This is a genomic window from Aliiroseovarius sp., assembly GCF_965228805.1.
Classification (GTDB): domain Bacteria; phylum Pseudomonadota; class Alphaproteobacteria; order Rhodobacterales; family Rhodobacteraceae; genus JASBTN01.
Genome location: NZ_CBDDIE010000003.1, coordinates 3,591,645 through 3,647,314, shown reverse-complemented (window position 1 = coordinate 3,647,314; position 55,670 = coordinate 3,591,645). Strand labels below are relative to the sequence as shown.

At 63.7% G+C, this 55,670-nt stretch carries 53 protein-coding genes and 2 tRNA genes (2 of these 55 cut by a window edge); 30 read left to right on the top strand and 25 right to left on the bottom strand.

All coding sequences use genetic code 11. The features are described from left to right. On the top strand, positions 1-718 hold the 3' portion of the coding sequence (locus ACO07D_RS19060; protein ID WP_421704505.1) for a replication-relaxation family protein. Its footprint begins 71 nt before the window's first position; only the last 718 of its 789 coding nucleotides appear in the window; its start codon lies off the left edge, out of view; its stop codon occupies positions 716-718. A 57-nt stretch (positions 719-775) separates the two neighbouring features. Continuing rightward, on the top strand, positions 776-2,317 hold the full coding sequence (locus ACO07D_RS19055; protein WP_421704504.1) for a hypothetical protein: 1,542 nt from the start codon (positions 776-778) through the stop codon (positions 2,315-2,317). Between the two features lie 284 nt (positions 2,318-2,601). Here the strand turns inward: ACO07D_RS19055 and ACO07D_RS19050 are convergent. Both ACO07D_RS19050 and ACO07D_RS19045 read right to left on the bottom strand, forming a co-directional pair. Further along, a tRNA-Asn gene (locus tag ACO07D_RS19050) sits at positions 2,602-2,676 on the bottom strand. A gap of 64 nt (positions 2,677-2,740) precedes the next feature. Then, entirely contained in the window at positions 2,741-3,673 is a 933-nt protein-coding gene (locus ACO07D_RS19045) for an MBL fold metallo-hydrolase (protein ID WP_421704503.1), read from the bottom strand. Positions 3,674-3,761: 88 nt separating this feature from the next. Between ACO07D_RS19045 and ACO07D_RS19040 the strand changes: the two genes are divergently transcribed. Next, positions 3,762-5,084 carry an ATP-binding protein gene (locus ACO07D_RS19040; protein WP_421705074.1) on the top strand — a complete coding sequence of 441 codons (1,323 nt, stop codon included), beginning with the start codon at positions 3,762-3,764 and terminating at the stop codon, positions 5,082-5,084. Between the two features lie 85 nt (positions 5,085-5,169). Here ACO07D_RS19040 and ACO07D_RS19035 read toward each other — a convergent pair whose 3' ends face one another. Further along, the gene (locus tag ACO07D_RS19035; protein WP_421704502.1) at positions 5,170-5,586 is read right to left on the bottom strand and encodes a SufE family protein; all 417 of its coding nucleotides are present in this window, start codon (positions 5,584-5,586) and stop codon (positions 5,170-5,172) included. 124 nt (positions 5,587-5,710) lie between these two features. Between ACO07D_RS19035 and ACO07D_RS19030 the strand changes: the two genes are divergently transcribed. Further along, complete coding sequence (locus ACO07D_RS19030) at positions 5,711-6,169, top strand: hypothetical protein (RefSeq protein WP_421704501.1); 459 nt, start codon at positions 5,711-5,713, stop codon at positions 6,167-6,169. Positions 6,170-6,252: 83 nt separating this feature from the next. Here ACO07D_RS19030 and rnd read toward each other — a convergent pair whose 3' ends face one another. The 4 genes from rnd to ACO07D_RS19010 all read right to left on the bottom strand — a co-directional run bounded on the left by rnd (position 6,253) and on the right by ACO07D_RS19010 (position 9,621). Next, positions 6,253-7,416, bottom strand: a complete 1,164-nt coding sequence (gene rnd / locus ACO07D_RS19025) for a ribonuclease D (RefSeq protein WP_421704500.1) — start codon at positions 7,414-7,416, stop codon at positions 6,253-6,255. A 155-nt stretch (positions 7,417-7,571) separates the two neighbouring features. Continuing rightward, positions 7,572-8,162: a phosphoribosylglycinamide formyltransferase gene (gene purN, locus ACO07D_RS19020; RefSeq protein ID WP_421704499.1), complete on the bottom strand. Its 591-nt coding sequence runs from the start codon at positions 8,160-8,162 to the stop codon at positions 7,572-7,574. Beyond that, positions 8,159-9,208 (bottom strand): phosphoribosylformylglycinamidine cyclo-ligase, encoded by a 1,050-nt coding sequence (gene purM / locus ACO07D_RS19015; RefSeq protein WP_421704498.1) that lies wholly within the window; start codon positions 9,206-9,208, stop codon positions 8,159-8,161. The genes purN and purM overlap by 4 nt, the downstream gene beginning before the upstream one ends. 170 nt (positions 9,209-9,378) lie before the next feature. After that, entirely contained in the window at positions 9,379-9,621 is a 243-nt protein-coding gene (locus ACO07D_RS19010; protein ID WP_421704497.1) for a hypothetical protein, read from the bottom strand. Between the two features lie 136 nt (positions 9,622-9,757). On the opposite strand from ACO07D_RS19010, the gene ACO07D_RS19005 reads away from it, so the two are divergent. Continuing rightward, positions 9,758-9,833 (top strand) — tRNA-Ile (locus ACO07D_RS19005). A gap of 18 nt (positions 9,834-9,851) precedes the next feature. Here ACO07D_RS19005 and ACO07D_RS19000 read toward each other — a convergent pair. The 3 genes from ACO07D_RS19000 to ACO07D_RS18990 form a co-directional block, all read right to left on the bottom strand. After that, positions 9,852-10,511 (bottom strand): DUF1638 domain-containing protein, encoded by a 660-nt coding sequence (locus ACO07D_RS19000; RefSeq protein WP_421704496.1) that lies wholly within the window; start codon positions 10,509-10,511, stop codon positions 9,852-9,854. Positions 10,512-10,613: 102 nt separating this feature from the next. After that, positions 10,614-10,799 carry a hypothetical protein gene (locus tag ACO07D_RS18995; RefSeq protein WP_421704495.1) on the bottom strand — a complete coding sequence of 62 codons (186 nt, stop codon included), beginning with the start codon at positions 10,797-10,799 and terminating at the stop codon, positions 10,614-10,616. Positions 10,800-11,151: 352 nt separating this feature from the next. Then, entirely contained in the window at positions 11,152-11,847 is a 696-nt protein-coding gene (locus tag ACO07D_RS18990) for a corrinoid protein (protein ID WP_421704494.1), read from the bottom strand. A gap of 186 nt (positions 11,848-12,033) precedes the next feature. Between ACO07D_RS18990 and ACO07D_RS18985 the strand changes: the two genes are divergently transcribed. After that, positions 12,034-13,098 (top strand): PA0069 family radical SAM protein, encoded by a 1,065-nt coding sequence (locus ACO07D_RS18985; RefSeq protein ID WP_421704493.1) that lies wholly within the window; start codon positions 12,034-12,036, stop codon positions 13,096-13,098. Positions 13,099-13,255: 157 nt separating this feature from the next. Here ACO07D_RS18985 and bmt read toward each other — a convergent pair whose 3' ends face one another. From bmt to ACO07D_RS18970, 3 genes are all read right to left on the bottom strand, one after another. Further along, on the bottom strand, positions 13,256-14,269 hold the full coding sequence (gene bmt, locus ACO07D_RS18980; protein WP_421704492.1) for a betaine--homocysteine S-methyltransferase: 1,014 nt from the start codon (positions 14,267-14,269) through the stop codon (positions 13,256-13,258). A gap of 111 nt (positions 14,270-14,380) precedes the next feature. After that, positions 14,381-16,336 carry a phosphatidylglycerol lysyltransferase domain-containing protein gene (locus ACO07D_RS18975; RefSeq protein ID WP_421704491.1) on the bottom strand — a complete coding sequence of 652 codons (1,956 nt, stop codon included), beginning with the start codon at positions 16,334-16,336 and terminating at the stop codon, positions 14,381-14,383. 241 nt (positions 16,337-16,577) lie between these two features. Beyond that, entirely contained in the window at positions 16,578-16,892 is a 315-nt protein-coding gene (locus tag ACO07D_RS18970) for a DUF1476 domain-containing protein (protein ID WP_421704490.1), read from the bottom strand. A 210-nt stretch (positions 16,893-17,102) separates the two neighbouring features. On the opposite strand from ACO07D_RS18970, the gene purC reads away from it, so the two are divergent. From purC to ACO07D_RS18930, 8 genes are all read left to right on the top strand, one after another. Further along, entirely contained in the window at positions 17,103-17,864 is a 762-nt protein-coding gene (gene purC, locus ACO07D_RS18965) for a phosphoribosylaminoimidazolesuccinocarboxamide synthase (RefSeq protein ID WP_421704489.1), read from the top strand. Between the two features lie 258 nt (positions 17,865-18,122). Beyond that, positions 18,123-18,719, top strand: a complete 597-nt coding sequence (locus ACO07D_RS18960) for a hypothetical protein (protein ID WP_421704488.1) — start codon at positions 18,123-18,125, stop codon at positions 18,717-18,719. Beyond that, on the top strand, positions 18,716-18,946 hold the full coding sequence (gene purS, locus ACO07D_RS18955) for a phosphoribosylformylglycinamidine synthase subunit PurS (protein WP_300520428.1): 231 nt from the start codon (positions 18,716-18,718) through the stop codon (positions 18,944-18,946). Before ACO07D_RS18960 ends, purS begins: the two co-directional genes overlap by 4 nt. Further along, positions 18,946-19,614, top strand: coding sequence for a phosphoribosylformylglycinamidine synthase subunit PurQ (purQ, locus tag ACO07D_RS18950; protein WP_421704487.1), 669 nt, complete (start codon positions 18,946-18,948; stop codon positions 19,612-19,614). Before purS ends, purQ begins: the two co-directional genes overlap by 1 nt. 36 nt (positions 19,615-19,650) lie before the next feature. Continuing rightward, entirely contained in the window at positions 19,651-21,417 is a 1,767-nt protein-coding gene (locus tag ACO07D_RS18945; RefSeq protein WP_421704486.1) for a sensor histidine kinase, read from the top strand. Positions 21,418-21,451: 34 nt separating this feature from the next. Then, on the top strand, positions 21,452-22,783 hold the full coding sequence (locus ACO07D_RS18940) for a sigma-54-dependent transcriptional regulator (protein WP_421704485.1): 1,332 nt from the start codon (positions 21,452-21,454) through the stop codon (positions 22,781-22,783). Positions 22,784-22,941: 158 nt separating this feature from the next. Next, the gene (locus ACO07D_RS18935) at positions 22,942-23,712 is read left to right on the top strand and encodes an HpcH/HpaI aldolase family protein (RefSeq protein ID WP_421704484.1); all 771 of its coding nucleotides are present in this window, start codon (positions 22,942-22,944) and stop codon (positions 23,710-23,712) included. Positions 23,713-23,820: 108 nt separating this feature from the next. Then, positions 23,821-24,819: a tellurium resistance protein gene (locus tag ACO07D_RS18930; RefSeq protein WP_421704483.1), complete on the top strand. Its 999-nt coding sequence runs from the start codon at positions 23,821-23,823 to the stop codon at positions 24,817-24,819. Positions 24,820-25,053: 234 nt separating this feature from the next. Here the strand turns inward: ACO07D_RS18930 and ACO07D_RS18925 are convergent, their stop codons facing one another. Then, positions 25,054-25,395 carry an MmcQ/YjbR family DNA-binding protein gene (locus ACO07D_RS18925; RefSeq protein ID WP_421704482.1) on the bottom strand — a complete coding sequence of 114 codons (342 nt, stop codon included), beginning with the start codon at positions 25,393-25,395 and terminating at the stop codon, positions 25,054-25,056. Between the two features lie 250 nt (positions 25,396-25,645). On the opposite strand from ACO07D_RS18925, the gene cysS reads away from it, so the two are divergent. From cysS to ACO07D_RS18910, 3 genes are read left to right on the top strand one after another with little or no spacing between them, the layout of a single operon-like run. Further along, a complete protein-coding gene (gene cysS, locus ACO07D_RS18920; RefSeq protein WP_421704481.1) occupies positions 25,646-27,181 on the top strand; it encodes a cysteine--tRNA ligase in 1,536 nt (511 codons plus the stop codon). Further along, complete coding sequence (gene cimA, locus ACO07D_RS18915; protein WP_421704480.1) at positions 27,178-28,797, top strand: citramalate synthase; 1,620 nt, start codon at positions 27,178-27,180, stop codon at positions 28,795-28,797. Before cysS ends, cimA begins: the two co-directional genes overlap by 4 nt. Positions 28,798-28,834: 37 nt before the next feature. Further along, positions 28,835-29,596 (top strand): squalene/phytoene synthase family protein, encoded by a 762-nt coding sequence (locus ACO07D_RS18910; protein ID WP_421704479.1) that lies wholly within the window; start codon positions 28,835-28,837, stop codon positions 29,594-29,596. A 26-nt stretch (positions 29,597-29,622) separates the two neighbouring features. Here the strand turns inward: ACO07D_RS18910 and eda are convergent, their stop codons facing one another. Continuing rightward, positions 29,623-30,261 (bottom strand): bifunctional 4-hydroxy-2-oxoglutarate aldolase/2-dehydro-3-deoxy-phosphogluconate aldolase, encoded by a 639-nt coding sequence (gene eda / locus ACO07D_RS18905; RefSeq protein WP_421704478.1) that lies wholly within the window; start codon positions 30,259-30,261, stop codon positions 29,623-29,625. Between the two features lie 7 nt (positions 30,262-30,268). Next, the gene (gene edd, locus ACO07D_RS18900) at positions 30,269-32,077 is read right to left on the bottom strand and encodes a phosphogluconate dehydratase (protein ID WP_421704477.1); all 1,809 of its coding nucleotides are present in this window, start codon (positions 32,075-32,077) and stop codon (positions 30,269-30,271) included. 227 nt (positions 32,078-32,304) lie between these two features. On the opposite strand from edd, the gene ACO07D_RS18895 reads away from it, so the two are divergent. The 4 genes from ACO07D_RS18895 (at position 32,305) to ACO07D_RS18880 (ending at position 35,962) form a co-directional block, all read left to right on the top strand. After that, positions 32,305-32,952, top strand: a complete 648-nt coding sequence (locus tag ACO07D_RS18895) for a DUF6778 family protein (protein ID WP_421704476.1) — start codon at positions 32,305-32,307, stop codon at positions 32,950-32,952. Positions 32,953-33,046: 94 nt separating this feature from the next. Then, the gene (locus ACO07D_RS18890) at positions 33,047-34,240 is read left to right on the top strand and encodes an RSP_2647 family RNA methyltransferase (protein WP_421704475.1); all 1,194 of its coding nucleotides are present in this window, start codon (positions 33,047-33,049) and stop codon (positions 34,238-34,240) included. Positions 34,241-34,250: 10 nt separating this feature from the next. Then, positions 34,251-34,805 carry an RSP_2648 family PIN domain-containing protein gene (locus ACO07D_RS18885; RefSeq protein WP_421704474.1) on the top strand — a complete coding sequence of 185 codons (555 nt, stop codon included), beginning with the start codon at positions 34,251-34,253 and terminating at the stop codon, positions 34,803-34,805. Positions 34,806-34,873: 68 nt separating this feature from the next. Then, the gene (locus tag ACO07D_RS18880; protein ID WP_421704473.1) at positions 34,874-35,962 is read left to right on the top strand and encodes a helix-turn-helix transcriptional regulator; all 1,089 of its coding nucleotides are present in this window, start codon (positions 34,874-34,876) and stop codon (positions 35,960-35,962) included. Between the two features lie 180 nt (positions 35,963-36,142). Here ACO07D_RS18880 and ACO07D_RS18875 read toward each other — a convergent pair whose 3' ends face one another. Next, positions 36,143-36,826, bottom strand: a complete 684-nt coding sequence (locus ACO07D_RS18875; RefSeq protein WP_421704472.1) for a M48 family metallopeptidase — start codon at positions 36,824-36,826, stop codon at positions 36,143-36,145. A 151-nt stretch (positions 36,827-36,977) separates the two neighbouring features. On the opposite strand from ACO07D_RS18875, the gene ACO07D_RS18870 reads away from it, so the two are divergent. After that, positions 36,978-37,301 carry a DUF3817 domain-containing protein gene (locus tag ACO07D_RS18870; RefSeq protein WP_421704471.1) on the top strand — a complete coding sequence of 108 codons (324 nt, stop codon included), beginning with the start codon at positions 36,978-36,980 and terminating at the stop codon, positions 37,299-37,301. Here ACO07D_RS18870 and ACO07D_RS18865 read toward each other — a convergent pair. Genes ACO07D_RS18865 through ACO07D_RS18855 form a run of 3 tightly spaced genes read right to left on the bottom strand, consistent with a single transcriptional unit; the run spans position 37,298 to position 40,058 of the window. Then, positions 37,298-38,482, bottom strand: a complete 1,185-nt coding sequence (locus tag ACO07D_RS18865) for a vWA domain-containing protein (protein ID WP_421704470.1) — start codon at positions 38,480-38,482, stop codon at positions 37,298-37,300. The two genes, ACO07D_RS18870 and ACO07D_RS18865, sit on opposite strands and share 4 nt — an antisense overlap. Next, positions 38,482-38,646: a hypothetical protein gene (locus ACO07D_RS18860; protein WP_421704469.1), complete on the bottom strand. Its 165-nt coding sequence runs from the start codon at positions 38,644-38,646 to the stop codon at positions 38,482-38,484. The genes ACO07D_RS18865 and ACO07D_RS18860 overlap by 1 nt, the downstream gene beginning before the upstream one ends. A 35-nt stretch (positions 38,647-38,681) precedes the next feature. Then, positions 38,682-40,058 carry a DUF2927 domain-containing protein gene (locus ACO07D_RS18855; RefSeq protein WP_421704468.1) on the bottom strand — a complete coding sequence of 459 codons (1,377 nt, stop codon included), beginning with the start codon at positions 40,056-40,058 and terminating at the stop codon, positions 38,682-38,684. Between the two features lie 726 nt (positions 40,059-40,784). Between ACO07D_RS18855 and ACO07D_RS18850 the strand changes: the two genes are divergently transcribed. Then, positions 40,785-40,940 carry a hypothetical protein gene (locus ACO07D_RS18850; RefSeq protein ID WP_421704467.1) on the top strand — a complete coding sequence of 52 codons (156 nt, stop codon included), beginning with the start codon at positions 40,785-40,787 and terminating at the stop codon, positions 40,938-40,940. Here ACO07D_RS18850 and ACO07D_RS18845 read toward each other — a convergent pair. Together ACO07D_RS18845 and ACO07D_RS18840 are read right to left on the bottom strand one after the other, a co-directional pair. Continuing rightward, positions 40,937-41,977: a hypothetical protein gene (locus ACO07D_RS18845; protein ID WP_421704466.1), complete on the bottom strand. Its 1,041-nt coding sequence runs from the start codon at positions 41,975-41,977 to the stop codon at positions 40,937-40,939. The two genes, ACO07D_RS18850 and ACO07D_RS18845, sit on opposite strands and share 4 nt — an antisense overlap. 39 nt (positions 41,978-42,016) lie before the next feature. Then, positions 42,017-42,862: an AAA family ATPase gene (locus tag ACO07D_RS18840; protein ID WP_421704465.1), complete on the bottom strand. Its 846-nt coding sequence runs from the start codon at positions 42,860-42,862 to the stop codon at positions 42,017-42,019. 313 nt (positions 42,863-43,175) lie between these two features. Between ACO07D_RS18840 and dksA the strand changes: the two genes are divergently transcribed. The 3 genes from dksA to ACO07D_RS18825 all read left to right on the top strand — a co-directional run bounded on the left by dksA (position 43,176) and on the right by ACO07D_RS18825 (position 45,768). After that, positions 43,176-43,598, top strand: a complete 423-nt coding sequence (gene dksA / locus ACO07D_RS18835; protein ID WP_421704464.1) for an RNA polymerase-binding protein DksA — start codon at positions 43,176-43,178, stop codon at positions 43,596-43,598. A gap of 120 nt (positions 43,599-43,718) precedes the next feature. Continuing rightward, on the top strand, positions 43,719-44,888 hold the full coding sequence (locus ACO07D_RS18830; protein WP_421704463.1) for an FAD-dependent monooxygenase: 1,170 nt from the start codon (positions 43,719-43,721) through the stop codon (positions 44,886-44,888). Between the two features lie 325 nt (positions 44,889-45,213). Continuing rightward, entirely contained in the window at positions 45,214-45,768 is a 555-nt protein-coding gene (locus tag ACO07D_RS18825) for a hypothetical protein (protein WP_421704462.1), read from the top strand. Positions 45,769-45,901: 133 nt separating this feature from the next. Here ACO07D_RS18825 and ACO07D_RS18820 read toward each other — a convergent pair whose 3' ends face one another. The 3 genes from ACO07D_RS18820 to ACO07D_RS18810 all read right to left on the bottom strand — a co-directional run bounded on the left by ACO07D_RS18820 (position 45,902) and on the right by ACO07D_RS18810 (position 49,263). Continuing rightward, on the bottom strand, positions 45,902-46,717 hold the full coding sequence (locus ACO07D_RS18820; protein WP_421704461.1) for an isocitrate lyase/PEP mutase family protein: 816 nt from the start codon (positions 46,715-46,717) through the stop codon (positions 45,902-45,904). Beyond that, on the bottom strand, positions 46,714-47,769 hold the full coding sequence (locus ACO07D_RS18815) for a bifunctional transcriptional activator/DNA repair enzyme AdaA (protein ID WP_421704460.1): 1,056 nt from the start codon (positions 47,767-47,769) through the stop codon (positions 46,714-46,716). The genes ACO07D_RS18820 and ACO07D_RS18815 overlap by 4 nt, the downstream gene beginning before the upstream one ends. Positions 47,770-48,090: 321 nt before the next feature. After that, positions 48,091-49,263, bottom strand: a complete 1,173-nt coding sequence (locus ACO07D_RS18810; protein ID WP_421704459.1) for a pyridoxal phosphate-dependent aminotransferase — start codon at positions 49,261-49,263, stop codon at positions 48,091-48,093. A gap of 192 nt (positions 49,264-49,455) precedes the next feature. Between ACO07D_RS18810 and guaB the strand changes: the two genes are divergently transcribed. From guaB to recA, 4 genes are all read left to right on the top strand, one after another. After that, complete coding sequence (gene guaB, locus ACO07D_RS18805) at positions 49,456-50,904, top strand: IMP dehydrogenase (RefSeq protein ID WP_421704458.1); 1,449 nt, start codon at positions 49,456-49,458, stop codon at positions 50,902-50,904. A gap of 39 nt (positions 50,905-50,943) precedes the next feature. Beyond that, positions 50,944-52,101, top strand: a complete 1,158-nt coding sequence (locus tag ACO07D_RS18800) for an RsmB/NOP family class I SAM-dependent RNA methyltransferase (RefSeq protein WP_421704457.1) — start codon at positions 50,944-50,946, stop codon at positions 52,099-52,101. A 289-nt stretch (positions 52,102-52,390) separates the two neighbouring features. Beyond that, positions 52,391-54,778, top strand: a complete 2,388-nt coding sequence (locus ACO07D_RS18795; protein WP_421705073.1) for an ATP-binding protein — start codon at positions 52,391-52,393, stop codon at positions 54,776-54,778. Positions 54,779-55,000: 222 nt separating this feature from the next. Further along, a protein-coding gene (gene recA / locus ACO07D_RS18790) for a recombinase RecA (protein WP_421704456.1) crosses the window boundary here: on the top strand, positions 55,001-55,670 show its 5' portion. It continues 410 nt past the right edge of the window; 670 of the gene's 1,080 nt are visible here — the first part of the coding sequence; its start codon is at positions 55,001-55,003; the stop codon falls past the right edge of the window.

The window sequence follows — 55,670 nt, the reverse complement described above, 5'->3', positions numbered from 1 at the left end:
TCTGACGCCTCGTGATCAGGAGATTTTGCGCTGGCTCTATCGGTATCGCTACCTGCGTCAGGATCACTTGATGCGGATTTTTAAGCCCAAGTCAGAGAAACGATTTGTTGAACGGTTGGGTGATCTCTTTCATGAAACTGGCTATCTCAATCGGCCCCAACTCCAAGCGCCGCTATTCGACGCTAGGGCGACACCGATGCTCTATGAAATCACGACTAAGGGGGTAGGGTACTTGGAGGCGCTAGGAGAGCTCCCACTTCGTGCTGTGACCTTCTCCCGCCGCTCGCGTGAGTCTTATAGCCCCCAGTTTCTGCACACGATGATGATCATTGAAGAGCTGCTGGAAATCGAGCTGTCAGCACTGGCGACCGAAGGCCAGCGCTTCGTGCCCGTAGATGAAATCCTGGCCCGTGCGCCCGAGGCGACCCAGAGCGCTAAGAACCCGCTTGCCGTGCCTGTGATCCTGGACGGGCGCAGCACCCACATTATTCCTGATGCGCTCTACGGGGTTGAATATGATCGGGACGGGCAGAAGGGTTATCGCTTCTACGCAATGGAATGCGAACGGACGAGTCCAGCCTCAAGATCTGACAGTTCGTTATCCAGCACGGTGCAGAAGAAACGAGCTTACAAAGTGCTGCGCGACTCGCAGGGCTTCAGGGGGCATTGGGGCATCCCAAACCTGGAACTCAATCTGATCCCCCGAAAAGGTCAGTGACAGAGCACACCAAGCCTGTCAACGTACAGTCGAATTGGACACCAAGCTGGTAGCAAGATGGGAAGTACAGACTACGGGATTTCTGAAGAAGCGCTTTCCTTTCTGCGAAAGCAGATATCATCAGGCGTTAGGGTGTTGAACTTGCACTATGAACAGTTCTCTGGCTTAACTCGATTGCCTGAAGAGCTGCGGGATAATCGCGCAATTGAACGCCTCTCATTGAAGAACACAAAGATCAAAAATGTTGAAGTGCTTTCGTCTCTCGGTGGTTTATTGGAACTTGATCTAAGTAGATGCAACGTTTCTGATATATCTCCCATTGAATCACTTGCAAACCTGAGAAGGTTGGACTTGTCCTTGTCACTTGCCAAGGATTTCACCTCCATTGGGGCACTAGAAAACCTAGAAACGATTAACCTAAACTACACTTCGTTTTCAGAGGTTTATCCGCTGGGCGACTTGGCTCGTTTGCGAAACATTGCAATCGGGTATACTCAGGTTGGAGATATATCGCCTCTGTCCAAGCTTGAAAGAATTGACACGCTGTTTCTTGATGGCTGCCCTGTGGTTGATCTTCACCCCGTAGCTGAGAATCTGAGCCTGTCCGGTGAGGGAATGACAATGCACATGCCCTACGGGAGTATTAAGAAATCAGGATTGAGCTTCCAAGGTACCGAGTTTGAGACAAGATTTGATGCTCATTGGATTTCCAAAATCTCGAGTGACAAAAAACGAACGCAAACCGCCATTGGGTTTTTACGGGATCTTCCTCCTCAAGAAGTGCCTGGGGCGCAGACATTTGTTGTTCCGGACAATGCACCTGTTGAGTTGAAGGCGCAGCAACTCGGAGAACTTGACGAAACCGGCCTTGAGCTGAAAAATCACTGCATCGAAAAAACTGAACGCCTAATCGAAGCGTGCAAACGCTCCAATCAGTGCGCAGTTCTAAGCGATCGCTTGGAGAGATATAGGGCCCAACTAGCTAGGCCGATTTCAGAAACGACGTTGTCTGGTTTGTGGTCTACCGGAAACGCACTAAGGTCGGCATACGAAGCTCATGATTTGGCGCAGAAGCAAGAGCGAACAGCAGAAGTACTTCCGCCTTTTGTTGCCCCTGATTTGTTGGACTTGTTGGAGACACACGGCGTCTTCTTCTTGGGGCTTCCTGGTGCACTGGAACTTGAAAGCCTTAAGAGAAATTTCTTGGATGTCGCTCCACACAGCAGAGGGGATCGCCCCACGAAGGCGGTAATACTGGACCTAGACCTAAGTGAAGGTGTGCTGCACGCAGACGCTAAGTCGTACCTAAATAGCGTAATGTTGGACGAACAGGTTCCCACTGGTTCGAAGGCTATTTCCGACCACGAGGCTGATGGGGCTGTCTGGAACTTCTTGGCAAAGATTGTTCAGAAGGTTTGGAGGGTTGGTGCGCAGGTTTCACAAATCGGTGTTGAGGCTATCCTGGCGCACGACATTGTCTCTTGGATTATGAACGGTAAAACTATACTCGAAAGCTTCCTTGTTTATATGAGTGGAAAAATTCCAATTTGGTGGCCGAAGTTTGTTGAACTGTTGGAGACATTGAAAGGTCTCATCTAGGCTACGTTTGGCGATTTCCAATCGGGCTCGCCAATTCGATTCATGGGATCATCATTTTGAGAAAGAAGCGTAGAGAGTGACGTCCGTCTCCCGGGAGTTAGGAGAGCGTTGGTGGGTATCAGCCTCGCTCTCTTTATAAAGTGCCGGTGACCGACCGTGGGGCCGGGTGTTCTGCTCGTAGCTGAACATAGAAAATCACTTCAAAACAACGTGAATCCTGTACCTAAGCTGTACCTAGAAAAGAGTAAGGGCTTAGAGATCTCTCTCTAAGCCCTTGAAACTTTTGGCTCCGGCGGTAGGGATCGAACCTACGACCAATTGATTAACAGTCAACTGCTCTACCGCTGAGCTACGCCGGAACTGTGGAGGGGGATATAGCGCTGCGGGTCGGGGGCGTCCAGAGGTTTTTTCAACTTTTTTCGCTCAGGTGAGAGAAAAATCTGCGGCCTCCGACAGGGTGGGTTCGGCGCGGGTCTTTTCGCGGGTCGTGAGGTCGATCAGATGGGCGAAAACATTGCGTCTTGCGGCCGGGATCAGGGAGGCGGGCGTGTCGGTGTAGATCGCTTCGGTCAGGCTGGTGACGGTGCCCGGGCCCGCTGCGAGGGCGGCCAGAATCTGTGTTTCGCGGCCCAGGCGGTGGGTGATCAGCCAGTCGATGCGCGCGGCGGGGTCGATCACGGGAGCGCCATGGCCCGGATAGTAGATGCGGTCCGCCCGCGCAGCCAATGTATGGCAGGAGGCCATGAAGGCGGTCAGGTCGCCATCCGGGGGCGAGACCAGCGAACTGGCCCAGCCCATCACGTGGTCTGCGGTAAAGACTGCGTCCCCCAGGGCAAAGCAGAGATGATTGGCGAAGTGCCCAGGGGTCCAGAGCGTGTCGAGTGTCCAGCCGTTACCATGGATCACCTCGCCGTTGACCAGGGTTTCATCCGGCCGGAAAGCTGCGTCCACCCCTTCACCACCGGAGGTCAGCCCGCCTGCGACCAGCTTGGCCATGACTTCGGAGCGACCAGCCAGCGCGTCGCCATAGGCCAGCACGGGGGCGCCGGTGGCCTCGGCCAGCGGGCGGGCGAGGGGGGAGTGGTCGAGGTGGGCATGAGTGACGAGGATGTGGCTGACCTCTTCTCCCGGAGCAAGCCCGTCGAGGATTGCCTGCATGTGGCCCGGATCCGCCGGGCCCGGGTCGATCACCGCCACGCGCTCCTCGCCGACCACATAGGTGTTCGTACCCCAATAGGTCATGGGCGAGGGATTGGGCGCGAGAATGCGGCGGATGCCCGGCTCGAGCGGCTCCAGCACGCCCACGGGCGGGGCGCCCTTCATCATCTCCCGGACCTGTTCTGCGGACATGGCCATGCGATTCTCCTTCCCGGTGTTGGGTGCGGGTATTGACGCGGGGCAGGTGGGCATTGGCAAGCGGAACCCCGCGTCCTACTGTCGCCACATGTTCTTCGATTGGCTCAAACATTTCATGCCGCGCGGGCTATATGGGCGGGCTGCCCTGATCCTGATCGTTCCGGTGGTGTCGATCCAACTGGTGGTGTCCGTGGGCTTCATCCAGCGCCATTTCAACCGTATCACGGTACAGATGACCGATGCGGTGGTGGTGGAACTGGATTACCTGACGCGACAGGTAAACGATGCGCCGGATGTGGCTGCGGCCCGCAGTGCGATCGAGCCGTTTCTGGAGCCTCTGGCGTTGCAGGTGACCTTGCCCGGGCAAGTGCCCACAGGGGATCAGCGGTTGTGGCGGGATCTGACCGGCGGTGTTGTGACGCGCAGCCTGCGGGGCGGGCTGTCCGGCGTCACGGGGGTGGTTCTGGACAATGATCGTCGACAGGTGGTCCTGGGGCTCCAAACGGCCCATGGACCGATGCTTGTGCGGTTTGATCGCGAGCGTGTGTCGGCCTCCAATCCCCACCAATTGCTGGTACTGATGGTGCTGACGGGGCTGCTCATGACCGTGATCGCCTATTTGTTCCTGCGCAATCAGCTGCGCCCCATTCGCCGTCTGGCGCGCGCGGCCGAGGCCTTTGGCAAGGGCCGCAACGAATCTTATCGGCTGGCGGGATCGACCGAGGTGCGCGCGGCGGGCAAGGCGTTTCTGGACATGCGTGCGCGGATCGAACGGCAGATGGAGCAGCGCACGATGATGCTGTCCGGTGTCAGTCACGACCTGCGCACGCCGCTCACCCGGATGCGGTTGGAACTCTCGCTGCTGGAGGACCCGGCCGCGCGCGAGGCGCTGGAGAAAGATGTCGAGGACATGGAGCGTCTGGTGAACGAGTTCCTGAGCTTCGCCCGCTCTGACGCGCTGGAGGGCACGCCGGAGCCGGTGGACCCTGTCACCGTGGCCCATGAACTGGCCGAGAATGCGGCGCGGGCGGGGCTGGTGGTCGAATTGGGCGTCCTGGAAGAGGTCGGTGAGATGCCGATGCGCCCGGTGCCGATCCGCCGTGCCTTGGAGAACCTGCTGGCCAATGCCAACCGCTACGGTTCAATGGCACGCCTGTCGGTCGTCACCGGGCGGCGCGATGTGCGTTTTGTGGTCGAGGATGACGGGCCGGGCATTGCCCCCGGGGATCGCGAACAGGCGCTGAAACCCTTCGCGCGGCTGGATGCGGCCCGCAATCAGGACCGAGGCCCCGGCGTGGGACTGGGCCTTGCCATCGCCGACGACATCGCCCGCGGCCACGGCGGGCGGTTGCGTCTGGGTGACAGCGAGGCGCTAGGCGGGCTGAAGGTGGAGCTGATCCTGGCGGGGTGAAGCACACGGACCCCGTTTGCCGACACGGCAAATGACCCGAAATCCGTGTCGGGTTTCGGTTGCGTTCTCTCGATGGTTTAGGGGGTCAGGCCGCGACCGCCTCGGCGGCCAGTTTGCGGATGCGTTCGACCATGGCGCGCAGCCCGTTGGAGCGCTGCGAGGATAGTGCTTCGTCCAAGCCCAAGCGGCCCAGTTCGGCCGGGGCATCCACCGCCAGCACGTCACCCAGGCTCAGCCCGTCGTAAAGCGCGCCCAAGACTGCGATCAGCCCGCGCACGATCAGCGCATCGCTGTCGCCGCGGAAATGGAACGTGCCGCTGGAAATCTCGGGCAGAAGCCAGACCTGGCTTGCGCAGCCATCGACCTTGGTGGCGGGCACCTTGAAGGCGTCCTCCAGCGCGGGCATCGCCTTGCCCATGTCGATCACATGGGCGTAACGGGCTTCCCAATCTTCCAGAAAATCGAAATCTTCGACGATCTCTTCAAAGGCGGCACTGGCCATGCGGGTCTCCTTTCGGCTGAGATTGACCTAGGCCTTTGTGCGTCAAAGGTCCAGACCCGACAGGAATGGCTTTTCAATTCCGTTTCCATCGGCTAACCCCAATGCAGGTTCATAGGGGGAAGTCATGCTTGCACGTCTGTTTCTGTCTGTTGCTGCCCTGTCGGCGCTTGTGGGCTGCGGCGGTTTCGGATTTGGTAATTTCAGCACGGGCAACCGGGGCGACCTTGTCGTGCTCGAGCCGCCTGAAGGTTACGCAGAGGACCGGGATTTCCGTGAGGCGATCGCGCAGGTTACGTCGCTGCGTATCGAACAGACGCCGTCCGGTGTCATCGTGCATGCCGAAGGCCTGCCGCCACGCCAGGGGTTTTGGGATGCCGAATTGGTGCCCGAAAACGATGGTGCCCCCGAGGACGGCGTCGTGACCTACATGTTCCGTATCACGCCCTCGCGGGCCGGAACCCGCACGAGCACACCCCATTCGCGGCGGGTCCATGTGGCAGCCTTCCTGTCGAATATCGCCCTGACCGGGGTCAGCCAGATCCGTGTTCAGGGCGCCGGGAACAGCATGGTTGCACGCCGCTGAGCCCAGGTGACATCAGCAAATGACAAAGGGCGGTCAAAGGACCGCCCTTCTTGTTGGCACATGTTTCTGGCGCCGGGAGGTGATCAGACCTCGATCACCTTCACATGTTGCCCCTTGGCCGCCAGCGCCAGCTTGCCATCGCAAAGCCGCACCGCGTCCTCGCCGAAGACCTCGGCGCGCCAACCCTTGAGCGCCGCCACATCGCGTTTGCCTGCCGCCAGCGCGTCCAGATCGGCGGCCGAGGCAATCAGCTTCTGCGCCACTTTCTCCTGTTCGCAGCGCGCTTTCAGAAGCACGCGCAGCAGATCGGCCAGGGCCGGGTTCACCTGCAGCTTTTCCTTGCCGCCGTTCTGCGGCTTGGGCATCTGGTCACTGGGCATGTCCACCCCGGTCGCCACGGCGGCCAGGATGCCCTCGGCGATCTCGCCCTTGCGCGCCTCGCGCAAAAGCAGGCGCGAGCGGCCCAGTTCCTGCATGTTGCGCGGTTTGGTCGAGGCGAGCTCAAGCAGCGCGTCGTCCTTCATCACCCGGTTGCGCGGGATGTTGCGCGCCTGGGCATAGCCTTCGCGAAACCGTGCCAGTTCCCGTGCCACGGCCAGGAAGCGGCCGGAATTCGTACGGGTTTTCAGACGTTTCCAGGCCTCTCCCGGTTCGATCGTATAGGTCGCCGGATCGGTCAGAACGCGCAGCTCTTCCTTGACCCACTTGGCGCGACCGGATTTTTCCAGCTCGGCGGAGAGCCATTCATAGATGACCCGCAGGTGGGTCACGTCGCCGATGGCGTAATTCTTCTGTGCGGGCGTCAACGGGCGGCGCGACCAGTCGGTAAAGCGGCTGGACTTGTCCAGCTGCGCCTTGGCGATCTTGCGCACCAGGGTCTCATAGCCGACCTGGTCGCCGAAACCGCAGACCATGGCGGCAACCTGGGTGTCAAAGAGCGGCGTTGGGAAGACGTCGGCCTCGACAAAGAAGATCTCAAGATCCTGGCGCGCGGCGTGGAAGACCTTGACCACGTCCTCGTTGCGGAAGAGCTCATACATCGGCTCCAGCGACAGGCCCTCGACCAGCGGATCCACCAGCACTGCGTCCTCGTCGTCATCCTCGCCAGGCACTGCCAGCTGCACCAGGCACAGCTTTGAATAATAGGTGCGTTCGCGCAGGAATTCGGTATCGACGGTAACGTATGGGTACGAGGCGGCGCGGGTACAGAATTCCTCGAGCGCCTCGGTGGTGGTGATGGTCTTCATGCGGTGCCTTCTGCTCGGGCCGTTGGTCGGCGTTTGTCCGGTTTACGCGGAAATTCCCGGAAAGGGAAGGCTTGGGCCCCAGTTGTCCGCTCTGACCGTTTTCTTCGAAGAAAACGGACCGGAATTTTCGAAAATTCCGGGCACCGCGTCGGGTCTCAAGGCAGCATCACCGGGCTGCGGTCGCCGTCGGCAAAGCGGCGCAAGACGGCGGGGTAGAGTTGGTGTTCCATCACCAGAACCCGGGCGGCCAGGGCATCCGGCTTGTCGCCGGGTTCGATTGGCACGCGCGCCTGGCCCAGGATCGGGCCGCCGTCCAATTCGGCGGTGACTTCGTGCACGGAACATCCGGCCTCCGCGTCGCCCGCCTCGATGGCGCGGGCATGGGTGTTGAGGCCCTTGTATTTTGGCAGCAGCGAAGGGTGGATGTTCAACATCTTGCCCGCCCAACGGCGCGTGAACCCTTCGGTCAGCACGCGCATGAACCCGGCCAAGCAGATGATGTCAGGCTGGGCGGCGTCGAGGACTTCGTTCAACGCCGCCTCGAAGGCTTCGCGGTCGCGGCCATAGGGCTTGTGATCCACCACGGCGGTATCGACGCCGCGGGTGCGAGCTTTCTCCAGCCCGCCCGCGCCCGCCACGTTCGACAGCACCAGACAGGGACGCGCCGGGTGGTCGCCCTGCATGCTGTCGACCAGCGTGACCATGTTGGACCCGCCGCCGGAGATCAGGATCGCGACGCGTTTCACGAGAGCGAGCCGAGGTATTTCACGCCTTCGCCATGGGTGACGGTGCCCAGCTGGGTCACGGTCTCGCCCGCCTTTTCCAAGAGCGCGCGGATGGTCTTGGCCTCGGCGGCATCGACCACCAGCACCATGCCCTGACCGGCGTTGAAGGTCTTTAGCATTTCGGCCTGATCCATACCGCCGGTCGCAGCCAGCCATTTGAACACTGGGGGCAGGGACCATTCGTCCAGATCCACCAGCACGCCCAGCCCTTTGGGCAGCACGCGGGGCAGGTTTTCGGTCAGGCCCCCGCCGGTGATATGGGCCAGCGCATGCACGCCGCCCGCGCGCACCGCTTCTAGCGCCTGTTTCACATAGAGGCGCGTGGGGGCCAGCAGCGCCTCGCCAAGCGTGGTGGAGGCATCCCAGGGGCATTCTGCGTCCCAGCCGAGGCCCGACACTTCAACCAGCTTGCGCACCAGCGAATAGCCGTTCGAATGCACCCCGTCCGAGGCCAGGCCCAGCAGAACGTCGCCTTCGCGCACGCCCTTGGGCAGGGTCTCGCCCCGTTCCATGGCGCCCACGGCGAAGCCCGCGAGGTCAAAGTCGCCCGCGTCATACATGCCGGGCATCTCGGCGGTCTCGCCGCCGATCAGCGCGCAGCCGGAGCGGATGCAGCCCTCGGCAATGCCTTCGACAATGCGCGCGGCCTTGTCGGTTTCCAGCTTGCCGGTGGCGAAGTAGTCAAGGAAGAACAGGGGCTCGGCGCCCTGACAAACCAGGTCGTTCACGCACATGGCGACCAGGTCGATGCCGATCGTGTCCACGTTGCCGGTGTCGATGGCGATGCGCAGCTTGGTGCCCACGCCGTCGGTGGCGCCGACCAGGATCGGATCGGTGTAACCCGCAGCCTTGAGGTCGAACAGCGCGCCGAAGCCGCCCAGACCGGCCATCACGCCGGGACGGTTGGTGCGCTTGGCGGCGGGTTTGATACGCTCCACCAGCTCGTTGCCCGCGTCGATATCCACGCCCGCATCCGCATAGGTGATGCCGTTCTTGCCGTCCGTCATGATGTCCCCCGAAATGGCCCGCAAATTGCTTGGGGCTGCGATAGACCATGGGGGCGGCATTTGCAACGCGCGAGACTGTCCCGTGAAGGCTCCGGCGCCTTGTTTTTACACTGCGGGCGCCGATGGGTGCTCTCGTTCAAGCGCTGGTGGGTTGCATCAGCAAGGCCGGATCAGAATTCCTGAAGCACGCGGCCCTTCTCGCGGCCATCATCGCCCTTGCGGTCCATCGCGGAAAACCGTCCGCTGCCAATACCCTGGGTGCTCAGAACGATTCCGACGATGGCGATGACCACCAGCCCCACGACCAGCCCGTTGTTGTTATTGCTGCTGCTCGGGTACGGGGCGGCTTGCGCGGTCATCGGCATGGCGGCCAGGCTCCCGGACAATGCAAGTGCAAGACAAAGTTTTTTCATGTTTCCCTCCCATTATTGACGGGCAATCGTGGTGTTGCCCTTGCGTCAGTTTGCGGCGGAAAACAGTTTCGGTCAAATCTGCCCCCTCTGCACGGGCTTGACCCGCGCGTCTGGCCTGATAAGCCAAGGGCACGGTGGGCCTGTAGCTCAACGGTTAGAGCAGAGCGCTCATAACGCTTTGGTTGCGGGTTCAAATCCTGCCGGGCCTACCAAACTTCCACCGACAGGGGTCAGTCCTTCGCCACAGCGCGCAGGGAGGTCTCCAAGTCGCCGTAGCCGGTGAACCGGCGTTCATAGGCGAGGCCCAGGCGCGCGGCGGCAGCACGGGCCATTTCGTCGAGCTTCGGATTGTCGGTCTGTGCCTGATAGACCAACCGCGTGTAGTGGCCGAAGTACATGTCGCGCAGCTCCGGGTGCCGGTCGAGGCCGAGGGGTTTGATCACGAAGGTTTCGAACTGGCGGGTCAGGAAATCGGTCAGGTAGAAGACGTCGATCTCTCCATCGCCATGTTCGGCAAAGCGGTCGTTGCCCTCGAAGAAGCTGTAGCAATGCGGGCCTTCGATCATCTCGACGCCCAGACGTTCGCAAGTGGCCTGCAACTGCCCGCCCGAGCCGCAATCGGCATAGGCCACGAAGATCGCCTCATAGGCGTCGCGGTGCTTGGCCACGGCCTCTTCCACTGCGGCGGGGATGCGTTCGGGCGTGTTGTGCCAGATTGCGGGCAGGCAGGTCAGGTCCAGGTGCTCCCAGCCGTTCACGCGGATCAGGGCGATGATCTCATGCGCCAGCGCCCCGCAGGCCAGGACCAGGATGCGGCCCTGCTTTCGTGGGGCCAGTCCGTCGCGGGTCAGGGTGGCGTCTTCGGGGGCGCTTTGGGTGGGATCTGTCATGGATGGGCCTCTTCGCGTCTTCTGGAAGGATAGGCCGCGTCCGCGGGGAAGGCGAGGGCCGGGGGCGACTTCGCCCGCTCTGTTCGCGACGCGAAGGGGGGCTCAGTCCTTGTTGCGCTCGCTGATGCCGCGCCAGGCGATGGAGGCCAGCAGCAGAAGCGGCATCAGCGCCATTGCGACCTGCCCGTCAAGCTTGCCGGCCATGGCGGCCATGGAGCCAATCCAGACGGTCAGCCCGGCGCAGGCGATCACAAGGGCGATCAGAAGGAAGAAACGTGTCTTTGACATGGGGGGAATGTGGGGGCTTTGCGGGGAAAAGGGAAGGGGAGTGTTTTAAGTGAGAAGCAGCGGGGCGGCGCCCGACCCTGGGTGGGCGCTTGGGAACGGTTTTGTGAGGCGACCAACTTGCCCAATCCGGAACAGCATTTCTGATTGAAGCGTTGCAAAAGCGCCCTCCCGTGGGGAGGGCCCCCTCCCGGCAGAATTCGCTTGCGAATTCGCCTGCCGGGTCAATGCAGCCGCGGCACCGCTGCGCGGCGTGTGACACTCATCTTCGCTGACGCTCGATGGAGGCTATCCAGACAAAAAAGAAAAGGCCCCGCCGAAGCAGGGCCCATCAGTCAGAGGTAACTGGCGCCGCTTACAGCGCGTTGTGCTTGCGCGACATGAAGTCCTTGGCCATTTCCACGGCTACGGCGGCGTCACGGCAATAGCCGTCGGCACCGATCGCCTTGCCGAACTCCTCGTTCAGCGGTGCGCCACCGACCAGCACGACATAGTCGTCGCGCTTGCCCTGTTCGACCATCGTGTCGATCACGACCTTCATGTAGGGCATGGTGGTGGTCAGCAGGGCGGACATGCCCAGGATATCGGGCGCCTCGGTTTCCAGCGCTTCCATGTAGTTCTCGACCGGGTTGTTGATGCCCATGTCGACCACTTCGAAGCCGGCGCCTTCCATCATCATGGCAACCAGGTTCTTGCCGATGTCGTGGATGTCGCCCTTGACGGTGCCGATCACCATCTTGCCCATGCGCGGCGCGCCGGTTTCGGCCAGCAGCGGCTTCAGGATCGCCATGCCCGCTTTCATCGCGTTGGCCGCCAGCAGCACTTCCGGCACGAACAGGATGCCGTCGCGGAAGTCCTTGCCGACGATGGTCATGCCGGCCACCAGGGCCTCGGTCAGGATGTTGTAGGGCTGCCAGCCGCGTTCCAGCAGGATGTTGACGCCTTCTTCGATCTCTTCCTTCAGACCGTCATAGAGGTCGTCATGCATCTGCAACGTCAGCTCTTCGTCATTGAGCTCGCTGAGGATGATATCGTCTTCTTGGTCGGACATGTATTAGCTCCGGGCTGGGGCGTCGTGACGCGATTCTTCTTGATCCTTGATGAAGCCAAAGCGCCTTTCAGTATAGGCGAATAGCGACACCAAGCTTTCCGCAACCGACTCATGGGCCGATTGTGACTGGTAAATGTTCTCTTTATGTTCTAGTGTGACGGCATGACGCAGAACAGGCCCACCCCCATGACGAAACCTGTGATTCACGCCGGGCGCGCGGCGCTGTCGAACCGGGCGGGGAGATTCGAACCCTATGTGGTGGACGCTGTGGATGACGGGTGGGAGGTGCCCGAGACGGCGCCGCTGCGCACCGAGGTTTCGGTGGAAAGCCCGCGCAAGGTGATCACGCGCAATGCTTCGCCGGATTTGAACTTCGACCGGTCCATCAACCCCTATCGGGGGTGCGAACACGGCTGCATCTACTGTTTTGCCCGGCCCACCCACGCCTATCTGGGCTATTCGGCGGGGTTGGATTTCGAAACCCGTCTGATTGCTCGTCCGATTGCGCCGGATCGCTTGCGTGCCGAGCTTCTGCGCCCCTCCTACGATGTTGCGCCGATCGCCATTGGCACCAATACCGACCCTTATCAGCCGATCGAACGCCGCTACCGCGTGATGCGCGGGCTGCTTGAGGTGCTGTCGGAGTTCCGCCACCCGGTCGGCGTGGTCACCAAGGGCACGCTGATCGAACGCGACCTGGATATTCTGGGTGAAATGGGGCGTTCCGGGTTGGCCGGGGTTGGTGTGTCCGTCACGACATTGGACAATGCGGTCAGCCGCGCGATGGAACCGCGCGTGCCCGCGCCCTTGCGCCGTTTGAAGATGATCGAACGGCTGGCCAAGGCCGGTGTGCCGGTGCGCGTCATGGTCTCGCCGGTTGTGCCCGGGTTGACCGATCACGAGCTGGAGGCGATCCTGTCTGCTGCCCGTGATGCGGGCGCCGTGGCGGCAAGCTATATCCTGTTGCGCCTGCCCGGTGAGGTCGGTCCGCTGTTTCGTGAATGGCTGGAAGAGGCCTTCCCGGATCGCGCCGCCCGGGTGATGGGGCGTATGCGCCAGATGCGCGGGGGGGAGGATTACGATGCCGCCTTCGGCACCCGCATGGTGGGGGAGGGGGAGTTCGCCCGGCTGCTGGCGCACCGGTTTGACGTAGCCGCCCGGCGGTTGGGGCTGAAACGGGACCTGCCGCCGCTCCGGCGTGACCTGTTCCAGCGCCCGGCGCAGCGCGGCGATCAGCTCAGTTTGTTCTGACAGCTCTTTCATCTTTCCCCAAATATCCTCGCCGAAGGCCGCCGGGCCTGCGCAGCAGGACCGGCCATGCCCAACAGGCGCGGGCGCATCTTTGATGCGACCCCGCGTGGCGGGAGCCCCCCGTCCGTGGGGACGGGAGGCGTGATTTCCGTGTGGCTTAGCCGCGGCGGCGGCGGGTGCGGCGGCCCTGCGGCTCGTCCTCGCCGGTGCCATCCGAGGTGGACGAGAACCCGCCCAGTTTCTCGGCGATCTCTTCCAGGGTCGGGCGGCTGTCGGCCACGGGGCGGGTTTCCAGCGCTTCGCGCATGGCGGCCAGGTGCTCGGCGGTGGTGCCGCAGCAGCCGCCGATGATCTTCGCGCCACAGTCGCGCGCCAACACGGCATAATCCGCCATCAGCTCCGGTGTGCCATCATAGTGGATATGGCCGTGCACGTATTTCGGAATGCCCGCGTTGCCCTTGGCGACGATCGGCCGTTCGGTGCCCTGGGCGGCGAAGCCCAGCACCGTGCGCAGCAGATCGGCAGACCCCACGCCGCAGTTTGCGCCAAAGGCCAGCGGCGGATTGGGCAGGCTTTCCACCAGCTGCACCATGTCCGCGCTGGTCACGCCCATCATGGTGCGCCCGGCGGTGTCGAAACTCATCGTGCCGACCCAGGGCATGTCCGCCAGGCGGGCGGCCTCGGCGGCGGCCTTGTATTCGTCGGGGGCGGAGATGGTCTCGACCCAGAGCAGATCTGCGCCGCCTTCCTTCAGCCCCTCGGCCTGTTCATGGAACATCTCGACCGCGCCCTGATACGTCAGGCTGCCCATCGGCTCCATGATCTCGCCGGTCGGCCCCACGGAGCCGGCCACCACAACGGTGCGGCCCGCGGCATCAGCCACGTCACGGCCCAGTTCGGCCGCGGCCTTGTTCAGCTCGCGTACGCGCCCTTCGGCCCCGTGCAGCTTCAGCCGCGACGCGTTGCCGCCGAAGCTGTTGGTCAGGAAGATGTCGCTGCCCGCCTCGACCGGCCCGCGATAGAGTGCGCGGATCTTGTCCTGCTCGTCCACGTTCCACAGCTCGGGCGCATCGCCCGAGGTAAGCCCCATGTTGAACAACGTGGTCCCGGTCGCGCCATCGGCCATCAGCCAGGCATTGTCGGTCAGCATGCGGGTCAGGGCGTCGCTCATCTTGGCACCTTATGGTTGCAGTGTTTCTGGCGCGGTCATTGCCATGGATTGGCCCCATGTGCAAATCGGAACCGTGCATGAAGATCATGAGGCGCGTTTGCGCTGCGCCCGTCAAGCCTGCCTGCGGCGCAGGGTGTTGCGAAGGGGCGTATTGCGCTTTGCCTTGCCACGCTTGGCCGAGATTTCGCGCATCACGTCCACGGCGCCCAGCATCAGGCCCGCACGCGATGGGGCGGCGATATAGAGCACTTCCCAGTTCGGGCCGAAACAGGTCTTGAATTGGCGCAGCCCTTCGGCGCCCGAGATCCGGTCGATCCGGTCGCGCAGACGGTGGAAGAGCTCCGGTTCGTGGTCCTGTTTGCCCAGCGGCACGGCGGCCAGCGACAGGCGTGCCACGCCTGCCTCCCCGGCGGCGGCAATCGCGTCGGCCAGCAGCAGGTGCATGGTGCCGTCCGGCGCGTCGGGCAGCTGGCGCATCAGGTCAAGCGTCCATTCATTGTCATTGGCATGCAGGGTCAGGAAGCCGATCAGCCTGCCGTCCTGGCGGGCCAGGAAGACCCGGCTCCAGGGCAGGGTGGCCGGATCCCAGGTGCCCATGGAAAAGCCACGCTCGCCGCCGCGGGCGTCTGCCCAAGCCTGGGCGACCGCGTCCATCTCGGCAAGCGGCAGGGCGCTGCCTGCGCTGACCACCACGCCCGCGCCTTCCGCCTTGCGCAGCTTGCGGCGCAGCTGGCGACGCGATGAGCCGTCGGTGGTGAACCCGGCCGGGTCCAACCAGGCCTCATGTGCCAAAGGCAGGGTGGCCCAGCCCGCACGGCGGGCGGCGGCGGCAATGCGGGCACCGGATTTGTACAGAAGTGGGGCCAGGAACCGCGCGCTGGCTGCATTGTGGGCATCGGACAGGAAACGGGCCTCGTCGAACTCGCGTGACAGCGGATCGGACAGGAATACCAGGCTTTGGCCCACCGGCGCGGTCAGCGCAGCGGGTTTCGCGCCCGGTGAGGTAAAGAGCGACAGGCAGCCATGGCGCAGCAGGTTCGCCTCTGCGCGCGGGGCTTGGGCGATGGCTTTGTCCAGCCGGGGTGACAGGGTCGGGGCCTCGACCGGCTGCACAGCCTCCAGCGCCGGGTCCGGCACGTTCTCCTCTTTACGCGGACCCCGGATCACCACGGCCGCGCCGATCAGCGCGGGCGCGGCGTAATAGACCGCGCGGAAGGCCAGCACGGCGGCCAGCACCGGTTCCTCGGGCACATGGGGCAAAAGCGCCAGCAGCGTCATCTCGAACGGGCCGACCCCGCCTGGGGTGCCGCAGACCAGGCCCGCGCCCAGGGCGACGATGAAGGCGGCGATCATGATCATCGGCGCGATCTGCGCGCCTTCGGGCAGCAGCACCCAGAGGGCGGCGCCAGCAAAGGCGGTGTCGATGAAGGTCAGCGCGACGATGGCGCCCATGGCCTTCAGCGGTGGAAACTGGATACGAGCCAATACGCCCGGCCGCCAGATCGACAGGGTTACGACCAGGGTGGCGACGCTCAGCGCCAACAGCGCAAGCGGGGTTGCGCCTGGCAAGGGCAGAGGTATGGCCAGCACAACCAGTGCGGCGACCACGGCCCAGCCTGCCAGGAAGGTAACGGCGACGGTCATCGACAGGCGGAAGGCCTGCACCAGCGAAAGCTCCGGCAACATGCGCCAGCGCACGAAAGCGCCGGATATGACGCCGAATCCCACCGTTTGCGCCACGGCGATCGACGCGACCCCGGTGCGTAGTGCGGCGCGTCCTGGGGTCGGCGAGCCGATCAGCCGGTGACCGACGGCATCATAGCGCCCAACGGCCCAGAAGCTGACCACGGTGAATCCGGCGGCGGCGAGCCATTGTAGCGGGCCCACGGTGCGAAATCCTGCGGTAATCTGGCGAAGATCCAGCCCCTGCACCCGGTCCCACATGAGGGCAACCAGCAGGACAGCGATGCCCATCGGCAGGATTTGCCGCGCGGCCAGCTTGCGCAGGTCGATGCCTGAGGCCTGCTCGGACGCCTTGAAGAAACCGGTCTTGTTGCTGCGGGCCATGTGCCACCCCCCTTTAGTCTACCCCGGCGATAGTCTTGCCCCCGGGGTCCCAAGGGCGGGTTAACGTTTCCAATTTGAGGGAAAAATGAAACCGACATCCGCCTGCTCACGTTTCCGTGAGCCGTGTCATATAGGATCGGACGAAAATTTCCAGCTGTTTGCGCCAACGTCGCAGTGTCGCATGGGGCGAAACGGAAAAGGGCGCCCGAAGGCGCCCCATCAAGTCACTTTGTGGTGGGGCTTAGGCCTCGCCCATCAGCTCTTCCTTGGCTTGGGCCAGGCATTCGGCACGCTGGGCGCGCACGGTGTCGGCATCCGACTTGTCGCCCAGATCGGCGGTGACCTTGCGCAGCACGTCTTCGTGGCCGGCTTCCTCGAAGTCGGACTTGATCACCTCGACCACATAGGTTTCCATCTCGGCTTCGGACTTGCCCAGGATGGCACCGGCCCATTCCGCCAGTTTCTTGTTGGCGCGGGCTTCGGCCTTGAACTTCATCTCCTCATCGTGGGCAAACTTGTTTTCAAAGGCGCTTTCGCGGTCGTCAAAGGTGGTCATGATCGTCCCTTGCTTCGGTCATGTGTCAGTCAATCGGGGGGAATTCGCATTCCGTCACCTGAGATATGCCCTCCCGCAGGGCGCAGGGCAACCCCGCTAGCGCAAGCATCGCTTCCCAAGCCGTGATATTCTTGCCCCCCATGGGCCTTTCCCTTATAGGCGGGGCAACGGCGGGGCCGCAGATGGCCCCCGCGAACTGGTGGAGACCCCATGGCACGTCGCAAGAAGCTTTACGAAGGCAAGGCAAAAGTTCTGTATGAAGGGCCCGAGCCCGGCACCCTGGTGCAGTATTTCAAGGACGACGCCACCGCCTTCAATGCCGAAAAGAAGGACGTGATCGAAGGCAAGGGCGTGTTGAACAACCGCCTGAGCGAGTTCTTCATGAAGGGCCTGACCCAGATCGGCGTGCCGAACCACTTCATCAAGCGGCTGAACATGCGCGAGCAGCTCATTCGCGCGGTCGAGATCGTGCCGCTGGAAGTGATCGTGCGCAACTATGCCGCCGGGTCGATGGCCAAGCGCCTGGGCATGGAAGAGGGCACGCCGCTGCCGCGCCCGATCGTCGAGTTCTCCTACAAGGATGACGCGCTGGGCGACCCCCTGGTGCCGGAAGAGTACATCATCGCCTTCGGCTGGGCCTCGCAGCAGGACATGGACGACATCGTCGCCCTGGCGCTGCGCGTGAACGACTACATGTCGGGCGTCATGTATGGCGTGGGCATCAAGCTGATCGACTTCAAGATCGAGGTTGGCCGCGTCTTTGAAGGCGACTACCAGCGCCTGATCGTGGCGGATGAGATCAGCCCCGACAGCTGCCGTCTGTGGGACATCGAAACCGGCGCCAAGCTAGACAAGGACGTGTTCCGCCGCGACCTGGGCAGCCTGTCGGACGCCTATACCGAAGTGGCGAAACGCCTGGGGGTTCTGCCCTCGAACGTGACCCACGCACCGAAACCGACCCTGATCAACTGAGCGGGACCAAAGAGTGTGGGTGAGGCAAGGAATCGAAAGCAAAGGTTTCTTGCCGATCACCCGCACTGCTGTTTTTGTGGTGGGAAGTACCCAAGCACAACAATTGATCATGCTCCGCCGATTTGCATGTTTTGGGATCGACAGAGGCCAAAAGGGCTAGAGGTTCCTGCATGTGAATTCTGCAACCGGAGACATGCCCTTTTTGACGACTTTTTTGGCCTCCTTGCCTTAGCTCAGGGTTCTTCGAAGAACGGTAGAGTGGACAGTAGGCTTGCACAAAGTGCCCGAGCGGCATCTCAGCGTTTTCCAGAGGCAGTTTCACAAATCGCGCGATCTGGCCGACACACGTATCAATTCCAAAACGGTCTCCTGCGTCCGGTTGTTGAAACGAAGTTTACGTCTCCCGAGGTTCCCTTTGTTATCTCCTATGTTGCTGCGAGAATTGCTGTGGCAATGTACTACAGCGAAACAGCAAAGGTCGTTCAGCTCGGGTCAGGTCTTTGGACAACGTGGCGCCCAAATGTCCAGCCCTTTGGGAAAGAGACAGAGGAGCTGTTTCTAAAATTCATGCCCGACTATGCGACGCTTAGTCAGGGTAAGATGGTTGCCGACGATCAGTTCGAGGTGCGCTACCAAATTGCGCCTGAACATGAGATTGGCGCCTTCTATTTTCAATTCCACCGGAGTTTTCGTGTGGCGGTGTTTTTGGTGCCGGAGAGAAATGTGGCTCAACTTGACTGTGATGACTTCGGTCTCTTGTTCAAGATTTCCGAGCAGTGTATTGAGCCGGTGAACGCCGAGTTCCCACCAAACGTTCGCCTGAATAGGCGGCCACAAGAGGATGCCAAGAAATGAAAGTCCGCGTCGATGTCATGCTGAAAACCGGTGTCCTGGACCCGCAGGGCGAGGCCGTGCGCCACGCGCTGGGCAACCTGGGTTTTGACGGTGTCGAAACCGTACGCCAGGGCAAGGTGATCGAGCTGGAAGTGGCTCCGGGCACCTCGGAGGACACGATCAAGGAGATGTGCGAGAAACTGCTCGCCAACACCGTGATCGAAAACTACGCCATTCAGGTGCTGTGATGAAGGCGGCTGTCATCGTCTTCCCCGGCTCGAACTGTGACCGCGACCTGGCCGTGGCCTTCGAGCGCGCCGGCGCCGATGTCACCATGGTCTGGCACAAGGACACGCACCTGCCCGAGGGGCTGGACATCGTCGGCGTGCCCGGCGGGTTCTCGTTCGGGGATTACCTGCGTTGCGGCGCCATTGCCGCGCAATCGCCGATCACCAAGTCGCTGATCCGCCACACCGAGCGCGGCGGCTATGCCTTGGGCATCTGCAACGGCTTCCAGGTGCTGACCGAAACCGGCATCCTGCCCGGTGCGCTGATGCGCAATGCGAACCTGAAGTTCATCTGCAAGCCCGTCGGGTTGAAGATCGCCTCGACCGAGACGCCGTTCACCTCTGGCTATGACCTGGGGCAGGAGATCACCGTGCCGGTTGCCCACCACGATGGCAATTACACGGTGACGGACGAGAAGCTTGCGCAGCTGCGTGACGAGGGCCGCATCGCCTTTACCTACACCGACAACCCGAACGGTTCGACCGGCGACATTGCCGGGGTGATTTCGAAAAATCACCGTGTTCTCGGCATGATGCCCCACCCGGAGCGTTGTGTGGACGAGCTGCATGGCGGCACGGACGGGCAGGCGATGTTCCGCTCGCTGTTGGACAGCTTCGTGACGGCCTGACTTGAGGCCCATGGCTCGGGGGCGTATCTTTGAACCATGGGTGACACCGACATCACGGATCCCGTCCCGATCAACACGGGACTGACCTGGCGCCAGCGTCTGACGCTGATTGTGCTGATCAGTATTGCCGTGGTGACGATCTGGGTCACCAATGTCTGGCTGACCCAACGCTATACCGAAACCACGCGCAACCGGGCGGAGCTGCGCGTGGCGCTCTATTCGGGCAACCTGATTTCCGAGCTGCAACGTAACTCGGTCGTGCCGCTTCTGCTGTCGCGCGATCCGGCGCTGATCAATGCGCTCAATTCGGATGACTACAGCCAGTCCAGCGCGCGTCTGATCACCTATCGCGACGAGATCGGCGCGGCCTCGCTGTTGCTGCTGGATGAAAGCGGCCGGGCGGTGGCGGTGACAGATCGCGAACGCCTGGGCACCACCCACCGGACCGAACATTATTTCGTCAACGCGCTGCGCAGCTCGGAAACGGTGTTCACCACCGTGCGCACCGAGGCGGGCGGGTATGAGTTTACCTACAGTCGCAAGATCGAGGCGAATGGCGAGCTGATCGGTGTCATCGTGGTCGAGGTCGACCTGCAGAAGTTTGAAAGCGGCTGGGCGGGGATTTCCGACGCGGTGCTGGTATCGGACAGCGAGGGTCACATCATCCTGTCCACCGAACCACGCTGGCGCGGCCTGACCGAGGAAGAGGCGCTGGCGACGATCTCGGCACCTTCGGCGATTCGTCGGGCGATCCAGGCGACTGCGGACTGGGCCGCGCTTCCCTCCGACGCCTTCCTGGGCTCCGCCGTGATGCGCCAGGAGGCACGTATCCCGTTCCAGGGCTGGCGCATGGCTTCGTTCACGACTCACGCGAGCGTGCGCGAGAAGGTGAACGGCTTCCTGGCACTGGAAATCATGGGATTTGCCATCATCCTGGCGATCACATTTTATGTGATCAGCCGCCGCGCCACGTCGCGGTCGGTGATCTTCCAGTTGGAATCGGCAGAGCTTCGCCAGTTGAACACCGCCTTGCAGCGGGAAATCGCCGAACGTCAGAAGGCGGAAAAGAGCCTCCAGGTGGCCGAACAGACCCTGGCGCAGAGCTCGAAACTGGCCGCCCTGGGCGAGATGTCGGCCGCCGTAAGCCACGAGCTGAATCAACCGCTTGCGGCGATGAAGACCTACCTGGCCGGGGCCAAGCTGCTCTTGCAACGCAACCGCCCCGAAGAGGCCCTGTCGAGCTTCCAGCGCATCGATGATCTGATCGAGCGCATGGGCGCCATCACGCGGCAGTTGAAAAGCTATGCGCGCAAGGGCGGGGATGCGTTTGAACCCTTGGATACAAGGCTCTGCGTGTCCACGGCCCTGTCGATGATGGAACCCCAATTGAAGAGCCGACACGTCCGCATCACCCGCAATATTCCGCAGGATCCGGTCATGGTGATGGGCGATCGGCTGCGCCTGGAACAGGTGCTGATCAACCTGCTCAGAAACGCCATTGACGCGACCAAGACCCAGGATGACCCGCAGGTCGATATCATCCTGTCGGGCGGTGATATGGCGCGCATCACCGTGCGCGACAATGGTGGAGGGGTCGAGGATCTGGAGAACCTGTTCGAGCCCTTCTACACCACCAAGGCCCCCGGCGACGGGGTCGGGTTGGGGCTTGCGATCTCCTCGGGCATCGTGAACGATTTTGGCGGTCGCCTCACGGCCCGAAATGGTCAGGACGGGGGGGCTGCATTCGAGGTGGAACTTCCTATCTTGAAGGAAGACGACGGAAAAACGGAGGCCGCGGAATGAACGTGGCACGCAGAAGGGTGAGCAAAGGAACACCATGGCACAGGCAATGAAGATCGCGATCGTCGATGACGAACAGGACATGCGGCAGTCCATTTCCCAATGGCTGGCCCTGTCGGGGTTCGAGACCGAGACCTTCCCGGGCGCCGAGGAGGCGTTGAAGGTGGTGGGGCCGGATTACCCCGGCGTCGTCGTGACCGACATCCGCATGCCGGGCATGGATGGCATGCAGTTCCTGAAGAAGCTGATGAGCCTCGACAGCTCGCTGCCGGTGATCATGATCACCGGGCATGGCGACGTGCCGATGGCGGTGGAGGCGATGCGCGTGGGCGCTTTCGACTTCATGGAGAAACCCTTCAACCCCGACCGCATGACGGAACTGGCCAAGAAGGCCACCGCGCGCCGCCGCATGGCGCTGGACGCGCGTGCCCTGCGCCGCGAGCTGGGTGACGGCACCACGATCATGAAGAAGCTGATCGGCGCTTCCCCGGTGATGGAGCGCCTGCGCGAGGATATCCTGGATCTGGGCCAGTCGGACGGCCATGTGCTGATTGACGGCGAAACCGGCACCGGCAAGACCCTGGTGGCGCACGCGCTGCACGCGGTGGGGGCCAAGGCCGGGCGCAAGTTCGTCGTCGCCTCCTGCGCGGGGCATGAGGAAGACGACCTGGCCCGCAGCCTGTTCGGTCCGATGGAAGACGGCGGCACCCAGCCGCTGGTCGAGGAGGCCCGCGGCGGCACCCTGGTGCTGGAAGACATCGAGGCGTTGCCCGACAAGCTGCAAGCCAAGCTGCTGGCCTGGATCAACGACCAGGGCACCCCCGCCGAGACCCGCGTGGTCGCCGTGTCGAACCTGCAGGAACAGGGCAAGACCTGTGAGGATTGCATGCGGCCCGACCTCTATTACCGTCTGGCGGCGATGAAGATCACCCTGCCGCCGCTGCGCCAGCGGGGCGAGGACATCCTGATGCTGTTCACGCGGTTTGCCGACCAGTTCGCCGAGGAATATGGCTGCCCGGCGCCGACCGTGTCCGCCCAGGAGGCCGCGCAGCTGTTGCAGGCGCCCTGGCCGGGCAATATCCGCCAGCTCACCAACATCGCCGAACGCGCGGTGCTGCAGAGCCGACGCGGCTCGGGCACGATCTCGTCGCTGTTGATGAACGACCATGACGAGGTGCAGCCGGTCATGACCACCGAGGGCAAGCCGCTGAAAGAGTACGTGGAAGCCTTTGAACGCATGCTGATCGACAATACGATGCGCCGCCACAAGGGCTCGATCGTGGGCGTCATGGAAGAGCTTTGCCTGCCGCGCCGCACCCTGAATGAGAAGATGGCCAAATACGGGCTGCAGCGGGCCGATTACCTCTGACGCGCCCCGCGTTTGGCTGGCGTTGCCCAGCGGAGTGGCTGCGCCACGCTTGATGATTTGATGGGCGCCCCTGGCCGACGGGGGCGCTTTTCTTTTGACCTGCTGCGTGTTGCAAGCTACGCATTGGGTAATTCACATGTTAACAAAAGGGTGATGCCATGGGAAACCCGTTGAAACAGGCGCTGGCCGCGAATGAGATGCAGATCGGCCTGTGGCTGAACCTGGGCGACGCTTCGGCGGCCGAGATCGCCGGGCAGGCGGGGTACGACTGGTGCCTGATCGACGGGGAACACGGGCCCTACAACCCCACCGCCATCCTGGGGCAACTGCGCGCTTTGGCAGCCTTCAACGCGGAGCCGGTGGTGCGGGTGCCAATCGGTGAGGATTGGGTGATCAAGCAGGTCATGGACTTGGGCGTGCGCTCGCTGTTGATCCCCATGGTCGATACGCCCGAGCAGGCCGCCCATCTGGTGCGGGCCACCCGCTACGCCCCGGATGGTCACCGGGGGCTGGGTGCCGCCGTGGCCCGTGCGTCCGGCTATGGCGCCGACACCGGCTATGTTGCGCGCGCCAATGACGAGGTCTGCCTGCTGGTCCAGGCCGAAACCCGCGCGGCGCTGGAGAACCTTGATGCCATTGCCGCAACCGAGGGCGTGGATGCGGTTTTCATCGGACCGGCGGACCTGTCGGCCGACATGGGCCACAGGGGCAACCCCGGCCACCCGGAGGTGCGCGCGGCCATCGCCGATGGTGTCGCCCGCATCCGCGCGGCGGGCAAGGCGGCGGGGATCATCCACTATGACACGGCGGACTTCGCCTATTACCGCGACCTGGGCATTACCTTCCTGGGCACTGGCGCCGATGCCTCGCTGCTGCGCGCGGCGATGCAGGCCAATGTTGCGGCGGCGCGTGAGGCGCTGGACGGCTGACCCGCTGCACGGGGCAGGGGGCTGCGACCGGATAGCCCCTTCCATCATATGCAGGCTTCGCGATACACGGGAGCTGGACAGATAGATCCGCGCGCACAGGAGACACCCATGGCCAAGGCCCCGCATTTCCCGCCCCCCAAACCGATCCCGCCAAAGACGCGCCTGTTTCAACGCACGCCGCCGGCGGTGTTTCCGCCGATCTTCGGCCTCTTCGGTCTCGGCCTGGGCTGGCGTCGGGCGGGGGAAGCCTTTGGCGTGCCCGCCGAGGCCGCCGACATGCTGCTGGGCGCGGTGACATTGCTTTATCTCTTCGCGGTCGTGGCTTACCTCGCCAAGGTGGCCCAACGCCCGGGCGTCTTTCACGAAGACCTGCGCGTGCTGCCCGGCCGGGCCGGGCTGGCGGCAATGATGCTGTCGGGAATGTTGCTGGCCTCGACCCTGGTGCTGTTCAACCAGGTGTTGGCCCAGGTGGTGTTGAGCCTTTCGGTCGGCGGCCATGTCCTGCTGGCCGTGACCATCGCTCGGGATCTGGTCACTGGACCCAAGGAGGCCCGCATGGTCACCCCGGTGTGGCATCTGAGCTTCGTCGGCTTCATCATCTCGCCTCTGGCTGCCCTGCCACTGGGCTGGGGTGTCTACAACAGCGTGGTGCTCTGGGCGACATTTGTGGTGGCCGTGATGATCTGGGGCATCTCGATCCGTCAGTTCATTCAGAAGGATGTGCCGCCGCCGCTGCGCCCACTTCTGGCGATCCATCTGGCCCCGGCCTCGGTCCTTGGCACGGTGGCGATGCTGGTGGGCTACCCGCAGCTGGCGCTGGGCTTTGGTCTGTTGGCGATTGTGATCCTGGCCGGGTTGGTCGGGGCCGCGCGTTGGCTGACAAAAGCCGGGTTCAGCCCGCTCTGGGGCGCCTTTACCTTCCCTCTGGCGGCCTTTTCCACCCTGATGCAGGTGCTGGCGCTGTATGGCTATGGCGAGGTCTTCCGCATCCTCGGCGGCGCGTCCCTGGTGGCGGCCACGCTGATCATCCCGCCGATTGCCTGGAAGGTAATGCAGATGTGGATGAAGGGTGTGCTGGCGGCCAAGACCAACGCGGCGCAGGCGTGAGAAGCCGCGGCGCGCCCGGCCTTGGGTGGGCGCCTCGCTACAGTCTTTGAGGCAAATGCGTCGCCACGCTTGCAACGCTGGAGAGGGTTGTGACGTCTCAATGCGCCCTCCCGTGGGGAGGTCCCCCTCTCGGCAGATTGCCAAAGGCAATCGCCTGCCGGGTCGATGCAGGCGCGTCGCGGCTGCGCCGCTCCAGTGGAGCTCATCCTCACCGAAGCTCGACGGGATACCCGCTCAGCGCGCGGGCAACCCCGCTTGCACCTTCTTCGTCAGGCCCCCCCGCACCAGGTCATAGCTGCGCTCCAACCGGTGGCGCAGTTCCTCTTCGGGGCAATCCCAGGGCAGGCGCACCCAGGAGCGGTGGAAATAGGGGGCTTTCTCGCCCACGCCCGCCTCGATCAGCATGGAGGCCGTCTCGATATCCGGGGTCTTGACCGAGACCCCGTCGCCGACGGTGCCGATACAGGCGAACATCTTGCCGCCCACCTTCCAGGCATCGTGCCCGCCGCCCCAGGGATCCGAGACTTCGGCCCCGGGCAGGGTCGCACAGATATCATTGACCAATTCGCGTGACATGGGCGGAGCCTAGCGCGGGTAGGGCTTTGGGCAAAGAGGGGGGCGCAAGCCAACTGCCATCTCCTGTCGCTGCCCCCTTGGCGCGCCGCGGATTCCCTGCTATCACCGCCCCATGAAGACGCAAAAGACCATCATTATCTGCTGCATTACCCACTGACATCGTCAGGCGGGCCGTTCTTCTATTCCAAAGACTTGATGAAGTTGCTAAGCCCGCCACGGATGACGTGTGCGCGGCTACCATGAGGACACCATGACGCAAATCAAGCTCTATAACACCAAGGCGCGGGCGAAGCAGGACTTCACGCCCATCGACCCGGACAATGTGCGCATGTATGTCTGCGGGCCGACCGTCTATGACCGTGCCCACCTGGGCAATGCGCGGCCTGTGGTGGTGTTCGACGTGCTCTATCGCCTGCTGCGCCATGTCTATGGGCCCGACCACGTGACCTATGTGCGCAACTTCACCGACGTGGATGACAAGATCAACGCGACCGCCTTGAAGCGCAAGGAAGCGGGGGCCTCCGGCACGCTGGAACAGCTGGTGCATGAGCGGTCGAACGAGACCATCGACTGGTATCTGCACGACATGGGCGCGCTGGGGGCGATGGAGCCCGACCACATGCCGCGCGCGACCCAATATATCGATCAGATGATCGCGATGATCGAGGATCTGATCGCCAAGGGCCACGCCTATCCGGACGGGGCGGGGCATGTGCTCTTTTCGGTGAAAAGCTATGAGGATTACGGCAAGCTGTCCGGCCGGTCGGTCGATGACATGATCGCGGGCGCGCGGGTGGAGGTCGCGGACAACAAGCGCGACCCGATGGATTTCGTGCTGTGGAAGCCGTCCTCGGATGAGTTGCCCGGCTGGGACAGCCCCTGGGGCCGTGGGCGCCCGGGCTGGCACATCGAATGCTCGGCGATGAGCCACGACCTGCTGGGCGCGTCGTTCGACATCCACGGCGGCGGCAATGACCTGCAATTCCCGCACCATGAAAACGAAATCGCCCAGAGCTGCTGCGCCCACCCCGAGGCCGAGTTCGCGCGCTACTGGCTGCACAACGAGATGCTGCAGGTCGAGGGCAAGAAGATGTCCAAGTCGCTGGGCAATTTCTTTACCGTGCATGACCTGCTGGAGCAGGGCGTGCCGGGCGAGGTGATCCGCTTTGTCTTCCTGGGCACGCATTACCGCAAGCCGATGGACTGGACCGAGAAGAAGCGCGCCGAGGCTGAGGCGACACTGCGCAAGTGGCGTAAGGGAATAGGGGGGGTTGAGGCCTCCCCGCTGGACGAATGCGTTTCTGATGCGTTGGCAGATGACCTCAATACATCTGAAGCGTTAATGCGAATTCATAGCTTGGCTCAACAAGGAGAATGGAAAGCAGTAAAGGCTTCTGCAAACCTGTTAGGGCTCTTGACTGATGCTTTGGGTGAGTGGGCGCTTGAACCAGAAACTGACCTTGGAAGCCTCGCAATGAAACTTCACTCCATCCGTGTAGCTGCTATGGAATCAAAGGACTTCTCCCAAGTTGATGCCCTTAAGTCCGCACTAACGAAGGCAGGGGTGGAAGTGCGGATGTCGAAAGAGGGGGTAGAGTTAGAGCAAAAGAAGCTAGATAGTCTGGCCGCGATCTACGCTCGTGCCAACCGTGCGGTGGCTACCGAAAGCGATGACGAAGCCGATTACTGGTTCGGTATTGCTGAGCGAATGAAAGACGGAACGATACTTTGTCGAGAGACTCAAGGTGACGCAATTGAAGCAATCTTGAAAGAATGGTTGCAATGACCGAAAAGCTCTACCTCTACGACACCACCCTGCGGGACGGGCAGCAGACCCAGGGGGTGCAGTTCTCGACCCCGGAAAAGCACCAGATTGCCGAGGCCCTGGACGCGCTGGGTATCGACTATATCGAGGGCGGCTGGCCCGGGGCCAACCCGACCGACAGTGAGTTCTTCATCGACGCCCCCAAGACCCGCGCGACCTTTACCGCCTTCGGCATGACCAAACGCGCGGGCCGCTCGGCGGCGAATGACGAGGTGCTGGCGGGGGTTCTGAACGCGGGCGCCCCGGCGGTCTGCCTGGTCGGCAAGAGCCATGATTTCCACGTCACCAAGGCGCTGGGCATCGAACTGGAGGAGAATGTCGAGAACATCCGCGCCTCCATGGCCCACCTGGTCGCCAACGGGCGTGAGGCGCTGTTCGATGCGGAGCATTTCTTTGACGGCTACAAGGCCAACCCGGCCTATGCGCTGGACTGTGTGAAGGCGGCCTATGAGGCTGGCGCGCGCTGGGTCGTGCTCTGCGATACCAACGGCGGCACCTTGCCGGGCGAGGTGCATGACATCACCCGCGCCGTGATTGACGCGGGCATTCCGGGCAGCCATCTGGGCATTCACACCCATGACGACACCGGCAACGCAGTGGCTTGCAGCCTCGCCGCCGTGGACGCGGGCGCGCGCCAGGTGCAGGGCACGCTGAACGGGCTGGGGGAGCGCTGCGGCAATGCCAACCTGACCACGCTCATTCCGACGCTTTTGCTGAAGGAACCCTATGCCAGCCAACTCGACGTGAACGTCAAGCGAGAAGCGCTTGAGAAAATGACGAAAATCTCGCGTCAGCTGGACGATATCCTGAACCGCGTGCCGAACAAGGCGGCGCCCTATGTCGGCGCCTCGGCCTTCGCGCACAAGGCGGGGCTGCATGCGTCAGCGATCCTCAAGGATCCGACCACCTACGAGCACATCGTGCCCTCCAGCGTGGGCAACACCCGCGTGGTGCCGATGTCGAACCAGGCCGGGCAGTCGAACCTGCGCGCGCGGCTTCAGGGCGCGGGCATCGAGGTCGCAAAGGGCGATCCGGCACTGGGCCGCATCCTGGACGAGGTCAAGGCGCGCGAGGATCGCGGCTATGCCTATGACGGGGCGCAGGCCAGTTTCGAACTCGTCGCGCGCGAGGTGCTGGGGCAGCTGCCCAGCTTCTTCGAGGTCAAGCGCTACAAGGTCACGATCGAGCGGCGCAAGAACAAGCGGAACCAGATGGTCAGCCTGTCGGAGGCCATCGTGGTGGTGAAGATCGGCGATGAGAAACACCTGTCGGTGTCCGAAAGTATGGACGCCAAGGGCACCGACCGCGGCCCGGTGAACGCGCTGGCCAAGGCTCTGGCCAAGGATCTTGGCCCTTATCAGGCCTGTATCGACGACATGCACCTGGTGGACTTCAAGGTGCGTATCACCCAGGGCGGCACGGCGGCCCAGACCCGCGTGATCATCGACAGCGAGGACGGGGCGGGGCACCGCTGGTCCACCGTCGGGGTCAGCCCGAATATTGTCGACGCCTCCTTTGAGGCGCTTCTGGATGCGATCACTTGGAAGCTGATCCGCGATGGGGTGGCTCCGGCGTGATGGAAACGGATTTGGCCCAAATCAGCGATGTGTTGCGATGAGTGTTGACGCTGGCATTCAGGCCTGTGCCGAGCTGGTGCAGCGCGGTGATCCGGATCGGTTCCTGTCCGCCATGACCGGCTCGGTCGCGGCACGGGAAGTGCTGTTCCCGCTCTATGCGTTCAACTTGGAACTGGCCCGCGCGCCTTACGTGACGCAGGATCCCATTATTGCCCGGATGCGGCTGCAATTCTGGACCGATGCGCTGGACGAGATCGCGGCAGGCAAACCGCCGCGTGCCCATGAGGTGGCCGAGCCGTTGGCCCATGTGGTGCGCGAGACGGGCGCGGACCTGGTGCGACTGCACGCCATGGTCGAGGCGCGGGTGGCCGATATCGGTGAGCCCGGGCCGGTGCAGGTCGACGATGTGGTCGCCTATGCCAAGGGCACGGCGGGGAACCTGATGGCCGTCGCGGGCGGCGCGCTTGGGGCGACGGATACGCAGGCCGTGGAACGTATCGGCACCGCGCAGGGCATTGCCAACTGGCTCTTGGCACAACCGGCGTTGCGCGCGGCAGGCCGGGGCTTTGTCACGCCTGCGCCGGAGGTCTATGCCGAACTTGCGCGGCGCGGGTTGCAGATGCTGAGCCCGGTGAAGGCGGGGCCCGCCGCTCCGGCGTTGCGGGCGGCCTGGCGGACGAAGGGCGTGTTGAAACGTGCCGGGAGTGATCCCGAAGGGGTTATGGCGGGCACCATCGGTGGGTCGGAGTTTGCCCGGCGCGGCAGTTTGCTGTGGAAGAGCATTTCCGGCGGCTGGTAATCGTTTTCTTCGAAAATTCCGGGCGCTCAGCCCAGCCCGGACGCTTCTTTCGCCAGCGCCGTGATCCCGGTCCAGTCGCCTGCCTTCACCATCGCCGAGGGCGCCACCCAGCTGCCGCCAACGCAGAGCGTATTGGGCAGGGACAGGTAGTCCATCGCATTGCCCGGACCGACGCCGCCGGTGGGGCAGAAACGGATCTGGGGCAGGGGGGAGGCCAGCGACTTCAGGAAGGGCGCGCCGCCTGCGGCTTCGGCCGGAAAGAACTTCTGCACCGAATAGCCACGTTCCAGCAGACGCATCGACTCGCTGGCGGAGGTGGCGCCGGGCAGCAGCGGCAAGTCATGGGACTCGCAGGCATCGAGCAGCCTGTCGGTCGCGCCCGGCGAGACGCCGAAGCGTGCGCCAGCTTCTTTCGCGGCCACCACATCTTCGGGCGTCAGCAGCGTGCCGGCCCCGACCACGCCGCCCTCGACCTGGGCCATCTCCCGGATCACGTCCAGTGCCACCGGGGTGCGCAGCGTGACCTCCAACGCGGGCAGCCCCCCGGCCACCAGCGCCTCGGCCAGCGGGCGGGCATGGGCGACCTCATGGACCACCAGCACCGGCACGACCGGGGCAAGGCGGCAGATTTCTTCTGCTTTCAGGGAAGCGTCCTGGGGTGTCATGCGGACCTCATACGACGGTGGCGGCGCCGGTCGAGGCGAGGCCGACATTCTTGCGGAAGACATCAAAAAGCTCGCGCCCGATGCCCTGTTCATTGGCCGACAGATCGGCCGTGGCGGGTGTGCGAGCCGCGAAGCCTTCGGTCAAGACCTCAAGCGTGCCCTTGTCGGCATCCAGGCGCACCAGGTCGCCGTCCTGGAGCTTGGCAATCGGCCCGCCGTCCATCGCCTCGGGCGAGACATGGATCGCCGCAGGCACCTTGCCCGAGGCGCCGGACATGCGCCCGTCGGTGACCAGTGCGACCTTGAAGCCACGATCCTGCAACACGGCAAGCGAGGGGGTCAGCCCGTGCAGTTCCGGCATGCCATTGGCCTTCGGGCCCTGGAAACGCACGACGACAATCACGTCCGAGGTGAACGTGCCATCGCGGAAGGCCTGCTTGACGCTCTCTTGGTCGTGGAACACGCGCACGGGGGCCTCAATCACATGGCGATCCTCGGCCACGGCCGAGACCTTGATGACACCGTGCCCCAGGTTGCCCTCCAACTGCGTAAGGCCGCCGGTGGGTTGGAACGGATCGGCTGCGGGGCGTAGGATCTTGTCGTTCAGACTGTCCTTGGGGGCAGGCTCCCAACGGATGCGGTCGCCATCCAGCTTTGGTTCCTGCGCGTAAGCGCCCAACCCGCCGCCCGCCACGGTGGTGGCATCGGCATGGAGCAGCCCCTCGGAAATCAGGTTGCCGATCATGTAACCCAGCCCGCCCGCGGCGTGGAAATGGTTCACATCGGCCAGCCCGTTCGGATAGACCCGCGCCATCAGCGGCACGATGGCCGAGACATCGGCGAAATCCTCCAGCGTCAGCGCCACACCGGCGGCGCGCGCCATGGCGGGCAGGTGCAGGATCAGATTGGTCGAGCCCCCGGTCGCCATCAGCCCCACCAGCGCATTCACGAAGGCCTTTTCATCCAGAATGTGGCCTGCGGGCGTGAAATCATTGCCAAGCGCGGTGATCTGGGTTGCGCGGCGCACGCCCTCGGCGGTCAGCGCCTCGCGCAGGTCCGTGCCCGGGGTCACGAAGGCGGCGCCCGGCAGGTGCAGCCCCATGAACTCCATCAGCATCTGGTTGGTGTTGGCCGTGCCATAGAAGGTGCAGGTGCCCGGCCCGTGATAGGCGGCCATCTCGGCGGCCATCAGCTCGTCCCGGCCGACCTCGCCGGTGGCGAACTTCTGGCGCACTTTGGCTTTTTCATCATTGGGAAGCCCCGAGGTCATCGGCCCCGCAGGCAGAAACACCGCCGGGATATGGCCGAAGGTCGCGGCGGCCATGACCAGCCCCGGCACGATCTTGTCACAGACGCCCAGGTAGAGCGCCGCGTCAAACGTGTTGTGGCTCAGCGCCACCCCGGCAGCCAGCGCGATCACGTCGCGGGAAAACAGGCTCAGCTCCATGCCCGGTTCGCCCTGGGTGACCCCGTCGCACATGGCGGGCACGCCACCTGCGACCTGTGCGGTTGCCCCTTCCTCGCGCGCCACGCGGCGGATCAGGTCCGGGTAGGTGCCATAGGGCTGATGCGCCGACAGCATATCGTTATAGGCGCTGACGATCCCGAGATTGGGCGCGCGGCTCGTGGCCAGGGCCGACTGATCCTCGCCTGCGCCTGCATAGGCGTGGGCCTGGTTCGAACAGCTCAGATGGGCGCGGCGCGGCCCGTCCTCGGCCGCGCGGGTGATCTTGTCCAGATAGGCGGCGCGGGTGGTTTCGGATCGGGTGATGATCCGGTCGGTGATACGCTCCAGCTCGGGGTGCAGGTTGGGCATGTCTGTCGTGGCTCCGTCTTAGCTCCCATGGCTCGGGCTGCGGTCTAGCATGTTCCGTTAGCGCTAACAACCCCTCATATCCCCGCTCACATTCAAGGTCCGGATTGTTTCCAATTTAGCACAAATCGCAGGTTTTCCCCGGCACCACCTCATTTCTGCCCCAATTGGTTAACAGAACACTAGCCAAGAGGCGGGGACCACTCAACACCCGCAGAACGGAGGACACAATGAAATTCGTGCGTTCCAAATTTGCGCTTGTTGCGCTTCTGGGGCTGGCGGCTTGCGCACAGCCCGGTGATTTCGTGACGCGGACCGTGGCGCCGGACACGCCGCTGTTGCAGATGGAAGGCGAGGGGGCGGGAACCCTGCCGCTGGTGCGCCCCTCCTACACGGTGGCCCAGCTGAACGTGGCCGTTCCCACGACGCTCGAAGTGTCCGAGGCCAACAGCTACAAGCCGCGCGCTGACATCGTCTGGCGCGGTGACCCGATGGGCAACCGTTACGAGCAGATCGAGACGATCTTCCGCGACGCCATGGGCGCCGGAGTAGACGGGCTGGAGGGCGAACGCCCTGTGCGCGTGGACATCCAAGTCACCAAGTTCCATGCCCTGACCGAACGCACCCGCTATTCGATCGGCGGCACCCATGACATCCACTTCGCCATCACCGTATATGATGCGGAAACCGGCGTGGTGATCGAACCCACCCGCATTGTCGAGACCGAGTTGACTGGCCTGGGTGGCCGGGCGGCCATTGAGGCTGAAGCACAAGGGCAGACCCAGAAGGTGCGCATCAGCGCCCACCTGAAAAACCTGATTGTCGAGGAGCTGACCGCCCCGCGCGAGATGGTGGCGGTGGCACAGGTTCCCCAGTAACCGCCAGAGCAGAATACCGGGACAGTACACCGGGACGGGGCGGGCCAATCGGTCCGCCCTTTCCTGTTGCCGCTCGCTGCGCTATGGCAGGCGCATGACAGAACAACGCCCCACCATCCGCCTCAAGCCCAAGATGAACGCCCGGTCGATCCGCCACGGCTTTCCCTGGGTCTATGACAACGAGCTGGTCACCGACCGGCGCACCAAGGCGCTGGCGCCCGGCACGATTGCGGTGCTGGAGGATGGCGGGCGCGAGGCGCTGGGTACGGTCGCCGTTTCGCCCGGGTCGCGCATCTTTGCCCGCATGCTCGACCGCAACCCCGAGGCCGCGATCGACCGCGCCTGGATTGTCACGCGCCTGACCCGCGCGCTGGCCCATCGCGAGACGCTCTTTGACGCGCCCTTCTATCGCCTGGTCCATGCCGAAGCCGACGGCTTGCCCGGCGTGGTGATCGACCGTTTCGGTGAGGTCGCCGTGCTGCAACCCAACGCCGCCTGGGCCGATGCGCTGGTCGAGGATTTCGCCGACGCCCTGATCGAGGTCGCGGGCGTGACCTGCGTTGTCAAGAACGCCTCGGGCCGGGCCCGCGCGTTGGAGGGGCTGGATGAGGAAACCGTGGTGCTGCGCGGCGCGCTTGACGCGCCGGTGCCGGTCAAGATGAACGGGGCCACCTATGTGGCCGACATCCTGGGCGGGCAAAAGACCGGGCTGTTCTATGACCAACGTCCGAACCACGGCTTTGCTGCCGGACTGTCGCGCGGCAAGCGGGTGCTGGACATGTTCTCGCATGTCGGTGGCTTCGGTCTGGCCGCGCTGGCCGGTGGGGCGGTGAGCGCCCTTGCCGTGGATGGCTCGGTCGCCGCGCTGGCACTGGCCGAACAGGGCGCCGAGCTGGGCGGCATGGGGGATCGCTTCGCAACCCGCAAGGGCGACGCTTTTGACGTGTTGGCCGCGTTGAACGACGAGGGCGCGCAGTTCGACGTGGTGATCTGTGACCCGCCCGCCTTCGCGCCATCGAAGAAAGCGCTGGAGGCCGGTCTGCGCGCCTATGAGCGGATTGCCCGCCTGGCCGCGCCCCTGGTGGCGCCGGGCGGTTACCTGGGCCTGTGCAGCTGTTCCCATGCCGCTGACCTGTCCAAGTTTCGCAATGCCTCGGCGCGCGGCATCGGTCGGGCCGGGCGTGCGGCGCAGCTGATCCACACCGGATTTGCGGGCGCTGATCACCCGCAGCTGCCGCAGCTGGCCGAAAGCGGTTACCTGAAATCGCTGTTCTTCCGGTTGGACTGAGGGGCGCGCGGTGAAGCTGCTGCTGGATGCCTGCGTGCTCTACCCGACCGTGATGCGAGAGGTGCTGATCGGGGCGGCGAAGGCGGGGCTGTATGAGCCGCTCTGGTCACCACGTATCCTGGAGGAATGGGCCCGCGCCGCCGCCAAGCTCGGGCCGGAGCAGGAGGTCTTTGCCCGCAGCGAGATCACCCTGCTGAACGCCGCCTTCCCCAAGGCCAGCGTGACCCCGCGCGATGGCGACATGGCGCGGCTCTGGCTGCCGGATGAGAACGACATCCACGTGCTGGCGGCGGCCATCGTCGGCGGGGCGGATGTGCTGGTGACCATGAACAACGCCGATTTTCCGCGCCACACCCTGGCCGAGGAAGGCCTGCGCCGCGACACGCCGGACGCTTTGCTGCGAGAGTTATTTGACAGCCATCCCGAAACGCTGCGCCGCATTGTTGAGGGCGTGCGTGGCGAGGCCGAGCGCCTCTCGGGTCAGGACTGGCCGCTGCGCAAGCTGATGCGCAAGGCGCGCCTGCCGCGCCTTGGCAAGGCGCTTGAGGCAGAGAGCTTCGGCTGAACAGTCCGGAATTCCTGCCTTTTCCCGCCGCAAGCCCCTCGCTTAGGGTTTGCGCCGGGAAGAGGGATATGAACGACATAGCATTTTTGAACATGGTGGAGCGCTGTTATTCAGCACTTGATCGCCCCGGAGGGTTTCAGGCCCTGACCCGGCATCTGGGCGCCGTTCTGGGGGCCGATGCGGGGGACATCGTGACTGAAGATCGCCAGAGCGGCGCCATTCGCACCCATGGTAGTTTCGGTTTCGATCCCAGTTTTCTGTCGAGCTATGACGTGGAGTTTCTGGGCGAAAACCCATGGCTCGACACACTCACGCGTCATGCGCCGGGGCAGGTGCGCGATGATATCGAGGAGACGCCGGGCTTTCGTGACAGTGCCTATTACAATGACTGGGTTCGACCGCAGAATCTGGATCGCAGCCTGGGGGCTGTGCTGCCGGTGCCCGGGCGGGGCACGACTTGGGTGGGATTTGCCCGGGCGCGCGGCGCGCGTGCCTTCGGCGTGGAACGTAATCTGCTGCAGCGCCTCCTGCCGCATCTGACCCGCGCTGTAAGCCTGGCAGACCGCCTCGTCCCCTCGGCTCAGCCTGCGGCCTTGGATCTCATGCCCGACCCGGCACTGCGCCTGGATGTGGGCGGGTGTCTGATCGAAGCGAATGCGGCAGGGCGCGGATACCTGTCCGGCCATGGGTTGATGCTGACCAGGGGCGGAATGCTTGAGGCGGTCAGGCGCCAGGACAACCGTGGGCTGGCCGGTGCGATCAAATCCGTGACGAAGGGTCGGGCGCCGGAGGGGCAGGTCTGTCTGGTGCATCGCGGCGAGGCACCGCCGCTGGCGCTGCTTCTGTCGCCGTGGCGTGCGGATCGGGGCGCGGTAACCGGTCTGATCGTGCGCTTGCGCGATGAGGTGGGCGACGGCGCCGAGCTGGATCTGCGCCCGCTGGCCTTGGCCTATCGTCTGACGGCAACCGAGCTTGCGCTGGTGCGCTGCCTGGTTGCGGGCGGTCGGGTCGACGAGTTTGTGCAAGATCGGGGCATGAAGCTTTCGACCGCGCGCTGGCACCTGAAGAATGCCGAGACCAAGACCGGAACGAGCCGGTCTGAACAGCTTGTCTCGCTGGCCTTTCGCATGGGATTCTCTGGCGCTACCGAGGTGTGAACCGTCCGGGTACCCTCCCAAATGCGGGGCGTGCACGGCGGCATGGTCTGTCAGAAACCGAGTAGAACTGGCGTGCGGGCACACGGGTGACGTGCCCTCGTGCCAGTGGTTCGGCTGGAACGGACCCGGGCGGGGAAATGCGTGTCATGACCCCGCTCGCATCCGGCGGCACCGGCGTGCTCAGCCCTGCCACTTTCCTTCGTTCTTTTCGATCGCCGCGATGCGGTCCTCGCTTTTCGGGTGGCTCATCAGCCAGGCGGGTGAAATCCCGCGCCGCGCCTTCGTGAACGCGTCCAGCTTGTGAAACAGGCTCTTTTGCGCCTCTACCCCGATGCCCGCCTTGATCAGAAGGGCGGTGGCGTAGGCGTCGGCCTCAAACTCATCTGTGCGGCTGATGCGGGCGGCCAGGAGCGAGGTCAGAAGCCCCGCGATATAGGCGCCGATCCCGGGCAGGAAGCGGCTGAGCACCATCGCCAGCGCCGTGCGCAGGGCGTTCTGGCCAGAAAAGTCGATCATCCGCCTGCGCGAGTGGCCCAGGGCAACGTGGCCCAGCTCATGGGCGATCACGCTGGCCAGTTCCTCGCCGGTGACCTTGCCATCGCGATACTGGTTCAGAAAGCCCCGGGTCAGAAAGATCCGCCCGTCGGGCGCGGCCAACCCGTTCACCGGCTCCACCTCATAGACATGCACCTTGATGCGCGGCAGGTCGAGCGCCGCCGCCATCCGGTCACAGAGCGCCTTTAGCCCCGGATCGGCCAGCGGTGTTGACTGTTCATCCAGCATCCGCCCGGTGCGCCAGGCGGAGAAGCGGTACATGACATAGCCATAAGCCAGTGCCAGCAGGATGGGGGTGAGCTTCAACATGGGTCTGATATAGGGGCAGTGCGGCAGTGCGGCAATCAACTCTGCGTGCGCACGTATCCCTCGCACTGAAAATGCTGCGACAACACGCCGGTTCCCGCCGGGCGACGCCTGCCCTAAGTTACGCTTTCAGGCAAACCGGGGGCAGGCATACATGACAAGAGCGCAATCCATCTGGCTCTTTCGCAAGATCGCGTCGATCGAGGGCTGGAGCTATGTCCTGTTGCTGTTCGTGGCGATGCCCCTGAAATACTGGGCAGGCATGCCCGAGGCGGTGCGCATGGTCGGCATGGTGCACGGGGTGCTGTTCGTGGGCTATATGATGGCGCTGGGCCTGGCGGCCGAACGCGGCGGGCTTTCGGCCTTGCGTGTCACCTGGGCCGTGGTGGTCAGCCTGGTGCCCCTTGGCACGTTCTTCCACGATCCGTGGCTGAAACGCGACCAGGACGCGGTGGGGCAGGTCGATCCCGCCGCCTAACGTCCCAGTTCCCGCATCCCCCGGTCGATGCCCTCAAGCGTCATCGGCACCATGCGGCCCTCGAAGATCTGGTCGATCATCTGCACCGATTGCGTGTAGCGCCAGTGGCGTTCGGGCAGCGGGTTGATCCAGAGGTTGTCGGGCCATTGTTCCCGCGCGCGTTCCAGCCAGACCTGGCCGGTTTCCTCGTTCCAATGCTCGTTCGCCCCGCCGCGATAGGCGATTTCGTAGGGGCTCATCGAGGCGTCCCCCACGAAGATGCATTTGTAGTCCGGACCATAGGTGCGCAGCACCTCCCAGGTCGGGGTCTGGGCGTTCCAACGGCGGGTATTGTCGCGCCAGACCCCTTCGTAGAGGCAGTTGTGGAAATAGTAATATTCCAGGTGTTTGAACTCGGCACGGGCGGCTGAGAACAGCTCTTCCACCACCTTGATATGCGGGTCCATCGAGCCGCCAACATCCAGGAATAACAACACCTTGACGGCGTTTCTTCGTTCCGGTCGGGTCTTGACGTCCAGGTAGCCGTGCTCGGCGGTGGCGCGGATCGTGCCGTCCAGATCCAACTCGTCATGGGCCCCGTCGCGGGCCCAGTTGCGCAGGCGTTTCAAGGCCACCTTGATGTTGCGCGTGCCCAATTCGACGTCACCATCGAGGTTCTTGAACTCGCGCTTGTCCCAGACCTTCACCGCGCGCTGGTGGCGGCTCTCAGACTGGCCGATGCGCACGCCTTCCGGGTTGTAGCCATAGGCGCCGAAGGGCGAGGTGCCCGCCGTGCCAATCCACTTGTTGCCGCCCTGGTGGCGGCCTTCCTGTTCCTTCAGACGCTCCTTCAGCGTCTCCATCAGCTTGTCGAAGCCGCCCAGGGCTTCGATCTCGGCCTTCTCCTCCTCGGACAGGTGCTTTTCGGCCATCTTGCGCAGCCAGTCTTCGGGAATGTCCACCGCCTCCAGCACCTGGTCCAGGCTGATCTGATCGAGCCCCTCGAAGCTCTGCGCAAAGGCGCGGTCGAACTTGTCGAGGTTGCGTTCGTCCTTCACCATCGCCGCGCGGGCGAGGTAATAGAAGCCTTCGACCTCATAGGTCACCAGCCCCGCCTTCATCCCTTCGAGAAAGGCCAGGTATTCCCGTAAACTGACGGGCACATTATTGGCGCGCAGGGTCTCGAAGAAGGGCAGAAACATCAGGCCATTCGCTCGATCATGATCGCGACGAACAGGCCCACCAGCGCGAAGATCAGCGCGTAGACGGCGGCATATTGCAGCCGGTCCAGCCGGTTGCCACCACGGCGTGCGGCCTGCATGTAGCCCAGGGTCGCGCCCAGGATCAGCGCCGGAAACAGGATCATCTTGGCCCCCCATCACCCCGGATCGGGGCGTGTTCTTACGTGCCCGGTGAGATGGCGGCAATCTCGCGCAGCCGCTGGCCCACCTGGGCGTCCGAGCCGAACCCATAGCGCGCCCAGCCGAGGCTGTCGAGCCTGACCAGCTGCGCCTCGGTGGTGCGTCCCGCAAGGTCAAGGGCTTCGGCCTTGATCATCAGGAAGGTGGACAGAAGGGCCGCGTTTTCTGCGGTCATGACGGCGGGAACATGGGTATTCACGATCTCGATCGCACGGTCTGCATTGCCGGAGGACAGGGCATAGGCGGCGAGCTGCACCCCCATATGCGCCACCTGCAGGTCCGACCCGGGGGAGTTGCGGTAGATCGTTTCGGCCTCGCGGAAGGCCTGCAGCGCCACGTCGCTGTTCACGCCAAGGGACAGGCGGCCGAGCGCGTAGAGGCTGAAGGCCAAGCGAGTGTCGTACCAGCCCTGCGCGCGGGCGATATGCACCGCGTCCTGGGCAGCGCCACGGCGGCGCGCGCCTGGAGTTCCGGCGCCAAGGGCGGTCTCGATCGCCTGTTTCCAGGACTGGGGTGTGGGGCGCGTCGCGGCAGGCACGCCGCCGCCGCCGCCCGGGTTCATCCGCGCGAGGATCCCCGGCAGTCGCGCGGCCACCTGTGCCTGGGTCATGCCCGATCGCAGCTCCGGCGCGTAATAGGCGCGCAGCACCAGCATGTCGAACCCGGTCAGCACGGTGTGGAAATTGTCATCGTTGAAGACCGAATCCGTCAGGCGGTAGAGGTCGTTGACCGGCCCCAGCGCCTGGGCGATCTCCTCATGCAGACAGTCGCGCATCTCCTGCGGGCTGACATCTCCGGGGATGAAGACCGCCATGTGCCGCCGCGTGGTCATCTGCGCCCAATCGGTGGCAGCCGAGCGGCGCAGGCGCTTGTATTCTTCCCAGCTCGCCACATTGGGGGCGACGAAACAGGCGGCATGCGGGACGAGGCTTTGCAGCTGCCGTTTCGGGATGATTTCAAGGTTGATGCCCGCTGGGGCATTGCTGGTGGTCTGGCGGATGTCGATCCCCGCCTCGACCCTGATCCTGCGCAGAAGCCGGTCCAGGTCAACCTGCAGGTAGCCGGGTGCATTGCCGGTCACACGCAGGGTCACCGGACCCTCGAACCGGGTTAGGACGGGCAGGGACCGGCCGCTTTCCAGGCGAAAGGCCAGGTCCAGGAAATCCGCGGCAATCTGGCGGTTGGGCCGGGCAGGGGCCGGGATGCGTGTCGAGGCAAAGGCCTTCATCGGCGGCAAGGTGTCGGACAGCGGCGCCACGTTTCGTGTCGTCACCTCGGCGGTGCGATCGACCGAACCACTTGGTGCCTGCATACAGCCGACAAGGGTCAGAAGGGCGGGGAACAGCAACCTGCGCATCTTCAAATCCTTCCTTTCCGGTCGGAGGCGAAATGCGCGTCCTCCCGGCCACGGGGTTGAGGTGCGTCTTCTGCGTTGCGGTGGCTGAGGCCCCGATCCCCGCGCGTGTTTCCGCCCCCGGCAGAGGGGCCACGCGGCGTGATCGGATGGCGGCACACATGTGACGACGCCCGATGCGGGCATCCAATAGCGACCCTTTCACAGGCGCCATTGCCGGTCCGATGACCGGGACAGCCGTTCAAACCAAAGCGCGAAGCCAGGGTGGAGGAGGTTTCAAGCCCTCGCACACCGGCGCCAATCTGACAGAGGTCACTTCCGGTGTCCCACCACCGGCCCCAAGACCCAGTATCAGACCGCGTCAACGGTCGAACGGACATGTGAGCATTGTCTCCCAACACAATACAAACACACCGTTTTTGCCCCCCCAGGCCCCACCATGGTTAGGGGAAGGTTATGATTCCTCAAAGGGAAATGTGACCGAATTGGGGCAGGAAACGCGTTGTTTTTGAAACAAGAACAATCGCGGTTCTACATATGGTGGATTCCTCGCGGCGACCCACAAGCGAAAAGGTTAACTCGCGTTAACTCTTGCGGCAATTGAGGCGGAAATGTGGCGAATCGGGGGCGGGGCGCCAATCTTCGCAGACGGTTTTGTCCCCGCGTCCCCACCAGCCTCAGCGGCAGGTGGCAGTTAGTCTGAGACCGTTGACACAGAAAGGAGGTCCCATGGGACGCTATAACGGCAATGACCACAGCAAGGACGAGAACGACAATCACTCGAACCAGATGAACCCAAACAACGACACCTATTGGTCAGATCGGGGACACGATGATCGACCAGAAGATTGGGATGAATGGGAAGAGCGTCAAGAAGACAGTTAGTTTCCACCCATCTTGGGGCAGATTGCGGTCAACACGTCGTTGGGGCCAAGAACTGGTAGATGCTCAAAGTCCTCGAATGGCCACAGAGGATCGAAATCGGGGGCAGAAACTGCCACCTTCTGACAGCGTTTGAATGCGTTCTGAAATACCACTGAACACAGGGCCAGGCTGCGCATCTCGCTGGCTGCTTGGCCCAACTTGCCGCCAGGCAACAGGTGTTCAACCCGTTCAACGAACTGAAAGGCCCGTGTCATGGCGGGCACCTCGCCAGCACGATAGCGTTTGCCTTGTCGCATCTTGTCGGTTCCATCCAGAATCAAGTTGAACAATGCGTTCTGGCTGGGGAGGGTGGCGGCCCGTTGAAGACGATCCAGGTAGAAGCGGATGGCGGCCAAGTGCCCGGTCTTTGGATGCCTGGTAGCTGCCAGATCTCGAAGGCTCCAAGTGTCGGTTCGGTTTGGAGAGTCTCCAATCTCGCTTCCATAGACGAGGAAGGAGATGACAAGGCCTTGAAGCTCCGTGGGGAAAAAGGCTTCGGCCCCAGGAACCTCGGGTCTTCCCTCCAAGTGGTCGAGAAACCATCGCATTGTTGCAGATCCGGCCCAGGGCAGCGCCTGAAGCCGGCTGCGAACGTCGTTTTTCTGTCCTTCCTGCCAAGATCGGGACAAATCCAGATTCAGCCGGTCCAGGGATTCAATGAAGTTCGCGGTTGCCGGCGCTTGATCACGCAGGGACATGCCGAACAAGAAACCTTTCCAATCGGTTTCCAGGTGTTCGGGGCGAAGCTTTGCCAACCGCACGATTTGTTCTTCAAGCCCACGCTCACAGGCCCGTTTCTCCCAAAAGCTGAAAAGCCTCTGCAAGGCGCGACTGTGGGTTAGGTCTTGTACAGGCACACCGCGAAAGGCAAGGCGTTGAAAGGTCTTGTGTTCCGCCTCGTTGCCACCCGGACCAGGGATTCGTTTCCCTAAGAGGAGGTTCGCCGGGGACTGGTTGACCAGGGAGAATAACGCGCTGGTATCTTTGGGAAAAATCAAGTTTTTCTCCCCTCACAGAACCAGTTCTATGACCGTTCCTTACCGCTGCCCGCGCGCCAGGAAGGCGAGGCGTTCGAACAGGTGTACGTCCTGTTCGTTCTTCAGGAGCGCACCGTGCAGTTTCGGCAGCGCATTGGCGCCGTCGCGTTTCAGGTCTTCGGCACTCAGATCCTCGGCCAGCAGCAGTTTCAGCCAGTCCAGCACCTCGGAGGTCGAGGGTTTCTTCTTCAACCCCGCCTGGTCGCGGATCTCGTAGAACTGGGTCAGCGCGGTGGTCAGCAGCGCTTCCTTGATGCCCGGGTGGTGCACCTCGACGATCTTCTTCATCACCTCCATGTCCGGGAAGCGGATGTAGTGGAAGAAACAGCGGCGCAGGAAGGCGTCGGGCAGTTCCTTTTCGTTGTTCGAGGTAATGATGATGATCGGGCGGTGTTTCGCGCGGATCGTTTCGCCGGTCTCGTAGACGTGGAACTCCATCTTGTCGAGCTCCTGCAAGAGGTCGTTCGGGAACTCGATATCGGCCTTGTCGATCTCGTCGATCAGCAGCACGACCTTCTGATCCGCCTCGAACGCCTCCCAGAGCTTACCGCGCTTGATGTAATTGGCCACGTCATGCACGCGCTCGTCGCCCAGCTGGCTGTCGCGCAGGCGGCTCACCGCGTCATATTCGTACAGGCCTTGCTGCGCCTTGGTGGTTGATTTGATGTTCCACTCGATCATGTCCGCGCCCAGGGCCTTGGCCACCTGGCGGGCCAATTCGGTCTTGCCGGTGCCCGGCTCGCCCTTGACCAGAAGCGGGCGTTCCAGCGCCACCGCGGCGTTCACGGCGACTTTCAGATCGTCGGTGGCGACATAGTCGGCGGTGCCTTCGAAACGGGTGGTCATGGGCCTCTCTCCTCGGCTGGGCTGCGAAAGGGGAGGTAAAGGCCCGCCCGGCGTTTGGCAAGCGTGCAGGCGGATGCCGTGCCCGTGCCCCCACGTCGTTTTCGTCATTGGCCGCGAAACCGTGCCGAAGAGGCCATGAAATCGGCACGGTCTTCCTTACCCTAGGGCAGGGTGACGCGGTCACGCGATATTCACATGTTTGCCTAGTGACAAGCTCTCGACGCGGGTGTAAACGGGCGCTCAGGAGGAGACCGGCCGTGCCCCTGTCTTGGGAGTTTGGGGGTCGAGGTCGGCGAGCAACAAGGAAACTGGTATGAAAGCCGAAATTTTCCTGCCTGATGATTATCGTCCTGCCGAGGACGAACCTTTTATGAACGACCGACAGCTGGAATATTTCCGGCGCAAGCTGGAAGCCTGGAAGGCGGACCTTCTGGACGACAGCAAGCACACGATCGAAGGGCTTCAGGACAACACCCGCAACATTCCGGACATCGCGGACCGGGCCTCGGAAGAGACCGACCGCGCGCTGGAGCTGCGCACCCGCGACCGTCAGCGCAAACTGGTGGCCAAGATCGACCAGGCCCTGCGCCGCATCGACGAGGGTGAATATGGCTACTGCGAGGCGACCGGCGAGCCGATTTCGCTGAAACGTCTGGATGCGCGCCCGATCGCGACCCTGAGCCTTGAGGCCCAGGAACGTCACGAGCGGCGTGAAAAGGTGCATCGGGACGACTGATTCCCGGGGACGACCCAGGGGAGCGGTTCATGACTGAACGACACCGGGGCGCGGCAACGCGTCCCGGTGTTTTCGTTTCCGCCCATGCGCTACAGGATGGGGGCGAACAGGAGGGGCGACATGCTGATCGGACAGGACATCACCATCATGGGCGGCGGGATCGGAGGCTTTGCCGCCGCCTGCGCGCTGTCGCAGCGCGGAGCCAAGGTCACCGTGCTGGAACAGGCCCCTGAGCTGGGTGAGGTCGGTGCGGGCCTGCAGATCAGCCCCAATGGGGTGCGCGTGCTGGATGCGCTGGGCCTGGGCGAGGCGGCGCGCAGCCGCTCGACCCGTTCGCGTGGGGTCTGGCTGCGTGACGGGGTGACGGGGCGTGAGGTGATCGACCTGGACCTTGGGCGCCTGCGCCCGGACGAGACCTGGCTGCTCTTTCACCGGGCCGACCTGCTCGACGTGCTGGTGCAAGGCGCACGCCATCTGGGCGTGACCATCGAAACCGGTGTGCGCGTCGAACGGGTCGAGCTGACAGAAAGCCGCCCGGTGCTGCATATCGAGGGCGAAGGCCCTCGCGTGGTCGATTTCCTGGTCGGTGCGGACGGTCTGCACTCCGTCCTGCGCCCGGAGCTGAACGGTAAACGCGAACCCTTCTTTACCGGCCAGATCGCCTGGCGCGCCCTGGTGCCCGCCACCGGGCGCGAAGAGGCCGAGGCCTCCGTCTACATGGGCCCCGGCCGTCACCTGGTGACCTATCCGCTGCGCCAGGGCCAGGTGGTGAACCTGGTCGCGGTCGAGGAACGCAGCGACTGGGCCGCCGAGGGCTGGTTCCACAAGGACGACCCTGCCAATCTGATGAAGGCCTTCGAAGGTTTCTGCCAGGACGCCCGCGATGTGTTGAGCCGCGTGGAAGAGGTCCATGTCTGGGGCCTGCATCGTCATCCAGTGGCGATTGAATGGCACCGCGGCGCGACGGCCCTGCTGGGCGATGCGGCACACCCGACGCTGCCCTTCATGGCGCAGGGCGCGGTGATGGCGCTGGAAGACGCCTGGGTGCTGGCCGACAGCCTCGCCGTGCAAGGCATGCAGGACGGCCCCGCGCTGTATCAGGCACGCCGCCGCACCCGCGTGACCCGGGTGATCGAGGCTGCCAACAAGAACGCGCGCAATTACCACTACGGCAACCCGGTGGCGAAACTGCTGGGCCACGGCGTCTTGCGCATTGCCAACCGCCTCGCGCCCCAGAAGGTGCTGGAGCGGTTCGACTGGATCTACAACCACGATGTGACCAAAGAGTAACGGGGCAGGGGGTGGCCTCGCCTTCGGCTCGGGCCCGCGCACGGCGGGGCGCTCGCTGCGCATCGCGACCTCCGGCGCGACCTGCGTCGCCGCCTTAGGGGAAACGCTTGTTGGTGGGGCGAAGGGCTGAGGGTGCGGGTATGTGAAAACTGGAAAGATGGCATGTATTCATCCCAAGTCCGTGTGGGCGCGCCATACCGGTCGGTTAACATGCAACCATCCTTCGATCTCAGGTTGACAGTCCTGCTCGTTTTTTGCGGGATGCGGAGGTGACGGGGCAAGGGCGTGATTGGCAATCGGTCCGCGGGTCCTGAGGGAGGGCGATATGAGACTACTTGTCGAGCCGGAGCATTTCTCCAAAAGGCATGTACGGTTTCTTCCGGTCGCTTTGGGCGGGCTGCTGGTTCTCTATTATCTGACCGTTTTTGGTGTTGCACAAATCGCTGATCCCGCGTGGGTCGAGGCCTTGCTTGAAGCTGGCCTGCTGTCCAGCCGGGTCACTTTTCTGACCGAATACTCCCCGCGTACGTTGCCGTACTACGCGGCCTCTCTGATTGCTTCCCCGATTTTCTTCATCGCAGCCCTCGCTGTTCTTTGGAGGTCCCAGCCTTTTCGGTACTGGACGCCACCACTTGATGCGGACGAAAGGAAACTTCCGACGATTGGGATAGTTTTTGTGGCTCTGATCGCTTGTGTTGCATTCTTCCTTATGTCCGGCACTGGCGGCTTGGGTAGGCCCGTGACCCGGTACGGGATCCTGCTGTGGCCCATCTATCCTGTTTTTGCCTTCGTCATGATCGGTTTTGCGTCAGTGGGAACCTACCAGGCGATTGGGCTGGTGGTGTTGTTTTTCAGGCAAAGCGGCGTCGATAGATGCTGAACGGCAGAACAAAGCCGTAGCTTACACCTGTGTTTCGGGCGATCAGGCTCATGCGCAGCATGAGCCCGGCCCAACCGGCGCGGGGGCCGTCAGGCCGCCCCGACGGGCGGGAGGGCCTGCCCGCCGTAGGCGCTTACCCTATCAGCAGCTTGTCGACCTCGCCGCCGGGGATCGAGTGGGTCAGGGGCGTGAAATCTCCCCGGTCGAACATCGCGTGGGCCGCATCCTGGATCAGCCGGTGCGTGGCGCGGGCCAGCGCTGAGCCGAGCGAGATGCGCGCGACGCCAATGCCCGCGAACTCGACGCGGCTGACTTCGGCGAAGGGGCCAGCGGCGAGGGCGTTGACGGGCAGCGAGGTGGCGGCGCAGACCTGCGCCTGGCCCGCCATGTCCACCGGCATGGGCACATAGACGCAATCGGCCCCCGCGGCCTCGTAGCCCTGGATGCGGGCGATGGCCTCGTCCAGGTCGTATTGCCCGTTCATCACCCCATCGGCGCGCGCCACCAGCACGAAGTCGCCGGGCAGGGCGCGGGCGGCAGAGGCCGCGGCGCGGATGCGCTCCACCGCCAGATCGCGGGAATACGGTGTGGGCTCGGGCAGCATCGTATCCTCGATGGATATCCCCGCCAGGCCTGCCTCGGCAGCCAGTCGTACGGTCTCGGCGCAGCTGTCGGGGTCATGGCCGAAGCCGTTCTCGAAATCACCGGACACGGGCACATTGACCGCCGCGACCAGATCCTGGGCGTGGGCAAGGGACTCGTCGCGGGTCACATGGCCCATGTCGGGCCGCCCTAGGGTAAAGGCATGGGCCGCCGAAGACGTCGCGATCGCCTGTGCGCCCAGCCCCGCCAGCATCTTGGCCGAGCCGATGTCCCAGGCATTGGCCAGGATGAAGGGATCGCCCTTCACGTGAAGCGCGCGGAATTCTGCGCCGATGTCTCGGGTCATGGGGTCTCTCCTTCGGAAACATACTGTCGTTCGATCTCGATCAACCGGCGCTTGCGCCAGAGCCCGCCGCCATAGCCGGTGAGCGATCCGTCCGCGCCGAGGATGCGGTGGCAGGGGATCAGGATGGCGATGGGATTGGCGCCGTTGGCCGCGGCCACCGCGCGGGTGGCAGAGGGGCGGCCCAATGCGCGGGCCAGCTCGGAATAGCTGCGGGTCTGGCCTGCCGGGATTCGGCGTAGCTCGGCCCAGACCGCCTGTTGAAACGGCGTGCCCTGCGGGGCGAGGCGGGTGGCGAAGTTCGGGTCTGTGCCGCCGTGGTAGCGGGAGAGCTCTTCGGCCACCTGTTGGGTCGGGGCAGGGCGGCCGAAACCGATGCGCCCGCCGCTCATCTTCCACAGCCGGTCCAGCTCCTTCGGCAGCGCCTTGCGGTCCAGAAACTCCAACAGGTGCAACGCGTGCTGATCCGCCACCGCCACCATCGGCCCCAGTGGGGTGGTGATCCAATCGGCCCAGAGCACGGCATCGCGGGTAAACTGCCCCGGGCTGCGCCCCATGATCCGGGCAAACGCCGCGCGAAAGGCGCTGGGGCTGTCGAAACCCGCGTCCAGCTGTGCCTCGGTCGCGCCGTCGCCTGCTGCCAATGCGCCGATTCCGGCGGCGAGGCGGCGGGTGCGGGCGAGCTCCAGGAAGGTTTGCCCGGTGGCGCGGCGAAAGGCCCGGCGCACGGTCGAGGGGTCGAGCCCCATGGCGGTGAGATCGTCCTCGCGCCAGCGGCGGGTGGGATCTGCCTCCAGCGCGTCCATCAGACGGGCGACCAACGGGTCCTCACCCACCGGGTGGCAGCGTTTGCAGGGGCGATAGCCCGCTTCCAGACAGGCCTGGGCGCTGTCGTGGAAGGTGCAATTGACCTGTTTCGGCTTGGGGGCGGGACAGGTCAGGCGGCAGAAGATGCCGGTCGAGCGCACGGCCACGAAGGCCCGCCCATCATAGGCAGGGTCGCGGGCCAGAAGGGCGGCGTAGAGAGCATCGTCGTCGGGCAGGTCGAACATCATGGGGGCAGGTTAGCTTGTTCTGCGCTCATGTGGCGTCGAAAATCGGGCGTGGATCGAAAAAGCGCGGGTTTCGGGTTGGGAACGCGGGTTGGCCTCGGCTGCGCCTCGGCCCCAGCAAGGCGCACGCTCGTGCCGCCTTTGCATTCGCAAAGGCTTTACATCGCGGCCTCGGCAGGCGCCTGTGCGCCCGCCTCCGGGAGGTGGGGTGATGGTCGTGATCCAGTAGAGGGGGCGGCCCGGACCCGCGCCGCAGGCGCGGGCCATGCCCAACGGGAGGCGCCCCGGCAGGGGCAACGACGGGCGGGAGTGCTTCGGCTGTGGTCAACCCACCAGCCTCGCAGCAAATCCCAGAACCCGGCCCAGGGCCGCTTCGAACTCCGCATCCGCCACGGTCATCGCCACACGGATATGCCCCGCCGCCGCTTGGCCGAAGCTTTCCCCGGGCATGACGGCGATGCGTTCTTCGTCCAGCAGCCGGTTGGCGAACTCTTCACCCGATAGCCCCGTTGCGCGCATATCCAGCATCAGGTACATCGCCCCGCCCGAGGGCACGAGCTTGGCGACGTTCTGCCTGGCAATCAGCGCCCGGGCTGCGTCACGGCGACGGCGGAACGGCGCGGCGACCTCCTCTTCCAGCGCTTCGCCCTGGCCCAGGGCAAACACCGCCGCGTCCTGGATATAGCCCGGCACGCCATAGGTCGTGTGGGTGGCGAGTGTGATCAGGTGGGCAATTGCCTCCTCGGGCCCGATGACCCAGCCCACGCGGCTGCCGGTCATTGCGTGGCTTTTCGACATGGAGCCCACCACCAGGGTGCGGTCTGCCATGCCGGGCAGGGCGCGGGGCGAGACGTGGTCCCCCTCCCAGACCTGGGTGTCATAGACCTCGTCCGAGATGAGCCAGAGGTCGCGGCGTTGGCAAATCTCGGCAACGCCCTCCAGCGTCTCGCGGGTATAGACCACGCCGGTGGGGTTGTTGGGCGTGTTGATCATCAGGCAACTCGCATCCTCGGCCACCGCGTCGATCGCCGCCGCCTGCGGTTGGAACCCGTCACGGGGGCGGGCCTCGACCGGCACGGGGACCGCGCCCACGCCGCGGATGGTGCCGGGGTAGGTGGCGTAATAGGGATCGATGAACAGGGCGCGGTCGCCCTCGTCACAGGCGGCGTGATGCGCGGCGAAGAGCCCCGCCTGGCCGCCGGGGGTGATCAGCACATTGTCCATACTGGTCGGTACGCCCGTGCGCGCCTGAACCCGCGCCGCCACCGCCTGGCGCAGCTCGGTCACTCCGGGCACGATCGCATAGCCCGTGTGCCCGCCCCTGGCCGCCGCCTGCATCGCATCCAAGATCGCAGGCGCGGTGCGGATGTCATGTTCGCCGATGGTCAGCTCCACCACCGGCTCCCCCGCCACTTTCATGGCGCGGGCGCGATAGAACACATCCCACCCGTCGCTACCGCCCCCCGTCAGCCCGCGAATGCGTTTCGAAAGCTCCATGCCTGCCTCCCTGATTTGGCTCGCTTCGAACTAACGGAGGGACACACGGAGGCGGGGCACTTGTCAATCACCATTCGGCTTTCGCGCAATATCCGTTGGCAAAGGCGCAAATCCGCCAGAAACACCCTTTCCAAACTGCCCAACCCATGAGATAGGGACGTGCCAAACGAAAACTCCCAAGGAGACGCCGCCATGGAGATTCGCGAGGCCCTTACCTTTGACGACGTGCTGCTGGTTCCCGCTGCCAGTAATGTCCTGCCGACCACGGCGGACACCACCACATTCGTCACCAAATCCATCGCCCTGAACATCCCGCTTCTGTCCTCCGCCATGGACACGGTGACCGAGGCGCGCATGGCCATTGCCATGGCCCAGGCCGGCGGCATGGGGGTCATTCACAAGAACCTCGACGTGGAACAGCAGGCGCGTGAAGTGCGCCGGGTGAAACGGTTCGAAAGCGGCATCGTCTACAACCCGATCACGCTCACCGCCGACCAGACCTTGGCTGATGCCAAGGCGCTGCAGGAACGGTATCGCGTAACCGGCTTCCCGGTGGTCGATGCCGAAGGCCGCGTGGTCGGCATCGTGACCAACCGCGACATGCGCTTCGCCACCTCGGACGATACGCCGGTCAGCGTCATGATGACCTCGAACGACCTGGCCATGCTGCAGGAGCCCGCCGACCTTGAAGAGGCCAAGAGCCTGATGAAGGCGCGCCGGATCGAGAAACTGCTGGTCACCGATGGCGACGGCAAGCTGACCGGTCTGCTGACGCTCAAGGACACCGAACAGGCCGTCTTGAACCCGACCGCCTGCAAGGACGATCTGGGTCGTTTGCGTGTGGCCGCGGCTTCCTCGGTGGGCGACAGCGGCTTTGAACGCTCCAAGGCGCTGATCGATGCCGGTGTCGATATCGTCGTGGTCGACACGGCGCACGGCCATTCCGAAGGCGTGATCGAGGCGGTGAAACGCATCAAGGCCTATCGCCCCGAACAACAGGTCGTGGCGGGCAACGTCGCCACGGCGGCGGCCACCCGTGCGCTGATTGATGCGGGCGCCGATGCGGTCAAGGTCGGGATCGGCCCGGGTTCCATCTGCACCACCCGCATGGTGGCGGGCGTGGGCGTGCCGCAGCTGACCGCCATTTCCGATTGCGCGAAAGAGGCGGGCGACATCCCCGTCATCGCCGATGGCGGCATCAAGTTCTCGGGCGATTTCGCCAAGGCCATTGCCGCCGGGGCCTCCTGTGCCATGGTCGGCAGCATGATCGCGGGCACCGATGAAAGCCCGGGCGAGGTCATCCTGTACCAGGGCCGCTCGTTCAAGGCCTATCGCGGCATGGGCTCGCTGGGCGCGATGGCCCGTGGCTCCGCCGACCGTTACTTCCAGAAGGACGCGGCCAGCGACAAGCTGGTGCCCGAAGGGATCGAAGGCCAGGTGCCCTACAAAGGTCCCGCCGGGACCGTCATCCACCAGCTGGTCGGCGGTCTGCGCGCGGCCATGGGGTACACCGGCAATGGCACCGTCGCCGAGATGCGTCAGAACTGCCGTTTCGTGAAGATCACGGGCGCTGGTCTGAAGGAAAGCCACGTGCACGACGTGCAGATCACGCGTGAAAGCCCAAACTACCGGATTGGCTAATTGAATGAATGGCTTGCGCGTCAAAGTTAAGGTGATTTCGTGACCCCCGGCGCCCGTGTGGCGGCGGCGATCGAGGTGCTCGACGAGGTGCTTGCGGGCGCCAATGTCGAGCAGTGCCTGACCACCTGGGCGCGCAGCCATCGCTTTGCCGGATCGAAGGATCGGGCGGCGATCCGCGACCATGTCTTCGGTGCGCTGCGTGCGCTGCGCAGTTGCGCGGCTCTGGGCGGCGGCATGACCGGGCGGGCCGTGATGATCGGCGCCGAACGGGCCGCCGGGCGCGATCCTTCCGCGCTCTTCTCTGGCGAAGGCTATGCCCCGCCCGTGCTGTCAGCGGAGGAACATGACCACCAGCCCGCGCCGCTCTCGCAGGGCGAGGCGCTGGACATGCCCGATTGGCTTCTGCCCGAGCTTGGGCGGTCACTTGGTGCTGATCTCGACGTCATCTGTGATGCCCTGCGCCCGCGTGCGCCGGTCTTTCTGCGCGCCAACCTCGCCCGTACCACGCGGGAAGCCGCGCAAGAGGCTCTGGCGTCGGAGGGTATCGCTGCCGTCCCGCATTCCCTTGCCAAGACCGCTCTGCAAGTCACGGAAGGGGAACGGAAAGTTGCCGGAAGCTGCGCCTTTGCCGACGGGTTGATCGAACTTCAGGACGCAGCCTCTCAAGCAATCCTGGAAGGTCTGGAGATCCGCCCCGGTATGCGTGTCCTGGACTACTGCGCGGGTGGTGGCGGCAAGGCGCTGGCCCTGGCCGCTTTGGGGGCCAAGGTCACGGCCCATGACATCAATCCCGCCCGCATGCGCGACCTTCCGGCACGCGCCGAACGCGCGGGCGTGCGTATCAGGCAGAGCCGCAATCCCGCTGCGGACGGCCCCTTTGATCTGGTGCTACTTGATGCGCCCTGTTCGGGTGCAGGTTCCTGGCGCCGATCGCCGCAGGGAAAATGGCAACTGACCCAAGCACGTCTGGATGAACTTTGCGTCATACAGGCCCGAATTCTGGACAAAACTTATGAAATGGTCGCGCCGGGGGGCACTCTGGCCTATGCCACCTGTTCGCTGCTCAACTGCGAAAACAGCGACCAACTCAGGGACTTCCAAGCCCGCAATCCGGGATGGAAAATGATCCATGAAACCCGCCTCACCCCGCTCGACGGGGCGGATGGGTTTTACCTTGCGGCATTGACGCGCGAATAGTCTGCTGATTAAGTCAACTGGCGGTTGCTTTTGCGCCGTTGTTAATCGGGGCTTAACAGAATCCCTGCGAAATATCCCTGACCGACGAATCAAGAACAGGGGGATAGACGTGTCGCATCCGGCGCTCACACCGCGGCCACTGACCCAGGCCGCCATCGACCTGTCTCCCAAGGCGGGATATCTGCTGTTACTGGCTTTGCTGTTCATTGGTGCGGCTTGGGCGGTCCCGATGTTCCTGGCACAGATCGGATTGGCGCTTGTCGGGAGCACGTTTTTGGCCCTGACGTTGATGGTCTTCGGCATGGCCCGACGGTTCCGTCACGCGCAGAAGGAGCTCTTTCGCACCGTCTCCGCCTTCGTTGAACATGATGCGGCGCCCAGTTTCACCACCGATGCGGACGGCCAGATCGGCTATCAGAACCTGGCGGCGGTCGAACGGTTCGGCGGCAAGGATGGCGAGACGCTGATCTCTGCCCTCGGTGATCTTTTCGCCTCTCCGGCGGCGGTACTCTATCGTTTGCAGAACAAGGCCCAGGCAAAGGGGGCTGCGCGCGAGGACGTGGTGCTGCGCCGTGGCCACATGCGCCTGTCCGTGCATCTGGTGGGCGAGGATGGATATCTCTGGCGGCTTGAAGACATGGGCGACCGGGGGCCTGCGGGTCGCACCGGAGAGAATATCAGCCTGCCGATGATGACCGTGTCGCGCACCGGAACGATCCTCTTCATGAACGAGGCGCTTCGCCGCCTTCTGGGCGGGCGTGAAACAACACTGGACCGGGTCTTCAGCGACCTTCCGATCCGTGCGGGCGAAGTGATGCAGGTGGCCGGCAAGGACGGCCCAGTGCGCGCCATGGTGGCCGAGATCTCCAGCTCTGCGGGTCGGCGCGAGCTTTACCTGCTGCCCGAACCTCAGACCGCCGTGGTCAAGCCGGGCGAGTGGGGCGTGGTCGACGGGTTGCCCGTTCCGCTGCTGAAACTCGGGCCGGAAGGCGACATCCAGATGGCCAACCAGCGCGCCCGTGCTTTGCTGAACGATCCCGAGGCTGTGGGGTCTCTGTTGGCCGATCAGGTCGAGGGGCTGGGCCGCCCGGTCTCCGAATGGCTTCGCGAGGCCAATGCCGGCCGCCATCTTGGTCGCTCCGAAGTCGTGCGTGCCGTGAAACCCGAGGATGAGGTGTTCCTGCAGATCTCGTTGGGTCAGGTGGTCGAGGAGAACGGCGTCTCGCTGGTCGCCGTGCTGCATGACGCGACAGAGCTCAAGACGCTCGAGGCGCAGTTCGTTCAGAGCCAGAAGATGCAGGCCATCGGTCAATTGGCCGGCGGCGTCGCCCATGATTTCAATAACCTGCTGACGGCCATTTCCGGTCATTGCGACCTGCTTCTCATGAACCATGACGAAAGCGATCCGGAATATGCGGACCTGGCGCAGATCCACCAGAACGCCAATCGCGCGGCCTCGCTGGTCGGACAACTGCTCGCCTTCTCACGCAAGCAGACGTTGCGACCGGAGCGGGTGGACCTCACCGACTCGCTGGGTGACCTGACCCATCTGTTGAACCGCTTGGTGGGCGAAAAGGTGCGGCTGGATCTGAGCCACGACAATGACCTGCTGCCCATTCGTGCCGACCGGCGGCAGCTCGATCAGGTGTTGATGAACCTCGTGGTGAACGCGCGTGACGCCATGCCCGACGGGGGCGAAGTGCGGATCGAAACGCGCAACGTGTTCCTGGACAAACCACTTGAGCGCGATCGTGCCAGTGTGCCGCCAGGCGATTACGTGACCGTGCGCGTCATCGATCAGGGCACTGGCATTCCCGCGGACAAGCTACCGAAGATCTTCGAACCCTTCTTTACCACCAAACGGGCTGGGCAGGGCACCGGGCTGGGCCTGTCCATGGCCTATGGGATCATCAAGCAGACTGGCGGCTTCATCTTTGTCGATTCTGTGCCGGGGCAGGGTACGACCTTCTCGCTCTACTTCCCGGTCTATCAGGAAGGAGAGGCGGACCTGGCCGCGCAAGACGGCCTGCCCGCAGAAGCTCCTGGGGAGGCATCCGGGGAATCGCCGTCCGAACCCGCCGTGGAGGAACGCCCCGACGTCGCGCCGTTTGCGGCGGAGGAGCCCTCCGAACCATCACTGCCACCTGCCGTGGCGCGGGGCGATGATGCGGCGCTTCTTGCCGCCATCAGTCGCGCCGCGACTCCTGTGGAAGGGGCGCCAGAGGTCTCGGTCGTTGCCGAGAACAACGTGCCTGCTGCCGATATGGTCCCCGCCCCGACACTTCCCAAACCGACCCACGAGCCGGTCTCGGATGGGGGGATTGTTCTTCTGGTCGAGGACGAAGCCCCCGTTCGCGCCTTCGCGTCACGCGCCCTGCGCATGCGTGGATATACCGTGCTTGAGGCGGAAAACGCGGAAGAGGCGTTGAAGACGCTGGAAGATACGTCGCTCAAGGTGGATGTCTTTGTGACTGACGTGATCATGCCGGGCATGGACGGTCCGACCTGGGTGACCAAGGCGCTGGAGGATCGGCCAGGAGTGCGAGTCGTCTTCGTGTCGGGCTATGCCGAGGACAGTGTGGCCGAACACCAGGCGCGCATTCCGAATTCGGTCTTCCTGCCAAAGCCCTTCTCGCTATCGGAGCTTACGGAAACCGTACAGCGGCAATTGCACTAACATCCAGAATTCCTTGAAGAATATGGGCGCCTTCCCCGACGGGACGGCGGTCTTTCCACCTTTGCGAGTTCCGTTAACCATTTGGTCATGTATTTCTCGCAGGGTCATATCCATAGAGTTTTACTTGAATTGTTCGTGTTTTGGTCTCATAAGATGAGAACAAGGCAAGAACACCAGCCATCATTGCCGACCCCGGTTGGCTATGGGATAAGGGAAGAAACAATGGCAATTGCGGACCTGCTCGACATGGACAAGAAGCGCGACAGCGATAAACAGAAAGCTCTGGATTCGGCCCTGGCCCAGATTGAACGCCAGTTCGGTAAGGGCTCGATCATGAAGCTCGGCGCCGACAACCCGGTGGCGGAGATCGAGGCGACCTCGACCGGCTCGCTGGGCTTGGATATCGCGTTGGGGATCGGCGGTCTGCCGAAGGGGCGGATCATCGAGATTTATGGCCCGGAAAGCTCGGGCAAGACGACCCTGACCCTGCATTGCGTGGCAGAGGAACAGAAGAAGGGTGGCGTCTGCGCCTTCGTCGATGCCGAACACGCGTTGGACCCGCAATACGCCCGCAAGCTGGGCGTGGACCTGGATGAGCTCCTGATCTCACAGCCTGACACCGGCGAACAGGCGTTGGAGATCGTTGATACGCTGGTGCGCTCGGGCGCGGTGAACATGGTGGTTGTCGACTCGGTTGCCGCCCTGACCCCGAAGTCCGAGCTGGAAGGCGACATGGGCGACTCGAATGTCGGCGTGCAGGCCCGCCTGATGAGCCAGGCGATGCGCAAGCTGACCGGCTCGATCGCGCGGTCGAACTGCATGGTGATCTTCATCAACCAGATCCGCATGAAGATCGGCGTCATGTTTGGCAGCCCGGAAACCACCACCGGCG

Excerpts from the sequence above, each read along its gene's own strand:
- ACO07D_RS18875 (WP_421704472.1), bottom strand. The coding sequence starts at position 36,826 with ATGTTGAAGCTCACCCCCATCCTGCTGGCACTGGCTTATGGCTATGTC.
- ACO07D_RS18795 (WP_421705073.1), top strand. The coding sequence starts at position 52,391 with ATGGTCTTCGGCATGGCCCGACGGTTCCGTCACGCGCAGAAGGAGCTC.
- purC (WP_421704489.1), top strand. The coding sequence starts at position 17,103 with ATGGCACGTCGCAAGAAGCTTTACGAAGGCAAGGCAAAAGTTCTGTAT.
- ACO07D_RS18935 (WP_421704484.1), top strand. The coding sequence starts at position 22,942 with ATGGGAAACCCGTTGAAACAGGCGCTGGCCGCGAATGAGATGCAGATC.
- ACO07D_RS19000 (WP_421704496.1), bottom strand. The coding sequence starts at position 10,511 with ATGACAGATCCCACCCAAAGCGCCCCCGAAGACGCCACCCTGACCCGC.
- purM (WP_421704498.1), bottom strand. The coding sequence starts at position 9,208 with ATGACGGACGGCAAGAACGGCATCACCTATGCGGATGCGGGCGTGGAT.
- ACO07D_RS18850 (WP_421704467.1), top strand. The coding sequence starts at position 40,785 with ATGGGACGCTATAACGGCAATGACCACAGCAAGGACGAGAACGACAAT.
- ACO07D_RS18820 (WP_421704461.1), bottom strand. The coding sequence starts at position 46,717 with ATGACCCGAGACATCGGCGCAGAATTCCGCGCGCTTCACGTGAAGGGC.
- ACO07D_RS18815 (WP_421704460.1), bottom strand. The coding sequence starts at position 47,769 with ATGATGTTCGACCTGCCCGACGACGATGCTCTCTACGCCGCCCTTCTG.
- ACO07D_RS18860 (WP_421704469.1), bottom strand. The coding sequence starts at position 38,646 with ATGATCCTGTTTCCGGCGCTGATCCTGGGCGCGACCCTGGGCTACATG.
- ACO07D_RS19040 (WP_421705074.1), top strand. The coding sequence starts at position 3,762 with ATGTTCTTCGATTGGCTCAAACATTTCATGCCGCGCGGGCTATATGGG.
- ACO07D_RS18855 (WP_421704468.1), bottom strand. The coding sequence starts at position 40,058 with ATGCGCAGGTTGCTGTTCCCCGCCCTTCTGACCCTTGTCGGCTGTATG.
- ACO07D_RS19045 (WP_421704503.1), bottom strand. The coding sequence starts at position 3,673 with ATGGCCATGTCCGCAGAACAGGTCCGGGAGATGATGAAGGGCGCCCCG.
- ACO07D_RS18810 (WP_421704459.1), bottom strand. The coding sequence starts at position 49,263 with ATGGAGCTTTCGAAACGCATTCGCGGGCTGACGGGGGGCGGTAGCGAC.
- ACO07D_RS19055 (WP_421704504.1), top strand. The coding sequence starts at position 776 with ATGGGAAGTACAGACTACGGGATTTCTGAAGAAGCGCTTTCCTTTCTG.
- ACO07D_RS18890 (WP_421704475.1), top strand. The coding sequence starts at position 33,047 with ATGACAGAACAACGCCCCACCATCCGCCTCAAGCCCAAGATGAACGCC.
- ACO07D_RS18970 (WP_421704490.1), bottom strand. The coding sequence starts at position 16,892 with ATGACCACCTTTGACGACCGCGAAAGCGCCTTTGAAAACAAGTTTGCC.
- ACO07D_RS18870 (WP_421704471.1), top strand. The coding sequence starts at position 36,978 with ATGACAAGAGCGCAATCCATCTGGCTCTTTCGCAAGATCGCGTCGATC.
- purQ (WP_421704487.1), top strand. The coding sequence starts at position 18,946 with ATGAAGGCGGCTGTCATCGTCTTCCCCGGCTCGAACTGTGACCGCGAC.
- edd (WP_421704477.1), bottom strand. The coding sequence starts at position 32,077 with ATGCCCAACCTGCACCCCGAGCTGGAGCGTATCACCGACCGGATCATC.
- ACO07D_RS18990 (WP_421704494.1), bottom strand. The coding sequence starts at position 11,847 with ATGTCCGACCAAGAAGACGATATCATCCTCAGCGAGCTCAATGACGAA.
- ACO07D_RS19030 (WP_421704501.1), top strand. The coding sequence starts at position 5,711 with ATGCTTGCACGTCTGTTTCTGTCTGTTGCTGCCCTGTCGGCGCTTGTG.
- purS (WP_300520428.1), top strand. The coding sequence starts at position 18,716 with ATGAAAGTCCGCGTCGATGTCATGCTGAAAACCGGTGTCCTGGACCCG.
- ACO07D_RS18865 (WP_421704470.1), bottom strand. The coding sequence starts at position 38,482 with ATGTTTCTGCCCTTCTTCGAGACCCTGCGCGCCAATAATGTGCCCGTC.
- ACO07D_RS18925 (WP_421704482.1), bottom strand. The coding sequence starts at position 25,395 with ATGTCACGCGAATTGGTCAATGATATCTGTGCGACCCTGCCCGGGGCC.
- eda (WP_421704478.1), bottom strand. The coding sequence starts at position 30,261 with ATGACACCCCAGGACGCTTCCCTGAAAGCAGAAGAAATCTGCCGCCTT.
- ACO07D_RS18910 (WP_421704479.1), top strand. The coding sequence starts at position 28,835 with ATGAGTGTTGACGCTGGCATTCAGGCCTGTGCCGAGCTGGTGCAGCGC.
- cysS (WP_421704481.1), top strand. The coding sequence starts at position 25,646 with ATGACGCAAATCAAGCTCTATAACACCAAGGCGCGGGCGAAGCAGGAC.
- ACO07D_RS18830 (WP_421704463.1), top strand. The coding sequence starts at position 43,719 with ATGCTGATCGGACAGGACATCACCATCATGGGCGGCGGGATCGGAGGC.
- ACO07D_RS18840 (WP_421704465.1), bottom strand. The coding sequence starts at position 42,862 with ATGACCACCCGTTTCGAAGGCACCGCCGACTATGTCGCCACCGACGAT.
- cimA (WP_421704480.1), top strand. The coding sequence starts at position 27,178 with ATGACCGAAAAGCTCTACCTCTACGACACCACCCTGCGGGACGGGCAG.
- ACO07D_RS18985 (WP_421704493.1), top strand. The coding sequence starts at position 12,034 with ATGACGAAACCTGTGATTCACGCCGGGCGCGCGGCGCTGTCGAACCGG.
- ACO07D_RS18880 (WP_421704473.1), top strand. The coding sequence starts at position 34,874 with ATGAACGACATAGCATTTTTGAACATGGTGGAGCGCTGTTATTCAGCA.
- ACO07D_RS18975 (WP_421704491.1), bottom strand. The coding sequence starts at position 16,336 with ATGGCCCGCAGCAACAAGACCGGTTTCTTCAAGGCGTCCGAGCAGGCC.
- ACO07D_RS18940 (WP_421704485.1), top strand. The coding sequence starts at position 21,452 with ATGGCACAGGCAATGAAGATCGCGATCGTCGATGACGAACAGGACATG.
- ACO07D_RS18895 (WP_421704476.1), top strand. The coding sequence starts at position 32,305 with ATGAAATTCGTGCGTTCCAAATTTGCGCTTGTTGCGCTTCTGGGGCTG.
- guaB (WP_421704458.1), top strand. The coding sequence starts at position 49,456 with ATGGAGATTCGCGAGGCCCTTACCTTTGACGACGTGCTGCTGGTTCCC.
- ACO07D_RS18930 (WP_421704483.1), top strand. The coding sequence starts at position 23,821 with ATGGCCAAGGCCCCGCATTTCCCGCCCCCCAAACCGATCCCGCCAAAG.
- bmt (WP_421704492.1), bottom strand. The coding sequence starts at position 14,269 with ATGAGCGACGCCCTGACCCGCATGCTGACCGACAATGCCTGGCTGATG.
- ACO07D_RS18945 (WP_421704486.1), top strand. The coding sequence starts at position 19,651 with ATGGGTGACACCGACATCACGGATCCCGTCCCGATCAACACGGGACTG.
- ACO07D_RS19035 (WP_421704502.1), bottom strand. The coding sequence starts at position 5,586 with ATGGCCAGTGCCGCCTTTGAAGAGATCGTCGAAGATTTCGATTTTCTG.
- ACO07D_RS18995 (WP_421704495.1), bottom strand. The coding sequence starts at position 10,799 with ATGTCAAAGACACGTTTCTTCCTTCTGATCGCCCTTGTGATCGCCTGC.
- dksA (WP_421704464.1), top strand. The coding sequence starts at position 43,176 with ATGAAAGCCGAAATTTTCCTGCCTGATGATTATCGTCCTGCCGAGGAC.
- ACO07D_RS18825 (WP_421704462.1), top strand. The coding sequence starts at position 45,214 with ATGAGACTACTTGTCGAGCCGGAGCATTTCTCCAAAAGGCATGTACGG.
- rnd (WP_421704500.1), bottom strand. The coding sequence starts at position 7,416 with ATGAAGACCATCACCACCACCGAGGCGCTCGAGGAATTCTGTACCCGC.
- ACO07D_RS19010 (WP_421704497.1), bottom strand. The coding sequence starts at position 9,621 with ATGAAAAAACTTTGTCTTGCACTTGCATTGTCCGGGAGCCTGGCCGCC.